The following is a 55538-nucleotide window of genomic DNA, read 5'->3' as shown; positions in this document are numbered from 1 at the left end:
GCTCGTCTCTGAACGCATCGGTCAGTTCTTCGTGGAGAGCGAGAGCGGCCGGGACCGCCTCGAGTACACCGAGTACGGCGCCGGCGACGCCTGGGTGGTGCTGCTCCACGGCCAGCTGATGCCGCGCCGGATGCACCAGCCGCTGGCGCGGGCGCTGGCCGCGGAGGGCCTGCACGTCGTGACGCTCGACCTCCTCGGGCACGGGCGATCCGACCGCCCGGCCGACCCGCTGCTCTACTCCATGACCGCCTTCGGCGAGCAGGTCGTGGCGCTGCTCGACCACCTCGGTGCGCCCCAGGCCGTGGTCGGCGGCACGTCGCTGGGTGCCAACGTCTCCCTGGAGGTCGCGGTCATCGCGCCCGAGCGGGTCCGTGGCCTGCTCATCGAGATGCCGGTGCTCGACAACGCGCTCGAGGCCGGGATCCTGGCGTTCGCGCCGATCCTCTTCTCGGCGCGGTTCCTGCCGTTCACGATCAACGGCGTACGCCGCCTGACCCGGCCGATCCCGCGCGGCATCGTGCCGTTCTGGGCCGGGATCGCGCTCGACACCCTCGACCAGCGCGCCGACTCGATGGCGGCCGTGGTGCACGGGCTGTTCTTCGGCCGGATCGCGCCCTCGTCCAAGCAGCGCCGGGCGATCCGCGCCCCTGCCCTAGTCGTGGGGCATCCGTCCGACCCGATCCACCCGGCGGCCGACGCGGAGATGCTCGCCGACGAGCTGCCCAACGCCACGTTCGTCAACGCCCGCAGCATCCTGGAGTGGCGGCTGTGGCCCGACCGGCTCAACCGCGCCGCGGTCGGCTTCGCACTCGGGTGCTGGAAGACGCCGCGTCGGAGCCGCCGTACCGCCAACTGACAGGCACACTAGGGAGGTGCCTCTCTACCGCGACGAGGCGATCGTGCTGCGCACCCACAAGCTGGGGGAGGCCGACCGCATCATCACCCTGCTGACCCGTCACCACGGGCGGGTGCGCGCGGTCGCCAAGGGGGTACGGCGGACCACGTCGAAGTTCGGCTCCCGGCTGGAGCCGTTCACCCACGTGGACCTGCAGCTCGCGGAGGGCCGCAACCTCGACATCATCACGCAGGCCGAGACCAAGTCGGCGTTCTCTGCCGGGCTGGGGGCCGACTACGAGCGCTACACCGCGGGCACCGCGATGCTCGAGACCGCCGAGAGGCTGGTCTCGGAGGAGAAGCAGCCCTCGCTCCAGCAGTTCCTGCTCCTGGTGGGCGGCCTGCGCGCGATGGCGGCCGGCGAGCGCAACCCCGGCCAGGTGCTCGACTCCTACCTCCTGCGCTCGCTGTCGGTCGCCGGGTACGCCCCGTCCTTCGACGCCTGCGCCCACTGCGGCATCGAGGGCCCGCACCGCTGGTTCAACCCGTCGATGGGCGGGATGCTGTGCACCACCTGCCGGCTGCCCGGCTCGGCGAGCCCGTCGCCCCAGGTGATCGCCGTGCTCGGCGCCCTGCTCGCCGGCGACTGGCCGGTCGTCGAGGCGGCCGACCCGCGCCAGCTGCGCGAGGCGAGCGGGCTGGTGACGGCGTTCCTTCAGTGGCACCTCGAACGAGGCCTGCGCTCGCTGGAGCACGTCGAGCGATAGCGTCGCCCCCGTGAAGCGAGCCGTCCGCCGACCCACGCCGCACCCCTCGGGTGCCCGGCCGCCGGCGATCCCGAAAGACCTGGTCCCGGCACACGTCGCGATCGTCATGGACGGCAACGGCCGCTGGGCCAAGGACCGGGGCCTGCCGCGCACCAAGGGCCACGAGCAGGGCGAGAGCTCGCTGTTCGACGTCGTCGAGGGGGCCATCGAGATCGGCGTGAAGGCGGTCTCGGCCTACGCGTTCTCGACCGAGAACTGGTCGCGCTCGCCCGACGAGGTCAAGTTCCTGATGGGCTTCAACCGCGACGTGATCCGGCGCCGGCGCGACGAGATGCACGAGCTCGGGGTCAAGGTCCGGTGGGCCGGGCGCGCGCCGCGGCTGTGGAAGTCGGTGATCCGTGAGCTCCAGGTCGCCGAGGAGCTCACCAAGGACAACGACGTCCTGACCCTCACCATGTGCGTCAACTACGGCGGCCGCGCCGAGCTCGCCGACACCGCCCGCCGGATCGCGCAGGACGTCGCGGCCGGGCGCCTCAAGGCCGACAAGGTCGACGAGAAGACCTTCGCGCGCTACCTCTACGTGCCCGAGCAGTCCGACGCCGACCTGGTCTGGCGCACGTCGGGGGAGCAGCGGTTGTCCAACTTCATGCTGTGGCAGGCCGCCTACAGCGAGCTGGTCTTCACCGACATCCTCTGGCCCGACGTCGACCGCCGCGCGCTGTGGCAGGCGATCGAGATCTACGCCGGCCGCGACCGCCGCTACGGCGGCGCGGAGCCGAACTTCACCAGGTAGGACCGGGCGGGGTCTCAGCCGGCTGTCGAACGCAGGAACCAGTCGATCTCGCGGTATTCGTCGGCCATCTCCGCGGGGTGGTCGACGACGTCCTGGGAGGTGCGGGTGTCCTCGAGCGGGATCGGCTCGGGGAGTGCGGCGAAACGGTCGTTCAACATCGGTCACCTCCGGTCGGGTCTCCAGCGTACGCTGCAGCACCCGCGGCGCCAGGGCCGAATGGTGTGTTTCCGGCGCCGAGGGTCTGTCGGGTCTGCCAGGGTGTGCTGGGCGGGAGAGGGTGACGTGCATGTCGGTGAGGGAGGCCAACGCGGGTCACGGTGACCTGACGGCGGGCTCGTGGGCACGCGACCGGTTCGCGGATCCGCGGGCCGCCCAGTCGGTGTGTGCGGCGCTGTTCGCCCTCGACCTGGTGCTCCGCTTCGCCGGGGAGGCAGTCAGCGGACCGTGGCCACGCACGGGTGCGGTGATCGTCGTCGCCCTCACCCTGGTGACGTACGTCGTGCCCTGGAGCCGGATCCCCGGCTGGGTGCCGGTGGTGGTCGCACTGGGTGACCTGGCCGCCATGGGGCTGAGCCGCCTGGACGACACAGGCGGTGGCACGGGCATCCTGATGGTGCTGCCCGCCCTCTACCTCGGGCGCTACTTCGGACGCCCCGGTGTCCTCCTCACCGTGGTCGGCGGTGCCCTGCTGGTGAGCCTGCCCGGCCTCCTGTACTTCCAGGGCGACGGGCCCAACCTGTCCCGCAGCGCGCTCAGCCTCGCCGTGGCGGCCCTGGCGTCCTTCGCCATGGCCGAGGCGGTCACTCGTCTCCAGCTCCAGCAGCGGGTCTCGGCGGCGATCATCGAGAGCGTCGACGTGGGGCTGATGCTGCTCGACGAGCACGGCACCTACCAGGCGATGAACCGCCGCCACCTGGACTTCATGCACCTCGCCTTCCCCGACGGCCACGCCGGGAAGGCCGGCCAGCTCGGACTGGTCTACGGGCTCGACGGGACCACCCTGGTCCCCACGGAGGAGATGCCGACCTACCTCGCCGCGCACAGCCACGAGTTCGACGACGTGCGGATCTGGGTGGGCGACGACCCGGTGACCCGGCGGGCGCTCTCGGTCTCGGCGCGCGTCGTACGAGACGACGCGGGCAGGTTCGCCGGGGCCGCCCTTGCCTACAAGGACGTCACCGACTTCATGCGGGCACTCGAGGTGAAGGACGAGTTCGTGTCGTCGGTGTCCCACGAGCTGCGCACCCCGCTCACCTCGATCCACGGCTACGCGATGCTCCTGCTCGAGCGCGACGACCTCCCCGCGCAGGCGAGGGCGCACCTCGAGGTGGTGGTCCGCAACACCGACCGGCTGCAGCGGCTCGTCGGCGACCTGCTGCACGCCGTCCAGGTCGACGAGGACGCGCTCCACTTCGAGCGGGTCGAGACCGACCTGACCCAGGTCGTCCGGCAGGCGGTGCTCGCCGCGGAGCCGGCCGCGCGCGCCTGCCAGATCACCCTGCGGGTGGAGGCGCCGCCGCGGCTGCCGCTCAAGGTCGACCCGCAGCGGATCGCCCAGGTGGTCGACAACCTCGTCTCCAACGCCGTGAAGTACACCCCGGCCGGAGGTGAGGTCGTGGTGCAGGTCGGGATCGACGCCAACCGGGTGGAGATCGCGGTCAGCGACACCGGGGTCGGCATCGACGCGGCCGACCGCGACCGCCTGTTCACCCGGTTCTTCCGGGCGCGGCAGGCCGCGGAGCAGTCCATCCAGGGCGTCGGTCTCGGGCTCAACATCACCCGCAGCATCGTCGAGGGCCACGGCGGCCGGATCGACGTAGAGAGCGAGGTCGGCCGCGGCAGCACCTTCCGGGTACGGCTGCCGCTCAGCGGGTCACCCGACCTCGGGCCGAGCAGCCCCCACGGCACCGGCTGACCTCAGGACCCCAGGAGACCGACGGCCTCAGCGGCAGGAGGGGCAGGTGCCGAAGATCTCGAGGGTGTGGCTCACGTCGCCGTAGCCGTGCTCGCCGGCGATCGCGCGGGTCCAGCGCTCGACCGCCGGGCCCTCGACCTCGACGGTGGCGCCGCAGTCGCGGCACACGAGGTGGTGGTGATGGGTGTCGGAACAGCGGCGGTAGATCGCCTCGCCGTCCTCGGTGCGGAGCAGGTCGACCTCGCCCGCGTCCACCATCCGCTGGAGGGTGCGGTAGACCGTCGCCAGGCCGACCGGGTCGCCGCGGTGGGCGAGCAGCTCGTGGATGTCCTGGGCCGAGCGGAAGTCCTCGAACGACGACATCGCGGCGGCCACGGCCAGTCGCTGCTTGGTCGGGCGCAGTCCGGGCTCAGTGCTCGTCATAGTGCCTCCCGTGGGGCGCGTGGCGATGGCCGTCGTGGACGTAGTCGACGTGGTCGCCGTGCTCCACCGCGGCGTGACCGCAGTCGGGTCCGTGGTCGTGGGGGTGCTCGTCGGTGACCTGGTGCTCGATGGGCGGGTCGCTCGCGAACGGCTCGTTGATCCGGGCCCGGTGGCGCAGCCAGGCGCCGATCGGCCAGGTGACCACGAACCCGGCGAGCGACAGCAGCACGATGGTGGGGCCCGGCTGGACGTTGGCCCCGAACGGCGCGAGCGCCGCGATCACGAGCCCGCCGAGGGAGGCCAGGGTGCCCAGCGCCATGGCCGCGCCGAGCGTCGTACGGAAGGAGCGGGTGAGCTGCTGCGACGTCGCCACCGGGACGACCATCAGGGCGGACACCAGCAGCAGCCCGACCGTGCGCATCGCGACGGTCACGCTGACGGCGGCCAGCACGGCGACCAGGACGTTGTAGAACCTGACGTTGAGGCCCGCGACCCGGGCGAACTCCTGGTCCTGGGAGACCGCGAAGAGCTGCGGGGCCAGGCCCACGCAGGTGGTGATGACCAACGCGGCCAGGCCGATCGTGATGAGTACGTCGGTCGCGGAGACCGTCGTGATCGAGCCGAAGAGGTACTGCTGGAGGCTCGCCGCCGACTGTCCGGCCAGGCCGGTGATGAGCACGCCGCCGGCGAGGCCGCCGTAGAAGAGCAGGGCCAGGGCGACGTCGCCGTTGGTGTGGCCGCGCTCGCGGATCACCTCGATCAGGACGGCGCCCAGGATGGCGACCAGCACCGCGGTCCAAGTGGGGGAGGTGCCGGTGAGCAGGCCCACCGCGACGCCGGTGACGGCGACGTGACCGAGACCGTCGCCCATCAGGGCCAGGCGGCGCTGGACGAGGTAGGTGCCGACGGCCGGTGCCGCGAGGCCGGTGAAGAGCGCGGCGATCAGCGCCCGCTGCATGAACGGGAGCGAGAACAGCTCGGCGGCGCTCACGGGCTGCCCTCCAGGGGTGAGGAGACGTGGGGCGCGTGGTCGTGGCGCTGCTGGCGGGGATGGTGGTGGTGCGTGTGCGGCTCGCCCAGCCACGGGTCGTGGACCTCGTGGTCGGTCAGCGGCGCACCGTCGTAGGCGACCCGGCCGTCGCGCATGACGACCGCGCGGTCGACGAGAGCGGCGAGTGGCCCGAGCTCGTGGGTGACGAGCACGATCGTGGCGCCGCGCAGCTTGAGCTCCCGGAGAGCCTCGGCCAGGGCCAGCTGGTTCGGGACGTCGACCCCCGCGGTCGGCTCGTCGAGGAAGATCAGCTCGGGCTCGCCCGCCAGTGCCCGGGCGATGAGGGCGCGCTGCTGCTGGCCGCCGGACAGCTGGGCCACGCCGTCGCGGCGCCGGTCACTCAGGCCGACCACCTCCAGGGCGTCGTCGATGGCGGCCCGGTCGGCGCGCGAGAGGCGGCGTAGTAGCCGGCGCCGGGTGAGGCGTCCGGAGGCGACGACTTCCCACACCGAGGCCGGTACGCCGGAGGTGGCCCCGGCGCGCTGCGGCACGTAGCCGATGCGCTGCCAGTCGTCGAAGTGGTCCAGGTCGGTGCCGAAGAGCCGCAGCTGCCCGTGCGCCAGCGGCCGGAGACCGGTCAGGGCGCGCACCAGGGTGGACTTGCCCGAGCCGTTGGCCCCGAGCAGGGCGACGAACTCGCCCGTCTCCACGCGCAGGTCGACCCCGCGCAGGATCGGCCGGCCGCTGATCGCGACCGCGCCGTCGGTGAGCTCGATGGGCGTCATCGGCAGCCGTTGGCTTCCTGGAGCGCCGCGAGGTTGTCGCGCATCAGAGAAAGGTAGTCGGAGGTGTCGCCCTCGGAGGCCAGACCCTCGAGCGGGTCGAGTACGTCGGTCCGGAGCCCGAGGTCGTCGGCGAGCGGCCGGGTGAAGCGGGGGCTGCCCAGCGTCTCCGAGAACACGGTGGTGATCCCCTCGTCGTCGATGAGCTGCTGGAGGTCGGCGAGGTCGCCCAGGGTCGGCTCCGCCTCGGGGGAGAGCCCGGCGACGGGGGCCAGGTGCAGACCGTACTTCGCGAGGTAGCCGAAGGCGTCGTGCGAGACGACGACGGTGTCGCGCTCGCAGTCGGCCAGCCCCTCGGCGTACTCGGTGTCGAGGGCCTCGAGGTCGGCGCGCAGGTCGGCGGCGTTGGCCCGGAAGTCGTCGGCGTGCTCGGGGTCGATCTCGGCCAGCTCCTCGGCCACCGCGTCACCGACCGCCGCCATCCGGAGCGGGTCCTGCCAGAAGTGCGGGTCGAGGTCACCGTGGTCGTGCTCCGCCTGCTCCTCCTCCGACTCCTCCTCGTGGCCGTCCTCGATCGGGAGCAGGTCGGCGGCGGTGGTCACGTCGAGCACGGTCCCGGTCGCGTTCTGGTCGATGCCGTCGTCCACTGCCGGTTGGAACCCGCCCTCGAACACGACCAGGTCGGCCTGGACGATCACCGCGGTCTCGGACACGGTCAGCTCCAGGTCGTGCGGCTCCTTGCCGGGCACAGTCAGGTTGTCGACCTCCGCGAGGTCGCCGGCGACGCGCTCTGCGGCGTACTGCAGCGGGTAGAAGGCCGTCGCCACCTGGAGCCCGTCGTCCGACTCGTCGCCGAGGGCGGAGCACCCGGCGAGGACAAGGGGAAGCGAGAGGGAGAGGGCAACCAGGTGACGACGACTCATGAGAATGATTCTCAGGCTAGTTGAGAACGGTTGTCAACTCTGTGGATGTCCTGCCTGGCGTCTAGGGTGACTCGCATGCTGGTGGTGAACAGGTTCCGGGTGCCGGAGGACGACGGCGACGCGTTCCGGGGCGACATCGAGGCGGCGTTCGCGGTGCTAGCGGCGCAGCGCGGGTATGTCGGCGGGGGCATCGGGCGCAACCTCGACGACCCCACGCTGTGGGTGCTCACCACCACCTGGGAGAACGTCGGGGCCTACCGCCGCGCGCTGTCGACGTACGACGTCAAGATGGGCGCGGTGCGCCTGCTCAGCCGGGCGATCGACGAGCCCAGCGCCTACGAGCCGGTGGAGCCGGGGGCCGTGCTCAATGTCGGGTCGGCCCGGTCGCTAGGCTGACGCCTTCCAGGACCGGCAGCCAGTCGGGACGCACAGAGGAGTTCTCCCCGTGGCACAGAAGCCCGCATCCAAGTACGACCAGGTCGTCTCCCTCAGCAAGCGCCGGGGGTTCGTCTACCCCTGCGGCGACATCTACGGCGGCACCAAGTCCGCCTGGGACTACGGCCCGCTCGGCGTGGAGCTCAAGGAGAACATCAAGCGCCAGTGGTGGAAGGCGATGGTCACCGCCCGCCAGGACGTCGTCGGCCTCGACTCCAGCGTGATCCTGCCGACCCGCACCTGGGAGGCCTCCGGCCACCTGGGCACGTTCAGCGACCCGCTCACGGAGTGCCAGTCCTGCCACAAGCGCTACCGCGCCGACCACATGCAGGAGGACTACGCCTCCAAGAAGGGCATCGAGGACCCGGACACGGTCGACCTCAAGGAGCTGGCGTGCCCCAACTGCGGCACCCGCGGCGCCTGGACCGAGCCCAAGCCGTTCAACATGATGCTCAAGACCTACCTCGGCGTCATCGAGGACGAGTCCGGGCTGCACTACCTGCGCCCCGAGACCGCGCAGGGGATCTTCCTCAACTTCGCCAACGTCGTGACCACCAGCCGACAGAAGCCGCCGTTCGGGATCGCCCAGATCGGCAAGTCGTTCCGCAACGAGATCACGCCGGGCAACTTCATCTTCCGCACCCGTGAGTTCGAGCAGATGGAGATGGAGTACTTCGTCAAGCCCGGCGAGGACGAGGAGATCCACCAGCAGTGGATCGACACGCGGATGGCCTGGTACGTCGACCTCGGCATCAACCCCGACAACCTGCGCCTCTACGAGCACCCGAAGGAGAAGCTCAGCCACTACAGCAAGCGGACCGTCGACATCGAGTACCGCTTCGGCTTCTCCCCGCGAGACTTCGAGGAGCTCGAGGGCATCGCCAACCGCACCGACTTCGACCTCACCCAGCACAGCGAGTTCTCCGGCAAGGACCTGTCCTACTTCGACCAGGCCAGCGGCGAGCGCTACGTGCCCTACGTGATCGAGCCGGCGGCCGGGCTCACCCGCTCGCTGATGGCGTTCCTGGTCGACGCCTACGACGTCGACGAGGCGCCCAACACCAAGGGCGGCGTCGACACCCGCAGCGTGCTCCGCCTTGACCCGCGCCTCGCGCCGGTCAAGGTCGCGGTGCTGCCGCTGAGCCGCAACGCCGACCTGTCGCCGAAGGCTCGCGACCTCGCCGCGGAGCTGCGCCGGTACTGGAACGTCGACTTCGACGACGCCGGCGCCATCGGCAAGCGCTACCGCCGCCAGGACGAGATCGGCACGCCGTTCTGCGTGACTGTCGACTTCGAGACCCTCGAGGACGACGCGGTCACCGTGCGCTCGCGCGACACCATGGCGCAGGAGCGGATCGGTCTCGATCGGATCTCGTCGTACTTCGCGGAGCGTTTCCTCGGTTGCTGATCGGGTCGCAGGTGCACAATGGCGCGGTGAACCGGGTACGACGCCGTGCAGGCGCCCTCTTGTCCGTCCTGGCGCTGTCCTCCGCGGCGCTGACGGGGTGCTCCGACGAGCCCGACGACGAGCCGAAGGCTGATCCCGAACCCACGGCGACCTCGACGCCGGGCTCGGCCACGGCGAGCGAGACGCCCTACCTGCCGGTGCCGGACGGCGTGGAGCTGACCGCCCAGGGCTCCGAGCTCGCGCTCGGTGACAGCGCGGTGGTCGCCTACCGGCCCCGCCAGGACGTCGTCGGGGTGCTCGGCATCACGGTCGAGCGGATCGAGAAGACCTCGTTCAAGGAGTCCTTCGCGGGGTGGAAGCTCGGGCCGGAGTTCACCGGGACGACCCCCTACTTCGTGCGCGCGACGCTGACCAACGAGGGCGAGGCCGACCTCGGCGGACGCCCCGTGCCGCTGCGCATCGTCGACAGTGCCGACCGGCTGGTCGAGCCGTCGCAGTTCAAGGGCACCTTCAAGCCCTGCCCCAGCAAGCCGTTCCCGCAGCCGTTCGGTTCCGGGGACTCGCGCACCGTGTGCCTGGTCTTCCTGGCCCCCGAGGGCTCCGAGCTCGAGGCGGTCAGCTTCCGGCCGTCGCAGGAGTTCATCCCGATCACCTGGACCGGCACGATCACCAAGCCGCTCCCGGACAAGCCCACGGGCAACAAGGGCAAGGGCGACAAGGGCAAGGGCGACCAAGGCAACTAGGAGGACGCAATGACGCGCACCCGACGACTGGCAGTGGGGCTCGGTGCCCTGCTCCTGACCGGTGGGCTCACCGCTGTCCCTCCCGGCTCGGCCGTGCCCGCGCCCGAGGTGTCGCGCGAGACGGTCGTCGCCACCTCGTTGGCGAAGGGCCCGCGTCCGGCGGTCGCCTACCTCGAGGGTCGCAGCCTGCACCTGCCGTCCGGGGCGGTCCAGACCCTGCCGTTCCCCGCGTCGCACGCTCGCGAGCTCTCGTTGCTCGGGCCGAGCCCGCGCGGCTGGGTGGTCGTCGACACCACGGGCCTGACCGCCAAGCTGTTCCGCGTGAGGGGTGGCACCGCCACCAAGTTCTGGTCGGTGGGCGACCACTCGGCGTACTCCTGGCGGCTGGGGGTCAACGGGCGCCGGGTCATCCAGCTCTACGTCGACCGCAGCGCGATCTCCTACGCCGTCGTCTTCGACCTCGACGGCCGCAACAAGAAGTCGATGCGCTTCAACGGCTATGGCAGCGTGCTCGCGTTCACCGGCGACCGCGCCGTCGTCTCCGCCAACAAGACCTGGGACTGGGTGGTCGGCTCGCCCAAGTCGGCCATCTCTCCCGACGCCAGCCCGGCGGCCGACATCCGCAAGAACATCCTGTTTGTGCCGGCCACCGGAGATGGCTACGGCCCGACCACGCTGGGCCTGCCCGACGCGGCCGAGTGGAGCGCCGACTTCCTGCCGCGCCAGGTCTCGACCGCCGGGTCCTACGTCGTGGGCTACAGCTTCGACGGCAAGCGGATCCAGGTGCGCGACATGGTCAACGGGGTCCTGGTCCGGTCGATCCGGACCCAGCACCCGTACGGCGCACCGCTCTTCTGGGAGAGCGACGCCAAGCTGATGTTCGTGGTCGCGACCTCCCGGGGGCGCGCAGTGGTGCGGTGCGGGGTGAGCGGCCCGTGCAAGCGGGCGACGCCGTGGGTCCCGCGCGGGCGGCGGATCACGGTCTCCTTCTCGCAGGAGTACTTCGGCGCGTAGGAGGGTTCCGTCGGTTTGGGCGGTCGCGGCGCCAGGTCCGACAATGGGCGGATGCCTGCCGCACCCACGTCGTTGACCCTCGGGTCCCTGCGCGTCGACACCCCCGTGGTGCTCGCGCCGATGGCGGGCATCACCAACGCGGCCTACCGCCGACTCTGCCTGGACCAGATGCGGACCCAGGGCGCGTCCGGTCTCTTCGTCTGCGAGATGATCACGTCGCGCGGTCTGGTCGAGCGCGACGACACCACGCTCAAGATGCTGGTCTTCGACGAGCTCGAGACGGTGCGCTCGGTGCAGCTCTACGGCACCGACCCGGTCTACGTCGGCAAGGCGGCCGAGATCCTCTGCGGTGAGTACGGCGTGGCCCACATCGACCTCAACTTCGGCTGCCCGGTCCCGAAGGTCACCCGCAAGGGCGGGGGAGGCGCGCTCCCGTGGAAGCGGGGGCTGCTCGGCCAGATCCTCGAGCACGCCGTCGCCGCAGCCACGCCGTACGGCGTCCCGGTGACGATGAAGACCCGCAAGGGCATCGACGACGACCACCTGACCTACCTCGACGCCGGCCGCATCGCGCAGGAGTCGGGCTGCGCGGCGATCGCCCTGCACGGCCGGACCGTCGCCCAGTCCTACTCCGGCCAGGCCGACTGGGGCGCGATCGCCGCCCTCGTCGACCACGTCGACATCCCGGTGCTGGGCAACGGCGACATCTGGGAGGCCGCCGACGCGCTGCGGATGGTCGAGGAGACCGGGGCCGCGGGAGTGGTCGTGGGCCGCGGGTGCCTGGGGCGGCCGTGGCTCTTCCGCGACCTCGCGTCCGCGTTCGCCGGCGAGCCCACCGCGACCCTGCCGACGCTCGGCGAGGTGGCCGCGATGATGCGCCGGCACGCCGAGCTGCTGTGCGAGCACATGGGGGAGGAGCGCGGCTGCAAGGAGTTCCGCAAGCACGTCTCGTGGTACCTCAAGGGCTTCGCGGCCGGGGGCGAGCTGCGTCGCTCCCTGGCGATGATCGACACGCTCGCGACCCTCGACCGGCTGCTCGCCGAGCTCGATCCCGACGAGGCCTTCCCGCTCCAGGCGCTGGGCTCCCCGCGCGGCCGACAGGGCTCGCCGCGGCGCGTGGCGCTGCCGGACGGGTGGCTCGACGACGCCGACGGGACCGACGTACACCTGCGCGAGGACGCCTCCGAGACCGACGGAGGGTGACCGGGAACACCCCAGGATTCCTGGTGCGTAATTCGGCGGCGTCACCGCGACTGTGCTTTAGTCGAATCTCGTGCCCGCCTCTCGGTGAAGTTCCGAGCTGTGGGCACCGTCCCTGTCATCAACAGCAAAGGATCAGCGCTGTGGCAGATCATCGCCACAAGCGGGACGCCAATGCCCGCCGCACGCCCCGCGCCGTCGTCGTCGCCGGCCCGCTCGCCTTCCTGGCGACCGCCTCAGTGGTCACCCTCGGCGTCATGACCGGCGATCCCGCCAGCAGCACCGAGAAGCCGACCGCGGCTCCCACGTCGGTTGCGACCAGCGCGGCCGCTGCCGCCGGCAAGCGCAGCGAGAGCGTCAGCCGGTCCGGCTCGCGCGGTGAGCTGGCCAGCCTGCTCTCCAAGAGCGAGATGATGATGTCGAGCGAGTCGACGCGCCAGGCGATCAAGAACGCCAAGACGCGCCTGTGGACCGCCACCACCCTCAACCTCTGGGCCGAGCCGGGCAAGAAGGCCCGCCAGGTCGGCGAGGTCGAGACCGGCGAGAAGGTTCTCGTCACCGGCCGCAGCCTCTACGGCCGCGAGGAGATCGTCCTCGACGGCAAGTCGCGCTGGGTGACCGCCGGCTACCTCTCGGCCGAGAAGCCCGAGGAGGGCCCGACCCTCGGTGGCGCCTGCACCAACGGATCCTCCGTGGCGAGTGGCGTCAGCCCCAACATCGTCGCCGTGCACCAGGCCGTCTGCGCCAACTTCCCCGAGATCACCGTCTACGGCACCTTCCGCAGCGACGGCGAGCACTCGCAGGGCATCGCGGTCGACATCATGGTGTCGGGCGACCGCGGCTGGGAGGTCGCGGAGTTCGTCCGCGCCAACTACGCCGCGCTCGGCGTGAGCTACCTGATCTACTCGCAGAACATCTGGTCGGTGGAGCGCTCCGGCGAGGGCTGGCGGCCGATGTCGGACCGGGGTTCGACCACGGCCAACCACTACGACCACGTGCACGTCACGACGTACTGAGGTAGACGACCGCGCGCCTGCCCGGCACCGGATTCATGCAGGGCGCCTTTACCTGCGTGCCAGACTGCGCCGCATGCCCCGTGACCGCGTGCTCGCCATCATCCAGGCCGGCGGCGCCGGCGGCCGGATGGACGTCCTCACCCGCGAGCGGGCCAAGCCCGCGCTGCCGTTCCTCGGGGTCTTCCAGCTGGTCGACCTGCCACTGTCCAACCTGACCCACAGCGGCGTCAGCGAGGTCTGGCTGTCGGTGCAGTTCCAGGGCGGGACGCTCGAGGAGCAGGTCGCCAACGGCCGCCCGTGGGACCTCGACCGCTCGCGCGGAGGGCTGCGGCTGCTGATGCCCGAGGAGGGCACCGGGAGCCTCGACGAGGAGGGGTTCGCCAAGGGCAACGCCGACGAGCTGTTCCGGATCCGCGACGAGATCGCGTCGTTCGCGCCCGACGTACTGCTCGTGATGAGCGCCGACCACGTCTACCGCCTTGACTACGCCGACGTCATCGAGACCCATCGGCGCACCGGGGCGGAGTGCACGGTGGTCACCACCGAGGTCCCGATCGAGGACGCGAGTGACCACGCCACCGTCGAGACCGACGCCGACGGCCTGGTCACCGGCTTCGACTACAAGCCCGAGAAGCCGACGACCGGCACCATCGCCACCGAGGTCTTCGCCTACGACGCCAAGGTGCTGGTCGAGGTGTTGGAGGACCTGCACCGCGAGCTGGGCGGCGACAGCGACTCCGGCGACTCCGGCCTCGAGGACTTCGGCGACCACCTGCTGCCTCGGCTCGTCGAGCGCGGCCGCACCCACGCGCACGCGCTCGACGGTTACTGGCGCGACCTCGGCCAGCCGCACCTCTACCTGCGCGCCCACCAGGACTTCCTCACCGACGACCACGACGTCCTGGGCCACGCGGACTGGCCGATCCTCACCCGCCAGCCGCAACGCGCCCCGGCCCGCTTCCTCGACGGCGCCGACGTGGCCGACAGCCTGGTCAGCCCCGGCGCCACGGTCGCGGGCGTCGTACGACGCAGCGTCCTCGGCCCGGGCGTGGTGGTCGAGGCCGGCGCCGAGGTCCACGACAGCGTGGTGTTCCGCGACAGCGTCGTCCGCGCGGGGGCACAGGTCCACTGGAGCATCGTCGACACCTTCTGCGAGATCAGGACCGACGCCCGCGTCGGGGAGGCCGGCGTCGCCGGCACGGACGACTCCGACGTGGTCACGCTGGTCGGTCGTGGATCGACCGTCGGAGCCGGGGTCTCGCTCTCCGCGGGCGCCCGGCTCGAGCCGGGCACCAGCGCCTGAGCACCGGACAGTCGGGGCAGCGGACTAGTCTCGCGCCGATGGACCCTCTGGACCTGTACGACGACAGCGCGCGCGAGCGCGTCGTCGACGAGCCGCCGAAGCGAGTGGACGCCCCCGTGCGCACACCGTTCGAGCGCGACCGCGCCCGCGTGGTCCACGCGGCCGCGTCCCGACGGCTCGCGGCCAAGACCCAGGTGGTGGGGCCGCAGACCGACGACTTCACCCGCAACCGGCTGACCCACAGCCTCGAGGTGGCCCAGGTGGCCCGCGACCTGTCGCGTGCCCTCGGCAGCGCGCCCGACCTGGCCGAGACCGCGGCGCTCGCCCACGACCTCGGCCACCCGCCGTTCGGCCACAACGGCGAGCGGGTGCTCGCCGACCTGAGCGAGGAGTGCGGGGGCTTCGAGGGCAACGCCCAGACGCTGCGCCTGCTCACCCGGCTGGAGTCCAAGACCTTCGACGCCGACGGCCGCTCGGTGGGCCTCAACCTGACCCGCGCCACCCTCGACGCCTGCACCAAGTACCCTTGGCCGCGCGGCTCCGGACCCGACCCGGCCAAGTTCGGCGTCTACGCCGACGACGAGCCGGTGTTCACCTGGCTGCGCAAGGACGCGCCCCCGGCCCGTCGTTGCCTCGAGGCGCAGGTCATGGACCTCGCCGACGACGTCGCCTACTCCGTCCACGACGTCGAGGACGGCACCGTCGCCGGGCGGATCGACCTGACCGCGCTCGACCAGCCGGCCGTGTGGGCGACCGTGCGCGCCTGGTACCTCCCCGACGCCACCGACGACGAGCTCGACCACGTGCTGGCCGGGCTGCGCACGCAGGGCAGCTGGCCGACCACGCCGTACGACGCCTCCAGGCGCAGCCTGGCCGCCCTCAAGAACCTCACCAGTGACCTGGTCGGCCGCTTCTGCGGCGCGGTGCAGCACGCGACGCTCGAGTCCGGCGAGGGCCCGTTCGTCCGCTACGCCCGCGACCTCGTGGTGCCGGAGGAGACCCGGCTCGAGATGGCGGTGCTCAAGGGGATCGCCGCCCACTACGTCATGGAGGCGCCCGACCGGCTCGCCGCGATGGAGCTCGAACGCGAGCTGTTGGCCGAGCTGGTCGCCATCCTGGCGTTCCGCGCGCCCGGCGCGCTGGAGCGCCCGTTCGCCGACGACTGGGACGCCGCCGGCGACGACGCCGCCCGGCTGCGGGTCGTCATCGACCAGGTTGCGTCGCTCACCGACGCCAGCGCCGTGGCGTGGCACACCCGCCTGAGGCGGCGGGCATGAGCGAGCCCCTGGTGTGGCTCCCCTTCGATCCGGACCTGCTCGGGGACCCGCCCGCGGGCCTGCGCTACGAGGTCGTCGACCCGCGCGAGCAGGTGCCCGCCTCGGTCTCCGAGGTCGCGTTCTACGTGCCGCCCTACGCGATGGGGCCGGAGGTCGGGACGGTGCTGCCCGCGATGACCTCGCTGGAGGTGGTGCAGACCCTCTCGGCCGGCGTCGACAACGTGCGGCCCCTGGTCCCCGAGGGGGTGACCCTGTGCAACGGCCGTGGCATCCACGACACCTCCACCGCCGAGCTGGCCCTCACGCTCGTGCTGGCCTCGCTGCGCGGCATCCCGGAGTTCGTGCGCGCACACGACCAGCGGGCCTGGTCGCCGCAGTGGCGACCGGCGCTCGCCGACAAGCGGGTGCTGCTCGTCGGCCACGGGGCGATCGGGCAGGCGATCGAGCGGCGGCTGCTGCCCTTCGAGGTCGACGTCACGCGGGTCGCCCGCACCGCGCGCGACGGCGTTCACGCGATCGAGGAGCTGCCCGACCTGCTGCCCCACGCCGACGTGGTGATCCTGATCGTGCCGCTGACCGACGAGACCCGCGGGCTCGTCGACGCCGCGTTCCTGGACCGGATGAAGGACGGCGCGCTGCTGGTCAACCTGGCCCGGGGCGCGGTCGTCCGCACCGACGACCTGGTGGCCGCGCTCCACACCGGCCGGATCACCGCCGCCGTCGACGTCACCGAGACCGAGCCGCTGCCCGCCGACAGCCCCCTCTGGGCGGCTCCCGGGCTGCTCATCTCGCCCCACGTCGGCGGCGCCAGCAGCGCGATGTGGCCGCGCGCGCACCGCCTCGTGCGCGACCAGCTCCACCGCTACGCAGCGGGTGAGCCGCTGTGGAACATCATGTCCGGCGACTACTAGGTCCCGACTAGGATCACCACGTGGCAGGCCGGATCCGCGAGGACGACATCGCAGAGGTGCGCGAGAAGGCTCGCATCGACGAGATCGTGTCGTCGTACGTCACCCTCCGCAACGCCGGCGGCGGCTCCATGAAGGGGCTGTGCCCCTTCCACGACGAGAAGTCCCCGTCGTTTCACGTAACCCCGAGTCGCGGGTTCTTTCACTGTTTCGGCTGCCAGGAAGGCGGCGACGTCATCACCTTCCTGATGAAGATCGACGGCCTCTCCTTCGCCGAGTCGGTCGAGCGGTTGGCCGACAAGGTCGGGGTGGTGCTGCGGCGTGAGGAGGGCGACGAGCGCGACGAGCGGCCCAAGGGTCCGCCGCGGCAGCGGCTGATCGAGGCCAACCGGGTGGCCGCGGAGTTCTACGCCGAGCAGCTGCAGACGCCCGACTCGGCGTCCGGGCGGCAGTTCCTGCTCGAGCGGGGCTTCGACCAGGAGGTGGCCGAGCGGTTCGGCATGGGCTTCGCGCCCCGTGACGGCGAGGCGCTGCTGCGTCACCTGCGCGGCCGCAGCTTCAGCCAGGACGAGATGGTGGGCGCCGGGCTGGTCGCGATCGGGCGCTCGGCCTACGACCGGTTCCGTGGGCGGCTGCTGTGGCCGATCCGCGACGCGAGCGGCGACACCATCGGCTTCGGCGCGCGCCGGATCTTCGACGACGACAAGATCGACGCCAAGTACCTGAACACCCCCGAGACCCCGCTCTACAAGAAGAGCCAGGTCCTCTACGGCATCGACCTCGCTCGTCGCGAGATCGCCCGCTCCTCCCAGGCCGTCGTGGTCGAGGGCTACACCGACGTGATGGCCTGCCACCTCGCCGGGGTCGGCACCGCGGTCGCGTCCTGCGGCACGGCGTTCGGCGAGGAGCACACCCGGGTGCTGCGGCGGTTCCTCCACGACCACGAGGAGTTCCGCGGCGAGGTCATCTTCACGTTCGACGGCGACCAGGCCGGCCAGAACGCCGCGCTCAAGACCTTCGCGGGCGACCAGAACTTCGTCTCCCAGACCTACGTCGCCGTCGAGCCGGACGGTCTCGACCCGTGCGACGTACGCATCAAGAAGGGCGACGCGGCTGTGCGCGAGCTGGTCGCACGTCGGGTGCCGCTCTACCGGTTCGTCCTCACCAACGTGGTCAGCAAGTACGACCTCGACCGCGCCGACGGCCGCATCGACGCGCTGCGCGAGAGCGCCCGCCTGGTCGCCTCGATCCGCGACCAGTCCAAGGTGACCGCGTTCGCGCAGGAGATCTCGAAGATGATCGGCGCCGACGTCGACACCAACGCCGTCCTGAGCGAGGTACGACGTGCCGCCAACCGCCCGGCGGCGCGGCCCGACGACCGCGCGCAGCAGCGCCGAGGCGAGCGGCCGGCACCGGTCGAGGCACCCACCCGGCCGGCCCTGCCCGACCCGCGTCACCCCCGGTTCTCGATCGAGCGCGAGACCCTCAAGCTGGTGATCCAGCACCCGATGGCGATCGGCCGGGCCACGGCCGACATCGGGCCCAACGACTTCACCCACCCGACCTACCGCGGTGTCTGGGAGCTCGTCGACGCCGCCGGGGGACTGGTCGCGGGCGCGGCCGACCCGGGCTGGTCGACCAAGCTGCGTGACGCCGCCACCGACCCCGACGTGTCCTCGGCGATCAGCGCCCTCGGCGTCGAGCCGCTGATGAGGGAGCCCGACGCCCAGTACGTCGGGTCCTACGTCTTCAAGCTGCTCGAGCTGACGGCCCAGCGCCGGATCGCCGACGTGAAATCGCGCCTGCAGCGCACCAACCCCGTCGAGCACCCGGCCGACTACAACAAGATGTTCGGTGAGCTGGCCGCGCTCGAGCAGCACCGCCGGACCCTCCGCGACCGGATGGCGGGCACCGAGTGAGCCCGCTGAGACCCCCTCGACTGGGCCGCGAGCAGCCGGACCTCGCCGTCGCCCCGGGGGAGAAGCTGCTCGCCTGGGCCACCGACGCCGAGGGCGCGGTCGTGGGCGGCACCCGCGACGCGCTCTACCTCCCGGGCCGCCGGATCCCCTGGGAGCAGGTGGAGGCCGCCGACTGGGACCGCGACACGTCCGTGCTCACGGTCAGCGAGGTCGGCACCTGGGGGCAGACCCGACCCCAGCAGTCGGTGACCCTCGACCAGCCCGGCAGCCTGCTCGAGCTCGTGCGCGAGCGGGTCACGGCCAGCATCGTGCTCCAGCGCCACGTCGCCTTGCGCGGGCGTCGCGGGGTGCGGGTGGTCGCGCGCCGGGCCCCGCACAGCACCGGCGAGCTGGCGTGGTTCCTCGAGTACGACGAGGGCGTGGACCCCGACGATCCGGCGGTCCGCACCGCCGTCGACGAGGCGCTCGCCGCCGCCCGCGGTGAGGTCGTCGTCGACTGACCCGCACGGCCTATCCCGATTTCGACCACGCCGCCGCCCTTGCTAATGTGTGCGCGCTGTCCAGAGATGGTCGGCGTGATCCCCTGTAGCTCAGCTGGCAGAGCGCTTGACTGTTAATCAGGATGTCGTTGGTTCGAGTCCAACCGGGGGAGCAGGAGACGGGTCCGACCGGCGCGAGCGGGTCGGACCCGTTGTCTTTGCCGAGCACAGAACCCGTGACGGGGCGTCGTACCTTTAGGATTTCCTGACGGGGATCACAGCACGGCGCAACCTGATGACGGGCGCCGTCGCCGGCGGCTTGCTCACCGCCGGCATCACACCGGCCGAAGCGGCGACGGGAGCGGCCTTGCTCCCGGCCCGCAAGCTCAAGCCAGGAGACCTCGTCGTCGGGCCGCGCTCGACCGTGGTCCGGGTGGCCTCGCGGCAGCGGCTGGCCAACGGCCGGCAGCGCATCCGCTACACCCACCCGACCACCGGGCAGGCGACGCCGTTCGACGCGGCCTCCGACCGCAACGGCTTCGAGTCGGGCCGCAAGTTCGCGGTCCTGCTGCGGGGAGTTGGCATCGACACGGTCCGGCTGACCGGCAGTAGTCCCCAGGTCATCGACGGAGGGACCCCCTGATGGCCGACGTGATCAAGTTCCGCCACGGTACCTCCGCGCAGTGGGCCGCCGCCGACCCCGTGCTCCAGGCCGGGGAGCCCGGCTTCGAGACCAACACCGGGCGCCACAAGATCGGCGACGGCTCGAGCGTGTGGCGCGACCTGCCCTACTTCCACTACGAGCCCGCACTCGACGACTGGTACGCCGCCCACCCGCCGACCTACGTCACCGAGACGCCCGGCGGGCTGGTCGTCAACGTCCAGGACGCCGCCTACGGCGCCAAGGGTGACGGCGAGACCGACGACACCGCGGCGATCCAGAAGGCCCTCGACGCCACCGCGGGCGGCGGCGTCTGCTACTTCCCGCCCGGCACCTACCTCGTCCGCTCGGGCAACCCCAGCATCCTGGTGGGGAGCAGCAAGGTCACCTTCCACGGCGGCGGCAGCCCCAACATCGGCTCCGCCGTCTACGCCTCCAACAGCAGCAGCGCCCAGCGCAACATCTGGGTGCGTGGCTGCCGGTTCGAGGCCTTCATGCCCGGCCAGACCGCGCCGGCGTACGCCGCGGTCTACGTCTGGACCTCCGACGGCGTCCACGTCGAGGACAACGAGTTCGTCGGCTGCGGGCGGGCGGTCACGATCGACCAGCCCGACGGCGTGGCCCGCGTGGTCGGCAACCGGGTGACCTCATCCGACCCCGAGCTGATGGCCACCGGCATCTTCATCCGCCGCGCCAACGGCGCCTCGCAGTCCGAGGTCCTGGTCTCGGGCAACTACGTCTCCGGGGCCCGTCTCGACCCGGGCGGCGTGGGCGCCGAGGGCCACGGCATCGCGGTGTTCCGCTGCCAGGACGTGCAGGTCACCAGCGACCACCTCCAGGGCAACCGGCGCGGCATCCTGGTGTCCAACCAGTGCTTCGGCGCGATCGTGCAGGGCAACACCTGTGTCGACAACTCCGACGCCGGCATCCGCTGCGAGCCGGAGATCTCGGCCACCGACGTCACCGTCGGCACCGACCTCCAGCGCGGCATCACCGTCATCGGCAACGTCTGCCGCAACAACGCCAACGACCCGAGCATCGGCGCCCCCGGTGGTGCCAACAGCGGCATCGGCATCGCGATGTCGTACGCCGCGGGCTCGACCGTCTCGGGCAACACCGTCCACCACAACACCGGCGACGGCATCTTCTGCGACTCCGACCGGGTCGCGATCATCGGCGACATCGTCTACAGCAACTTCACCGGCTACACCTCCGACCCCACGACGGGCCGGCGCGGCGGGATCCGGATCATCGTCGGCAGCGGCCGCACGGTGATCGGCATCCAGTGCTTCGACAACCAGTCACCGAAGACCCAGCACTACGGGCTGTCGATGTCGGGCACCGCCGCCCACCTCGTGCACGGCAACAACTTCGCCGGCAACGCGACCGGCGAGGTGTTCGGCGCCGACAAGATCCAGGACGGGTTTCTTCGGGGTCACCCCCGTCGCCCGCCGACCCAACCCCGGCACCGCCAACGGGCTCAACGACACCCAGGTGCTCAACAACCTGGTCACCTGCGCCAGCTCGGCCTGGTCCTGTAGCGCTACTCGTCGCCGGCCCAGCCCATCGGGAACACCTCGAACGGCGCGGCGAACGCGACCCCCAGGCGCTGGCCGGCCTGACGGGCGAAGCCCTCCAGGAACTCCCGGGCGTCGAAGTGCTCCCAGCCGAGCCCGTCGATGTAGGCGCTGTGCGCCTCGAGCGAGGCCACCCCGGCGTCGAAGGTGTCGGTGGTGTCCACGCCGTGCGTGGCGTCCGGCGACCCCGCGGCCCAGACCTCACGTACGCCGCCCCAGGGCTCCAGGCCGTCGCCCAGCTGGTCGTTGAACACCCAGCGGTTGCCCGCGTCGCGTACGGCGTCCAGCACCGCGCGGCCGACCGCGATGTGGTCGGCCTGGTTGAGGTTGCGGCCGCCGAAGGTGTCGCGGAAGTTGCCGGTGACCACGATGTCGGGCCGGAACCTGCGGACCTCGAGGGCGATGGCGCGCCGCAGGTCCACGCCGTACTCCAGGACGCCGTCGGGGAACCCGAGGAAGCTCACCTCCGGGACGCCGACGATCCGCGCCGACTCGATCTGCTCCGCCTCGCGCACCCCGCGGCACTGCTCCGGCTCCATGGCGTCGATGCCGGCCTCACCGCTGGTGACCATGCAGTAGGCGACGGTCTTGCCCTGCTCGGTCCAGCGGGCCACGGCGGCGGCGCTGCCGAACTCCAGGTCGTCGGGGTGGGCGACCACGCACAGGGCGCGCTCCCAGTCCTCGTTGAGTGGCTCCAGTGGTGCCGGTGCGGGCGGGGTGGTCGTCATGCCGCGAGCATGCCAGCGGCGCCCTGATGCGTCGAGTGACGTGCGGGGCCGGTGAAATCCCCCCTCACCCCGGCCCCGCACGTCACTCGACGCGAGGGCCACAACCGAAACCGACCTCTTCCGGGAAGCCGGTGCTATTTTTGCGCTGTTCGGCCACCGGCCGACCGCCCACACCCACTCCTGCTCGACGGGGTCGACCATGCCCGAGGCCACCAGCGGTGCCCGCCGTGGTGTGCGGCGCGCCACCCGGCCGGCCCGCACCTGGCCGAGCCTGCGTCGCTCCGGTGGCACCCGCGCGCTGAGACGTGACCGACGGCGTACGCACGGGCTCCCGGGCACGCTCGGCCTCACCCTGCTCGGCGCCCTGCTGCCCGGCTCCGGCTACCTGTACGCCGGACGCCGCGCCGCGGGCGTGGTGGTGCTCGGCGCCTGGCTGGCCCTCCTGGTCGGCATCGCGTGGTACTTCGGCCGCGACGTGCGGACGGCCATCGACTTCGCCTTCGACCCGACCCGCCTCAAGATCGCCGCCGCCGTCCTCGGGCTCGGCTTCCTGGTCTGGGCGTTCGTGGTCTTCACGTCCTACCGCCTGGTCCGCCCCGCCTCCCGGCCGCGCTCGCACACCGTCGTCGGCAACGTCGTCGTCGCGACCCTGTGCCTGGCCGCCGTCGCACCCGCGACCTACGCCGCCCGGTCCGCGCTCGCCACCGCCGACGCCGTCGAGAAGGTCTTCGACGACAACCAGAGCGCGACGATCCCCACGGGCGTGACCAAGGAGGACCCCTGGGCGGGCACCGACCGCGTCAACGTGCTGCTGCTGGGCGGCGACGGCGGCGAGGGCCGCACCGGGGTCCGCACCGACACGGTGATCCTGGTCAGCATGGACACCCACACCGGCAAGACGGTGATGTTCAGCCTCCCGCGCAACATGATGTACGCCGAGTTCCCCGAGGACAGCCCGCTGCACGACGTCTACCCCGACGGCTACGGCCGGGGCAGCACCGAGGACCCCGGCTTCTTCATGCTCAACGCCATCTACGGCCAGGTCCCCGAGCGGCACCCGGGCATCCTCGGCAAGAGCGACAACGAGGGCGCCGACGCGGTCAAGCAGGCGGTCGAGGGCAGTCTCGGGATCCCCGTCGACTACTACCTCCTGGTCAACCTGGCCGGCTTCCGCGAGGTGGTCGACGCCATGGGTGGGGTCACGGTCAACATCAACGAGCCGGTGGCCATCGAGGGCAACACCGACGCCGGCATCCCGCCGATCGGCTACCTCGAGCCGGGCCCCGACCAGCACCTCGACGGCTACCACGCGCTGTGGTTCGCGCGGGGGCGCTACGGCTCCGACGACTACGCCCGCATGGAGCGCCAGCGCTGCATGGTCGACGCGCTGGTCGAGGCGGCCAACCCGATGAACCTGCTCACCCGCTACCTCGACCTGGTCAAGGCCGGCGAGGACATCATCTACACCGACATCCCGCTCGACGTCGCCCCGGCGTTCGTCGACCTGGCGCTCGAGGTCAAGGGCGCCAAGGTGAAGTCCGTGGTGTTCAAGACCTCGGAGCAGTTCTTCTCCGGCGACCCGGACTACGACTACGTGCGCGAGACAGTGGAGAAGGCGCTGCACCCGCCGGCGCGCAAGCCGGGTGCGCCCAAGCCACCCAAGACCTCCGACGACACCGAGGACGCCTGCGCCTACAACCCCGAGGGCAGCACGGTCACGGCCTCCGAGTGAGCCCCGGCAGCACTCGGCGCAGCCGCTCGACCAGACCGTCGTACGCCCAAGCGGCGACGACGCCGACCGCCAGCGAGGCCCCGATCGCGAGGACCGGGTGGCCGGCGGCCTCGAGCCCGGGGTAGACCTGCCAGTGGGTGAGGTAGACCCACAGGGACGCGCCGGCGACCACGCGCAGGGGCGCGGCCAGGCCCCGCGGCACCGGGACCGGCCGGGCCCACAGGAGCAGCACCACCGAGGCCAGCACCAGCAGCTCGCGCTGCCCGTCGGCGAAGAAGCCGGCCAGCCCGACGAGCGCGGTGACGGCGACCAGCAGTCGCTGAGAGTGCGTCCGGGCCTCGGCGGCCGCCCAGCCCAGGGCCGGCACCCAGAGCACGGCGCCGACGGCGTACTTCTCGGTGCCCTCCGCCTCGACGCCGACGAGGGCGTAGCGCGCGGCCAGCGCCGCGAGCGTCACCGCCAGCGCGAACGCGAACGGGTGTCGCTGGTGCCGGCGGCGGACAGCCGGGAGCGCGAGCAGCGCGGCGACGCCGAGGTAGGCCCACACCAGGGCCTCCAGGAACCAGAAGTGCCAGTCGGGACTCCACCGGTCGTCGCCCACGATCCCGTTGAGGAACAGCGCGGTCGTCGGTCGGTAGGCGCCGGTGACCAGGGCGCAGCCCCCGATCCACAGCGCCGCGGGGACCGCCACGCCGGCGAGCGCCGCCAGCACCCGCCGGGTGCGGACCGCGGGGTGCGCGGCCAGGGTGAACCGGGCGAGGTTGTAGCCCGCGACCGCGAGCAGCACGTGCGCGCCGCCCAGCACGAGCCAGATGTCGGTGTGGCTGACCAGGATCATCAGCAGGGCGAGCGCGCGCAGCACCACCGCGGTGTCCACCGGGGCGGTGAAGCGGCGTCGGCACCGTCGCTGCCCGGCAAGCTCCTCGATGCTCGACGAGGGCCACTGCGCCGGCAGGTGACCGAGCCGCCGGCCGAGGTGGGTCGAGACCTCCACGAACGACAGCGAGTCTCCGCCGAGGCTGACGAAGCTGTCGGCCGGCGTCGCGTCGGGACGGCCGAGCGCCACGGCGAACAGGCTGCGCAGGGAGTCGACGCTCGACTCGCCGTCGTCGGTCCGGGCGGCCAGGCGCTCGCTCTCCTCCGCCTGCCGGGTCAGGGCGGCGTAGTCGCACTTGCCGGTGGTGGTCAGCGGGAGCTCCGCCAGCGGGTGCACGCGGACCGCCCCCACCGGCAGGGACGCGAGGCCGGTCAGCTTCTTGCGTACGACGGCCGCGCGCCGTGGACGGTCGACGAACGCGTGCAGGCAGTCACCGACGGCGACGAGCCGGGTGGTGTCGCCGGTGTCGTGGAGCAGGCGCTCGAGCCGCTCGAGGTCGAGGCGCAGCCCGAAGACCTTGGCGTGGCGGTTGAGCCGCCCGGTGAGCTCCCAGAGCCCGTCCGGTGCCTGGCGGGCGAGGTCGCCGGTGTGGAGCTCGGTCAGCTCGGGGCCGAGCGCGAGGTCGGCGACGCAGTCGGCGTAGCCCATCATCACGTTGGGGCCGGTGTAGACGAGCTCGCCGACCTCGGGCTCCCCGGGGGTCTGCACCAGGCCGGGGACCGGGGCGAGGGTGAAGGTGCCGCCCGGCACGGGCCTGCCCACGGCGGTGGGTCGGGTCGCGGCAAGGTCCGGTGGCAGGTAGGCCATCCGCGCGGTGGCCTCGGTCTGGCCGTACATGACGAAGAGGTCCCAGCCGCGTCGGCGGCCGAGCTCGGCGTAGCGGCTGACCGTGGCCGGCGCCATCCGGCCGCCGGCCTGCGTGACGTAGCGCAGGTGCGGCAGGTCGCGCTCCTCGAAGCCGCTCGCGTCGAGCAGGTCGAACGTGTAGGGCACGCCGGCGAAGCTGGTGGCGCGCTCGCGGGCGGCGAGGTCCCAGAAGCACTCGTCGGTCACGGACAGGTCGGTCAGGACGACCGTGGCGCCGTTGGCGAGGTGGCTGTTGAGTACCGACAGGCCGTAGCAGTAGTGCAGCGGGAGCGAGGTCAGCGCACGGTCGTCGGGGCGGATGCGCAGGTAGTCGGCGATGCTGCGGGCGTTGGCGAGCAGGTTGGCGCGGGACAGCCGGACCACCTTGGGCGACCCGGTCGAGCCGGACGTCGACAGCAGCAGCGCGAGGTCCTCGTGCAGGTCCGGCTCGGCGGCGTGGGCATAGCGCGCGACGAGCTCGTCCTGCTGGGCGCGGGTGCCGACGGGGACCAGGAGCACCGGATGGCGGGCGGCGAGCGCCGCCAGGTAGCCGATGACGGTGCGCAGGTCGTTGGCCGCCTCGAGCAGCACGACCCGTCGGCGAGGTCCCAGCTCGCGGGCGGCGTCGACGACCGCCGCACCCAGCTCGCCGTACGTCAGGGAGCCCTCGGGGCAGACCAGGGCGAGGTCGTCGGCGCGGCCGCCGAGGAGGAAGAGATCGGTGTCGAGGCCGGGCTCGAGGCTGGGGGAGCCGACCGGCGGGAACGCGAGGGTGGTCACCGGGCGTGTCCGGGGAACGCCACCACGTCTCCGTCGACGAGTACGCCGACGCGGTCGCCGGTGAGCGGGATCGCACCGGCCGGGGTGCGGGCCGTGAGCACCTCGCCGGTGTCGAGGCGCACCCGGATCGTGGCGTCGTGGCCGAAGAAGCTCACATCGAGGACCGTCGCGGTGGTGCCGAGGGTGGTGTCGGCCGAGACCCGCACCTGCTCGGCGCGCACTGCGAGGACGACGGGTCCGGCGGGCAGCTCGCCCCGGGCCCGCACGGCGCCGAGGGGGCACTGGGCGACCTGGTCGGGGCCCAGGGTGCCGGTGAGCATGACGGCGTGGCCGAGGAAGGCCGCGACGGCCTCGTCGGCGGGGGAGAGGTAGACGTCGGCCGGAGCCGCGATCTGGAGGAAGCGGCCCTCGGCCATGACCGCGACCTGGTCGGCGAGCGAGAGCGCCTCGCCCTGGTCGTGGGTCACCAGCACGCCGGCGGCCTTGCTCGCGCGCAGGGCGCGCGCGACCGCCCGCCCGGTCTCCTCCCGCAGCCCGGCGTCGAGCGACGAGAACGGCTCGTCGAGCAGGACCAGTGCGGGGCGCGCGGCCAGCGCGCGGGCGAGTGCTACCCGCTGCTGCTGCCCGCCCGAGAGCTGGTGGGGGAACCGGTCGGCCAGGTCGCGGGGCAGCTCGACCAGCTCGAGCATCTCGTCGATGCGCACCGAGTGACGGCGCTCTGCGCGCGGCAGCCCGAAGCCGATGTTGGCGGCGACGGTGAGGTGCGGGAAGAGCGCGCCCTCCTGCGGCACGTAGCCGATGTTGCGGCGGCGCGGGGGCACCGCGCGTCCGGCGCCGGCCACCTCCCGGCCCGCGATCGACACGGTCCCGGAGTCGGGCGCCAGGAAGCCCGCGACCACGCGCAGCAACGTGGTCTTGCCGCAGCCCGACGACCCCAGCACGGCGGTCACTCCCTCGGTCACGGTGAGGTCGACGCCGCGCAGCACCGGCCCGGCGCCGTACGACGCCGTGACGCCGCTGACCACGAGCGCGCTCATCGGGTGCCTCCCGAGGTGGCCGGGCCGAGAGTGACCTGGCCCAGCAGCCAGGTGGCCGGGATCGACAGCAGGATCAGCACGAGCGCGTAGGGCGCCGCAGCGCCGTAGGCCACCGACGACGCGTCGGACCAGAACTGCGTCGACAGCGTCGTCGTCCCGATCGGGGAGAGCAGCAGGGTCGCGGTGAGCTCCGTCGAGACCGCCAGCGAGACCAGGGCGACCGACGCGGCCAGGCCGGGGGCGATCAGCGGCAGGGTCACGCGCGCGCCGGCGCCGGCCGCGGAGCAGCCGAGCGACCGGGCGACGTCCTCGAGCACCGGCGGTGCGAGCTCGAGCGTGGACCGGACGCCGACCAGGGCGCGGGGCAGGAACAGGATCGCGTAGCCCACCAGCAGCACCGGCATGGTCTGGTAGAGCGACGGCACCCCCCGGATCGACACCGTGACCAGGGCCAGCGCCACCACGATGCCGGGCATCGCGCTGGTCGTGTAGGTGCTGCGCTCGACGAGCGTGGTCAGCCAGCCGCGGTGCCGGATGGCCAGCCAGGCGACCGGCAGCGCGGCGGCAGTCGCCAGCAGTCCGCCGGCCGCGGCCAACCCGACCGTGGTGGTCGCCGCCGAGGTGAGGGCCGGGAGGTCGAGGGCGGTCGAGCTGCCCCGGACCAGCCACCGGGTCAGGCTGAGGAGGGGTACGCCGAGGGAGAGGGCGGCCGTGCCGACCAGCAGGGCGACGACCGCGGGGCGGCGTCGGCCGAGGACGATCCGGGGCGCGGGCCGGTTGGCGCCCGCGCCGACACGTGAGTGGCGGCGCCGTCCGCGCAGCAGCACCTCGAGTCCCAGCAGCACCAGGCAGAAGACCACGAGCACGGCGGCGAGCAGGGTGGCCGCCGGGCCGTTGAAGGCGGCGCCGTACTGCTGCATGATCGCGGTCGTCAGGGTCGGGTAGTTGAGCAGCTGCAGGGCGCCGTACTCGGCCAGCAGGTGGAGGCCCACGAGCAGCGATCCGCCCAGCACGGCCGGGCTGATCGCCGGCAGCACGATCCGGGTGAAGATCTGGGCCGGCCTGTGGCCCAGGGACGCACCGACCTCCTCGAGGCTCGGGTCGAGCCGGCGGAGCGCGGCGACGGTGGGCAGGTAGACCAGCGGGTAGTAGGACAGGCTGACGACCAGCACCGCACCCCAGAAGCTCTGGACGGCGTGGGTGGTCGAGACCCAGCCGTAGCCGTTGACGAACGCGGGTACGGCGAGTGGTGCGCACAGGACGCCGTGCCACCAGGTGCGCCCGGGCAGGTCGCTGCGCTCGACCAGCCAGGCGCCGCCGACCCCCAGCAGCGCACTCAGCGCGACGCCCGCGACGAGCAGGCGGGTGGTGTTCCACAGCAGCTCGCCGATCCGGGGGCGGGCCAGGAAGTCGTAGGCCTCGGTGGGCCCGAGCTCGGCGGAGGAGAAGAGGACGTAGCCCAGCGGGACCAGGCTGACCGCCGCGACCAGGATGCCGACGACCAGGAGTGGGAGCGGCGCGCCCGTACGGCCCGTCCTGCTGTTGCCGGTGCGCGGGTCGTCTCGGACGGGGGGTCGTTCGCGCGTGGCGGTCTCGCTCAGAGGAAGCCGACCTCGGTCATCAGCTCGACGACCGTCTCGCCGTCGAGGTCCGAGACGTCGACGACGGGCGGCTGGAGCTCGCTGAGGGGCTTGACCGGGGGCGCGAGCTGCACGGCCGGGTTGAGCGGGTACTCCAGGGCGTAGCTGTCGGCGAGGGCCTGCTGGCCGACCTCACCGGTGAGGAACTCGAGGAACTTCTCGGCGTCGTCCTGCTTCTCACTCGACGCGAGGATGCCGGCGCCCGAGACGCTCACGAACGCGCCGGGGTCCTGGCTGCCGAAGAAGTGCAGCTCGCTGTTGTCACTGACCTCGCCGGACTCGGCCTGGTCGCGGTACCAGTAGTAGTGGTAGATGATCCCGACCTCGGACTCGCCGGCGTTGACCGACTCGAGCACGACGTTGTTGCCGTCGTAGACGGTGCCGTTGGCCTTGATCCCCTCGAGCCAGGCGCGGGTGGCGTCCTCGCCCTCGAGCTCCAGGACCCCGGCCACGATCGCCTGGAAGTCGGCGCCCGTGGGGGAGAAGGAGATCCGGCCGTCCCACTCGGGCTCGGCCAGGTCGAGGATCGAGAGCGGCAGCTCGGCGGGGTCGACCAGGTCGGTGTTGTAGACCAGCACGGTCGAGCGCGCCACGAAGCCGGTCCACAGGCCGCTCGCCGGGCGGTACTGCTCCGGGATCGGGGACAGGACGCTCTCGGGCAGCTCGGTGAACAGGCCCGCCCGCTCCACCTGCGACATCGCGGGGGAGTTCTCGGTGAGGAACACGTCGGCCGGCGACGCGTCGCCCTCCTGCACGAGCTGCGCGGCGAGCTCGAGGTCCTTGCCGCTGCGCAGCTTGACCTCGATCCCGGTCTCCTCGGTGAACTTCGGCGCCAGCTCCTCGAGCAGCTGCTCGTGCTGGGCGTTGTAGACCGTGATCGACGGACCGTCGTCGTCCGAGGTGCAGCCGACGGTGGCCAGGGACAGGGCCGAGGCGAGGACGAGGAGGAGAGGCGCGCGCTTCATGGGACCTTCACAGTTAGGGATGCCTCACCATACCGAGGAAGGTCCCTCGCCCGGAACTCGCGCTCCCCCCCTGGCGATAGGGTCGGCATCCGCCGGCTCGCCCGGCACGGGGCGGTAGCTCAGTCGGTCAGAGCAGAGGACTCATAATCCTTGGGTCGTGGGTTCGAGCCCCACCCGCCCCACGAGAGTTTGCGCAGGTCAGCGGCTTGCGGTTGTCGAGCGTTATGGATCTCTGCCGCCTCGCTGCTAAGAAACTGCTAACCCGCCAGTCGAACAGGCGTGCGTGCTCGGGTGCGCGCCCACCGGCAAGCACCCCAAACTGCCTGTCGGAAGACGTCGACGGCGCTGGTGTCGTCGTCTGGGATCACGTCGGCGTACACATTGAGCGTCACCGAGGGGTCCTTGTGCCCGAGTCGCTTGGCAACGACGTGAACGGGCACCTTGTCCCGCAGCAGGATGGTCGCGTGAGTGTGCCGTAGTTCGTGGACGATCAACTTGGGCAGGACGGGTGCCGGTTCGTCTGAGCCTCGCCCTGACTGTCGGGCAGCCGCGTTCTTGTTGGCCGTCGCTTGCGCCCTGGCGAAGGTCTTGGTTATGTAGTCAGGCAGGATCGGTCGGCCATCAGGCCAGAGGAATACGGTCGAGTCGCGGTCTGCGTAGCCCGGTCCGAACGCCAGACGCTCGGCGGCGGTGACCGCTCTCCACGCCCGCAGGGCCGAGCCGAGCTCGGCGTCGATGGCCACCGTCCGACGCTCGTGGTTCTTCGGGGTGGTTGTGACCCTCTCCTGCTTCAACTGGGTGGTGGATCGCCCTACGAAGATCGTCCCAGCGTCGAGGTCTATGTCGTCCCAGCGGAGACCGGCAACCTCGCCTCGCCGCATCCCGGTCGACGCCAGGGTCTGCCACAGAGGAGTCCATCGGTCTTCTGAGACGTCGTCGAGGAAGGCTGCGAGTTGTGTCCCCGTCCACGTGGTGTGCTTCGGCTTCCCGTCGCGCTTGGCCATCTTGGAGCCGATGACAGGATTGACAGTGATCACGCGCTCGACCACGGCGTCTTCCATCGCCTTACGCAGTACAGCGCGGGCGAACTCGACAGTTCGTGGAGCCAGCGGCTTCCCGTCCTTCCCGCCGCTCGCCTTCATCTCCCGCCACGCGACCGACAGGCGGCTCGGCGAAAGTGCCTGGACCCGCTCGTGGCCCAGTGCGGGCACGAGGTATAGCCGGATCTTGTCGCGGTACGTCTTCGCGGTGGACGGCTTCAACTCCACCTCGTGGCCGTCCATCCAACGGTCTAGCCACGCGGCGACCGTCAGGTCTTGGGGGGCGACGTAGGTGCCGCTGTTGACGCTGTGACGGGCGGCATCCCGGGCTTCCTTTGCCGCCCTGCGAGTCGGGAACCCGCCTACCCACCGCTGCCTCTTCTTGCCGGTCGCGGTGTTGGGCTCGTAGATGACGTAGGAGAACGTCTTCCCTCGCTGGATGACGCCGTCCTTCATCTTGCCCGTCATTGCCGATCCTCTTTCGGGGGTAGATAGCCGCGCTCTCTGCACGTCTCGATCCAGCGGTACGCCGTGCTTCGGTTGATCCCGATGGAGGCCGATGTACGAGTCACCGCACCGCGACCGGCCAGTTGCTGCTTGGTCAGCTCACGCGCGAACGAGGCGAGCTCCTGGTCTGAGGGAGGGGACGCCCCCCGGCCACGAGGGCGCAGGGGCACTGCCTCGCCTGCCTCGCTCAACCTGGCCGTCCAGGCGTCCTCAGAAGCCTGCATCTGATCGAGGACGCGGAGGGTGGAGTAGTGGTCCTCCGCTTCGGCGTCTGTCATGTCGCCGGCCGGGAGGCCCTCGAAGTGCTCGTGTGCGTCACTCAACCGCTCTACGGCCCTCGGCCGGTATGACGCAAAGGCGGCCTCGATAGCCTGAATGCGGGGCTCTCGCAGGAGCCGGGCCTCCAGTGGTCGCCCGCTGTCGAACTGGAGCCCAGTCAGTCGGAAGGTCCCGCCCACGAGTGCGAACTTGACCTCGAGGACGTCGCTGAGGCCACCGCCTCGCACCCTGAGCCACTCTCCACCGGCAGACCGGTCATCGAACTCGTAGTCACTGCCCTCGACGCTGGTCCATCGGGATGCATTCAGGTCCATGATGAACGACCGTAGTGAGCGTCACCGTGGAATGCAACAACTCTGCACAGTGTCTCGTTTCATGCACCAATCATGAAACGCGACGAACGTGCGGAGCTGTTGCTTTTATGGTCCGGGACGGCTGAAGTCGTCTCCATGAGTACAACAAGCAACCTGCGGGCCGAGGTTCGATCCGGACGCCGGCTACTGGATCAAGACGACAAGAGAGAACTTCGAGTTCGAGCCGGGGTGTCCTGCAGTCGGCTGGCCGACATGCTCGAGTTGAGTCCACGGACGTGGTGTACGACGGGCACTGCCTGAGCGTGGCGTTCTGACACCAGGACGGCCACCGCGTGATCCTTCAGAAGACCTGCGAAAGCACGACTGAAGGAGTCACCACGATGACCGTCGACCCCAACTCTATTGACCTGCCCGCGTTCATGGCCGAGCACCTGCAGCGCGCCGAGCCCGACCTGCTCCGCAACATGCTCTCCACGTTCGTGCAGGCGTTGATGTCGGCCGAGGCCGACGCGATCTGCGGCGCCGGCTACGGGGAGCGCTCGGCGGAGCGGGTCAACTCCCGCAACGGGTACCGGACCCGCGACTTCGACACCCGCACCGGGACGATGGAGGTCGCGATCCCCAAGCTGCGCGAGGGCTCCTACTTCCCGGATTGGCTGCTCGAGCGCCGGCGGCGGGCGGAGCGGGCGCTGACCACGGTGGTCGCGACCTGCTACCTGCTCGGGGTCTCGACCCGGCGGATGGAGAAGCCGATCGAAACTTGGGCATCACCCGGCTGTCGAAGTCGCAGGTCTCGGCGATGGCCAAAGAGCTCGACGCCCACGTCGAGGACTTCCGGACCCGGCCCCTGGACCAGGGCCCGTACACGCTCCTGGCCGCGGACGCCTTGACGATGAAGGTCCGCGAGGGCGGACGGGTCCTCAACACCCACGTCCTGGTCGCGACCGGCGTCAACGCCGACGGGCACCGCGAGATCCTCGGCCTCGACATCTGCTCAGCCGAGTCCGAGGCCGGCTGGCTGACCCTGTTCCGCGGCCTCAACGCCCGCGGCCTGTCCGGCGTCAAGCTGGTCACCTCCGATGCCCACTCCGGCCTCGTCGCGGCCCTGGGCGCGACGCTAGAGGGCGCGACGTGGCAGCGGTGCCGCACCCACTACGCCGCCAACCTGATGGCGATCTGTCCCAAGCACGCCTGGCCCGGAGTGAAAGCGATGCTGCACTCGGTCTATGACCAGCCCGACGCCAAGGCCGTGCACGCCCAGTTCGACAAGCTCCTCGACACCGTGGCCGACAAGCTGCCCCAGGTCCACGACCATCTCGAGGAAGCCCGCGCCGACATCCTCGCCTTCACCGCGTTCCCCAAGGAGATCTGGCGCCAGATCTGGTCCAACAACCCCCAAGAGCGGCTCAACCGCGAGATCCGCCGCCGCACCGACGTCGTCGGGATCTTCCCCGACCGCACCTCCGCGATCCGCCTCATCGGAGCCGTCCTGGCCGAGCAACACGACGACTGGATCGAAGGCCGCCGCTACCTCGGACTCGAGGTCCTGGCCCGCTCCCGCATGGCCCTGATCAACACCACCGAGACCACCATGCAGAAGGAGGACCTGACACCCGCCGCGCTCACTGCCTAGAGTGCAACCACCGGATCACGCGGTGGGCCCCTTCATCCACCACGACCGTGGACTTGACCCAAAGTAGAGCGAGTCGAAACGGACGGTGCGATTACGGCTGGCTCGAACCCGCCGTCGATGCGAACTGTCCATTTCGTCCATGCGGCAACGCTAGCAAGACAAGGTGCCGTAGTGAGTCAGACATCCGGCAAGCAGACCAGCCAACCCCCCGGGTTATTGCGCCTGCTCCAGCGCAAGGATGCCTGGCGGTCGCCTGGCCGGCTCTTACGATGATGACACCGATGTCATCGCATTTCTTGGACGTTCGTCACGCGCGCGGTGGACCGGATTCCGCAAGAAGCCGGGGGCGCTATGTGCGGAATCGGTCGTTGATCGCCGTTGGAGGTGGAGAAGCCGCTGCGGCGCGCCGTTGATGCACGGCGAAGACGATGCGAGCCAGTCCGCGGGCGTCTTCGTCAGAGAGAGGCGGCACGTCTGCCGGGCCGATGAAGGCGAAGGGCGAAGGCGGGCAGGAACGGCGGCTCGGTGTGCTGCATGTCGACGGACCCGTCGCGAGGAGCAGGACGTGACTCTGGCCAACATGGGGGTTACGGTCGGTAACGAGTCATGAACGAGTGTTGGTGCCGGATGGCGGAAGCGACGGCTCAGGGGAAGTCAATGAACTCGACTCGCTCAAAGCGGAACTCGGCCGCGACACCTTCCCAGGCACGTTGGTCGAGTTCCGCTATCCAACGGGTAGGGGAAGCAGCAATGCATCTGACCGAAGTGATCCACACTCGCGACGTGGCCCAGAAGCTGGCCGTGGCGCATCGAGGCGAAGGCGGCATTCCCACCGAGAACGAACACGAGACGGCGCACGTGATCGTCCAGGCGGGGCTGACCCTCGTCTACCCTTCCCACGAGCCGGCTGAGCGGCTCGGACCCTCGGTCGCGTTCGAGACCGGCTGGCAGTTGCAGCAGGCGGTGGGAGTGTGAGCGATCACGACACGACCGCCCACGCGATCGCCGGCAGCCTCGATGATGACGCCGCTGGCTGCTTGAGGTGCGATGAGGACATGGCCGACTTCGGCGTCGAGGTGCGGCTCATCGTCCGCGGCAGCCTTCGTGCGACCTCGGCGATTCAGGCCTCTCGAGCTGTCGCCATGGAGCTGAACCACATCCGCCAGCTGAGCATGACCGACTTCGAGCTCGACGTCGGCGAGATCTCCACCCGGCGCACCACGTGACCGCTCGTCAACGTCGCGGCGGTGCGTTCCCGAGGCTGTTGCTGCGCCTGCGCTTACTTGCCGCCCGGAGCATTCTCGGCGGCGAGCCCACCGTTACCGAGGAGGTGTCAGCATGAGGTTCACGGAGACCGACACCTACCCGGTGGGGCTGTTCCGGGACTGGCGACGGCGCTTGCCCCTGCGGCTATCCGCGCAATACCTCCAACGGCAGATCAAGGCGCACAGGTGGCGGGCGGTGCGGAACTATTTCAACGGCTACCTGGCCGAGCACCGTCATCCCTGTAGGCATGACGCCGGACACGCGTGGACCATGCGTGCCGCCGAGCGTCGGGTGGAGCAGATCCACGGTTAGCCCTCGGGCACCCACTCGTGGAGGAAGGGACCGCCCAGCTTCTGGTTGATACCGATGATGGGTGGGTCTCAGGCCGCAGGTGCGGTCTTGTAGATGGTCTCGTACTCGATCGGGGTGAGCCGTCCCAGGCCTCGTTGTCGGCGTCGGCGGTGGTAGGTCTTCTCGATCTAGACCACGATCGCGAGGCGTAGTTCCTCGCGGGTGGTCGCGGTCCTTTGGCGGTTGAGGACTTCTTCTGCAGGAGCGCGAAGAACGACTCCACGGCGGCGTTGTCGGCGCAGGCACTGACGCGGCCCATCGAGCCCTGCAGACGACTTGTGCTATCGATGCCTCGCCGTTGCGGGCGACCGCGACCGCGTCATTGCGGAACTCGATCGGGAACGGCATTGGCATGTTGAACATCCTTCCAGCGAGGACGAATCCTCACAGGTCAGGTGTCAACCGATCCCTGGGCAGTCCCCACCAAGGCTCTACCGAGCCTTAACAGGTTCTTCACGTCGGAGGAGGAGTGTGGAGGTATTGGACCCAGGAAAGGACCAACATGAGAATCCAACTTCGTTCAGCACTCGTCGGCAGCGCCGCCGCGATCGCACTGCTTGCCGTTCCCGGCGCGGCGCTTGCATCGCAAGCCAACGACGCGAGCATCACGTCCAGCCCTACGGCGACCGTAGCGATGAGCGACATGCCCCCCGGGATGCACATGATGATGAACTCGCCGGGACACGAGAACTTCATGGCGTCACCCGGCCACGAGCACGTGATGAACTCGCCGGGTCACCAGGCGATGATGGGCTGATATCCGACGTCCCGAACTGATGGGCGGCGATTGACCTCGCCGAGACTGGGAGTCCGCAACGCCTGTCATCGACAGTTCCGCGCACCCAGCGTGACGGAAAGACTCCCAGCCCTCCCCGAACCTGCCCCACGTCGGGGCCTGCAAGAGGAGGGCACACGTTTTCCGTGTGCAACGCTCCCCGCCGCTGCCGGAAGGGATCGTCCCCAGTGGTACTGCCGAAGGTCCACCCGCGGTGGTGAGAAGTCACCCCGAGCGGGTAAGCGTTCCGACAACGGCTCGGTACCCGGCCTTAGTCAAGACATGCGGGCCGGGGAAGCCGGGCTCTCGGTTGAGCCACTGACCGCTCATCGGCTGAGCGGATGGTGGAAAACCATGGCCACACGCCGCTTGGTGTGTGCACCGACAACGACGGAGTCGGTTGGCTACTCGGTTGCTAACGGAGTGCTACGCAACGCACCAGGATGGCCTGCCACAACGACGGTTGAAAACGGTCATCACGGCCACGGCCAAGCACGAATCAGTCCTACCCACTACGAAGGCGATTAGGCGCAAACCGACTCATAATCCTTGGGTCGTGGGTTCGAGCCCCACCCGCCCCACGGCACCGGAATCTTGACGGCACCGGGCTCAGGCCGCAGGGACGGATCCGTGGAAGTGTCGAAGCCGCCACTCGCCGTCCTCCCGCACCAGCCACAGCGTGAGCCGGAAATCCGCGCGTTGGGGGCCTGTCCCGTCGTCGAACTCGACCTGTCCGACGGCGGCCACCAGCAGCTGCTCGTCGTCCTGGTGGATCACCGACCAGCGGTCGAGGAGCCACTTGATCGTGTTCGCCTGCGCCACCAGCTCCAGGTAACCGACAGTCTCCTCGTGCCCGAAGCTGGCACGTGACGAGCCGAACAGCACGACATCCCCGGCGCAGAGCTCTGAGAGCAAGGAGAGGTCGCCGGCCGCGATGCCTGCTTCGAGACGGTCCAGCACCGCTCTCGCGGTCGCGACCCCGTCGTACGTCATGGCTGGAGCCTAGCGACGTGACGGGCCAGCTCGGTGAGCTACGAGACCCGTTCGAGCAGCCGGACCGCGTCGTGGGGTGCGAACCCCTTCGCATCGTTGTCGAAGTAGACGTAGACGTCCTCGCCGTCGGCCGCCCAGCGTCGGCACTTCCCGGCCCAGACATCGAGGGAGGCGTCGCTGTAGCCGCTGGTGTAGAGCTCGGTGTCGCCGTGGAGGCGGACGTAGCGGTGGTCGCTGGTGCGCTCCTCGACGTGTGGCCACCGGCCGGCGGTGTCGGCGACGACGCACGCGACGTCATGCTCACGCAGCAGCGCGTAGGCCTCCTGTGTGCAGTACGACGTGCTGCGGAACTCCAGCGCGTGGCGCAGCGGGCGATCGGCGTCGAAGGGAAGGTTCTCCGGCAGTTGCCACAGCAGCGGCCCGAGCTTGGGCCTGAGTGCGAGCACGCCGGAGGCGAAGAAGTTCGCGAGCGTCGTCTCCACGTCGCGCAGCTTCTTCATGTGCGTGATGTAGCGGCCACCCTTCACCGCGAACACGAAGTCCTCGGGCGTCTGGTCACGCCAGGCGGCGTACGACGTGGGCCGCTGGAGGGAGTAGAACGAGCCGTTGATCTCGATCGACGTCATCCGCTCGGCGGCGTACTCGAGCTCGCGCCGCTGGACCAGCCCGCGCGGGTAGAAGTCGCCGCGCCACCCGGCGTAGGTCCAGCCCGAGATGCCGATCCGGACCCGCCCCGCCATGCATGCTCCTTCCGAGACCTTCGTTGGGTACCCCGCTGCAAGGCCACCCATTCCGCTCCGACGCAACGGGCACTATTGGCCCATGACCATGAGCCCGCACAGTCACGGCGCGCAGCAGCTCCTGGCCGGTGGCCGCGTCGATGCCGCGGTCTTCGACCTTCGCCCCGACTACCGTGCGATGCTGCTGACCGTCGACGGGATCGTGCCCGGACCCAGCGACGAGGCCAGCGAGGCCCTCCTCCAGGATGCCGAGGCCGCGGCAGGGGAGTGGCTCCGGAGCAGCCCTGTCGAGGTACTTCCGCACGTGGCCGCGTGGCGCGAGGCCTACCGCGCCTTCGGCGCCAAGCCGCAACGCACCCGCAACAGCCTGGAGGCTCTGCTACGTCGCGCCGAGACCGGGCTGCCCCGGGTGAACCAGCTCACCGACCTCTACAACGCGGTGTCGGTGCTGCACCAGATCCCGGTCGGTGGCGAGGACCTGGACCGGTACGCCGGCCCGCCGCGGCTGATGCGCGCCACGGGCGAGGAGTCGTTCGACACCGTGGCCGGTGCGGAAACCGTCGTCGAGCACCCCGCGCCCGGGGAGGTCGTGTGGTGCGACGACGTGGGCGTGACCTGCCGACGCTGGAACTGGCGCCAGGCACGACGTACGCAGCTCCGGGACGACACCACGTCGGTCCTGTTCATCCTCGACGCCCTGGGCCCGATGACGGACGAAGCCCTGCACGCCGCTGCCGACGACCTCGCCGCCCACGTGTCGAGGCTCGGGCCCGCGGTGCGGGTCGCCCGCCGCATGATCACGGACGGACAGCGAGCGTGAGCTGCTGGTCGGCGCGACACATCACGGTTGCGGAACCGTTCGTTCCTCTGCGGACCCGGGCACGACCTGATCGCCGATGAGGAGCTCAGCGGTGTACTCCGTCATGTCCTCCGGGATCTCGAAGGGAGCGTAGCCGGCGCCGTCGACCTCGAAGACCTCCAGCTCCTCGACGTAGTCGCCGGAGGTGATGCGCACGGCGGTGACCCCAGGGTGAACGCTGTAGACCCAGACGAACGAGTTGCCGACCTCGGTCCCGGAGGAGTTGAACAGGGCCGGGTCCTCGAGGTAGCGGGCGGTGTCGTTGACGTGGACGAGGTTGCCTCCGCAGTGCGTCTCGACGTACTCGCCGTACTCGTAGCCGGAGGTGTTCCACTCACTACCGAGCAGGTTCTCGCTCTCCTCGACCAGCTCGACCCCCGTGATCGGCTCGTCGCACTGCCCGGTCCGGTCGGTCTCGATGAGCAGGTAGCGGCTGCCGTCGACGCTCCCGGACATGACGATGCGTTCAGGCGGGATGGTGTCCACGTACTCCGGTCCCTGGTTCACGATGGCTGCCGCCGCGAAGGTGGCGGGGATGAGGGTGAGTGCGCCGACGCCGAGCACGATGCGCCGCCGCCGACGATGCGAGGTCCGGGTGGCGGGTCTCTGGGCCACGTCGAAGGCGTCTTCGGTGAGCGTGTGCGCGACCGTGTGCAGGGTCTGTCGCACGCGCTGCTCGGTGCTGTCCGGGGTCGTCCTGTCGTTCATGAGATTGCCCTTCGAAGCTTGTCGAGTGCCCGGCGGTGGTCGGAGCGGACGGTTGCTGCCGGTCTGCCGAGAAGCTCGGCCACCTCCACCAACGGGAGGTCCTCGTAGTAGTGCAGGACGACCACGGCACGTTGGGTCCACGGCAGCCGGCTGATCTGACCCCACGTCTCGTCGATCTCCGGTGGGAGGTCCACCGTCACGGGGTCGGGCGGCGTCGCGAGCAGGCGGAACCGTCTGCGCTGTCCGTCCTTGACGAGGTTGACCACGGCTCTCTTGAGGTAGGGCAGCGGCTTCTCGATCTGGTCCCAGCGGTCGTGGGCCGACGTGAACGCGGACTGCACCGCGTCCTCGCTTGCGTCGTGCGAACCGGACATCAGGTACGCCAGCCGCAGGAGAGCGACCCGGTGCTCCCGGTATGCCTCCTCGAAGCCCACGACGGGCACCGGCTTCTCGATCTCCATCACACCTCTCAGTCGTCGCAGGGCGACGAAACGTTGCACCCCACGAGAGCCGAGTCTCCCTGCTGGTGGTCAGTCGCGGGTCCGTCGACATCCTTGATGAATCGGCCGAAGCGGGCCCTTGGACTCTGGCGGCCACTACGGACGCGGCGGAGGATCGAAGTATCCAGGGATACCGATCCGGGAGGCCCGTGATGATGCGTTCCCGTCGTTCCCGCTACCTGTCCTGTGCGATGACTCTCGCCGCCGCCCTGGTGTTCACCGGGTGCGGCAACGATGACGACGATCCGGAGGCCCCGGACCCGACGTCCAGCGTGACCTCCGAGGCCCCCGAGACGACCAGGTCGGGCGTCTACTACGTCGTCGACACCCGCGCCGGCCTGCGTCTGGCGCGCGAGCTGCGCGCCGTACCCGACGACCAGGCCCCCGAGGCCGCGGTCGCGGCCATGATCGAGGGTGCTGCCGACCCCGACTACACGACGACCTGGAACCCCGCGACCGAGGTCCTGGGCGTGACTGACGAGGGCGGCGCGATCACCGTCGACCTCTCGGGTGACGCGCGTACGACGAACGTCGGCTCCGAGGGCGCGGCACTCATGGTGCAGCAGCTCGTCTACACCGTCACCGAGGCGCTCGACGAGGACGCCGCGGTCACGCTGTTGATCGAGGGCGAGCCGGCGGGGGAGCTGTGGGGCGTCGTCGCCTGGGACGAGCCGGTCGTCCGTGACGACCCGCTCGGCGTGCGCGTGCTCATCCAGATCGACGCGCCGACGGAGGGCCTCGTGACCTCCTCGCCGCTGCGGATCGAGGGCGAGGCGGCGGTCTTCGAGGCGACCCTCGGCTGGCGGGTGCTCGACGCCGACGGCCAGGAGGTGCAGGCAGGCTTCACGATGACCGAGCAGGGCCAGACGTTCGCGCCGTTCGCGTTCCCCGTCGAGCTCGAGCCCGGCACCTACACCGTCGAGATCATCGAGGACGACCCCTCCGGCGGCGAGGGTGGCACCCCGATGAGCGACACCCGCGCCGTCACCATCGAGTGACCCCGGTCAAGTGAGGGCCGGCCGACCTAGGATCGCGGCATGACCAACCCTGTGATCCTCGTGGTCGGAGCCGGCCCCGGCGTGAGCGCGTCGGTGGCGCGCAGGTTCGCGCGTGAGGGGTACGACGTCGCCCTGCTCGGTCGCGACCGTGACCCGGTCGAGACGCTGGCCGGTGAGCTGCGGGCGCGCGGCGTACGCGTGGAGACCAGGCTCGCCGACGTCACCGACGTCGAGGCGGCGCGGGAGTCGCTGACCGGGCTGGCGCAGACCTTCGGCCGCGTCGACGTCCTGCACTTCAACCCGAGCGCGTTCCGCGAGAAGGACCCCCTCGAGCTGGAGGTCGACGACCTGCTCGCCGACGTCGCGCTTGGGGTCGGCGCGCTGCTCACCGCCGTGCAGGCGACGCGGCCGTTCCTCCAGGACGGCGGCCGCGTGACCGTGACCGGCAGCATGGCCGCCGACCAGCCGTGGCACCGCGCCGCGTCCCTCGGGGTCCAGAAGGCCGGCGTGCGCAACCTCGTGCACAGCCTCGACGCGACACTGCGCGACGATGGCATCCGTGCGGTGTCGGTGACGGTGCGCGGGACCCTCTCGGGCGATGGCCCGTTCACGCCGGACCGCGTAGCCGACGCGCTCTACGACGCCGCCACCCAGGACGAGCAGCACTGGCGCACCGAGATTCCCTACGAGGGCTGACCGCCCGGGGGGTTACCGCCCAGCCAAGAGCCCCGAATCGTTGGGACTTTGGTCATCTGTGTTGCTCTGGCTCTCTGTTTCCGGGCCGGAATGCGACAAGGTGGAGACATGACGGAAACGACGACGCCGACGCGCGAGGTCGGCGTCACCGAGCTGGCCCTGCGCGATGCCCACCAAAGCCTGATGGCGACCCGGATGGCCCTCGAGGACATGGTCGACGCGTGTGCCGACATCGACGCCGCCGGCTACTGGTCGGTCGAGTGCTGGGGCGGCGCGACCTACGACGCGTGCATCCGGTTCCTCAACGAGGACCCGTGGGAGCGGCTGAGAACGTTCCGCGAGCTGATGCCCAACAGCCGCCTGCAGATGCTGCTGCGCGGCCAAAACCTCCTGGGCTACCGCCACTACGAGGACGACGTCGTCAACCGCTTCGTCGAGAAGTCCGCCGAGAACGGCATGGACGTCTACCGCGTCTTCGACGCCCTCAACGACGTGCGCAACGTCAAGCAGGCCATCGCCGCGGTCCGCCGCGTGGACAAGCACGCGCAGGGCACCATCTGCTACACCGAGAGCCCGCTCCACACCGTCGAGGGCTACGTCCAGATGGCGCGCGACCTGATGGAGCTCGGCTGCGACTCGCTGTGCCTCAAGGACATGGCGGCCCTGCTCAAGCCGCAGCCGGCCTATGACATCGTCAAGGCGATCAAGGACGACCTCGGCTCCGACGTCCGGATCCACGTCCACTGCCACTCCACGACCGGCGTGACCCTGGTCAGCCTGATGAAGGCGATCGAGGCCGGCGCCGACGTCGTCGACACCGCGATCTCGTCGCTCTCGCTCGGCCCGGGCCACAACCCCACCGAGTCGCTGGTCGAGATGCTGCGCGGTACGCCGTACACCACCAACCTCGACGACGACCGGCTGGTGAGCATCAAGGACCACTTCGCCAAGGTGCGCCCCAAGTACACCCAGTTCATGTCCGCCATCACCGGCGTGGAGACCGAGATCTTCAAGAGCCAGATCCCCGGCGGGATGATCTCCAACATGGAGAGCCAGCTTCGCCAGCAGGGCGCCGGCGACCGGCTCCGGGAGGTGCTGCTCGAGGTGCCGCGCGTGCGCCAGGTGGCGGGCTACCCGCCGCTGGTGACGCCGTCCAGCCAGATCGTCGGCACCCAGGCCGTGTTCAACGTGCTGATGGGCCCCTACAAGGTCCAGACCGCGGAGTTCGCCGACCTGATGCTGGGCTACTACGGCTCCACACTGGGCGAGCGCGACCCCGACATCGTCGCGGCCGCCCAGGCCCAGGCCGGCAAGGAGCCGATCGACGTACGGCCCGCCGACCTGATCCCGCCCGAGTGGGACAAGCTCGTCTCCGAGGCCACCGCGCTCGAGGGCTGCGACGGCACCGACGAGGACGTGCTGACCTACGCGATGTTCCCCGGTGTCGCTCCCGGCTTCTTCGTGGAGCGCCCCCAGGGACCGAAGAACGTCGGCAAGGACCCGGCCGAGGTGGCAGCCGACGAGCTGTCCAAGTCGTCGTCCGGCGGCGGCCCGGTCAAGGGCCCGATCCGCTACTCCGTGAGCATGGACGGCAAGGCGCACTCCGTCACCGTCGAGAGAGCCTGAGGGAACACGTGAGCAAGAAGAAGCACCACGAAGCCTCCATGGAGGCCCGCACCGCTGAGCTGCTCGAACGCCGCGCGGAGATCGAGAAGGGTGGCGGCGAGGCCCGCCTGGAGAAGCAGCACGCGGCCGGCAAGCTGACCGCCCGCGAGCGGGTCCTGGCGCTGCTCGACCCCGGCACGTTCGAGGAGTCGGGCATGTTCGCCCGCCACCAGTCGACGTACTTCGGCCTCGACAAGGCCGACCTGCCGGCCGACGGCGTCGTGACCGGCGAGGGCGCGGTGCTCGGGCGTCCGATCCACGTCGCCAGCCAGGACTTCACGGTTGCCGGCGGCAGCGCGGGTGAGATCCACTCCAACAAGGTCGCCGCGACGCTGCGCGCCAGCCTCGGCACGGGTACGCCGTTCGTGTTCATCAACGACTCCGGTGGCGCCCGCGTCCAGGAGGGCATCGGCTCCCTGGCCGGCTACGGCCGCGTCTTCTACAACAACGTCCTGCTCTCCGGCGTGGTCCCGCAGATCTCGATCATCGCTGGCCCCTGCGCCGGCGGCGCGGCCTACTCCCCGGCCCTGACCGACTTCATCATCCAGACCCGCAAGGCCCACATGTTCATCACCGGGCCCAACGTGATCGCCCAGGTGACGGGGGAGTCGGTCACCTCCGACGAGCTCGGCGGCGCCGACGCCCACATGGCGCTGTCCGGGGTCAACCACTTCGTCGCGGACGACGACGAGCAGGCGATCCTGATCGCCAAGAAGCTGCTGAGCTTCCTGCCCCAGAACAACTCCGAGGACCCGCCCATCGTCGACCCCGACTACGTCGTGGAAGCCGACCCGGACCTCCCCGGAGTGCTGCCCGCGTCGGACAAGAAGGGCTACGACGTCCGCGAGGTGATCGTCCGCCTCGTCGACCGCGGTGACTTTCTCGAGGTCCAGGCCGGCTACGCCGGCAACATCGTGGTGGGTTTCGGCCGGATCACCGGTCGCACCGTCGGCATCGTGGCCAACCAGCCCAACGTGCTCTCGGGGGTGCTCGACATCAACGCCTCCGACAAGGGCTCGTCGTTCGTGCGCTTCTGCAACGCGTTCAACATCCCCCTGCTCACGCTCGTGGATGTGCCCGGCTTCCTGCCCGGCGTCGACCAGGAGCACAACGGGATCATCCGCCACGGCGCGAAGCTCCTCTACGCCTACTCCGCCGCGTCGGTCCCCAAGATCACCGTCGTGCTCCGCAAGGCCTACGGCGGCGCCTACGTCGCCATGTGCTCCAAGGACCTCGGCGCCGACAAGGTGCTCGCGTGGCCCACCGCGGAGATCGCGGTCATGGGCGCCGAGGGTGCCGCCGAGATCGTCTTCCGGCGCGAGATCGCCGAGGCCGAGGACCCGAAGGCACGCCGGGCCGAGCTCGTCGAGGAGTACCGCTCGACGTTCTCGACGCCGTACGTCGCCGCCGCCCGCGGTCTGGTCGACGACATCATCGAGCCCGCCCGGACCCGCGAGCACGTGTCGCGGGCGCTGGAGATCCTGATCACCAAGCGCACCATCCGGCCGGCCAAGAAGCACGGGCTGGGCCCGACATGAGCCCCGCGAAGCCCGAGGAGCAGACGGTCGCCGAGCTGCTCGAGGCAGTGCGCTCGCTCTCGGAGCGGGTGGCCCACCTCGAGGCCGAGCTCGAGCAGCGCCGCCAGGAGAGCCCCGGCGTCCCCGACGAGGTGGCGATCGCGATCTCCGCAGCGGTCGCGGCGTTCCTCGGGCACCGCGCCAAGATCAAGCAGATGCACTATCGCACCGGCCAGGCCTGGGCACAGCAGGGCCGCGTCGTCGTCCAGGGCCGCCACAACATCCACGGGTCGAGGTAGAAGACATGCAGCTCAAGGTGACCGTCAACGGCGTCGCGTACGACGTCGAGGTCGAGGTCGAGGAGGAGCCGCAGCCGACACTCGGCGCGATCTTCATGACTGGCGGCGGCTTCTCGCCCCCGGCTGTGTCCGCACCCAAGTCCGGTGGCGCGGCCGCCGACGGCAACAGCGTGCAGGCGCCCCTGTCCGGGACCGTCGCCCGCGTGCTGGTCGAGGAGGGCCAGGCCATCGAGGCCGGCGAGGTCGTGATCGTCCTGGAGGCGATGAAGATGGAGACCGAGATCACCGCCCCCCACGCCGGCACCGTCTCCGCCATCCTCGTCACTGCCGGCACCGCGGTGACCGGCGGCCAGGTGCTCGTACAGCTGGCTGACTGACGAACGTCGCCTCCGGCGAGGCCTTTGTTCCCTGGTGAGCGCCACATGGGCGGCGCCATGGTGGGCTCGAGAGGTGGTGTTTCCCATGGCGGTCATCGGCTTTCCCGGGCAGAGCACCCGTGAGACGCACCGTGCGGAGACACATCGCGGGCTCGTCCTGGTCCGCGTCCTCGACATCGTCGCCAAGGCCGTGCTGCTGGTCCTGCTCATCCTGGTCGCGATCAACCCCGAGTGGGGCAACCTCGAGGGCAAGGCACCAGTCGCACGTGCCGTCATCTACCCGATGTTCGCGTTCGTCGTGCCGGCCATCTGGTGGGCGTTCCTGCGCACCCGGCGTCCCTACCCGTGGGCGGCCGACCTCCTCGCCACGCTCGCCTGCTTCAGCGACATCCTCGGCAACCGGCTCGACCTGTACGACGCCCTCACGTGGTTCGACGACTGGATGCACTTCATGGACACCGGTGTTGTGAGCGCGGCGGTGGTCATCCTGACCCTGGACCACACCGCCACCCGGGCAGCCGTGGTCGAGCGCGCGATCGCGGCCGGGCTGACCGGCTCCCTGGCGTGGGAGCTCTTCGAGTACGTCTCCTTCGTGACCAGGTCGGTCGAGCTCAACTGGGCCTACGCCGACACGCTCGGCGACCTGACCCTCGGCTGGCTCGGTTCGGTGGTCGCCGCGCTGCTCATCCACGCGACCTGGCAGACGTTCGAGCAGCCGCCGACGTAGCCGGGGTCACATACCGTCGGTGTGTTCCCGGCTCCGCTATTGACGTAGGTTCAACAGCATGTCTGTGCCTGCTCGTCTGTTTCCTGCCCTCGTCGTCGCGTTGGTCGCGAGCGTGCTCGCGGCTCCGCCGACGACCGCTCGCCCCGCAGCCGGGGCCTCCAGCGCGGCCGAGCGGGCGATCACCGTGACCTCGCGTGCGGTCGTCTTCGACCTCGTGAACTCGAGCGCCAGCCTCGTCCGCTGCCAGGGTGACAACAAGTCGTACGACGTCCGCGGTCGCCTGGTGGGCCCGCGCAAGGCGGTCCTCGGCCGCGGTGGGGCGATCCGGGTCAACGTGCTTGTGCACGACGTGGGCACCGGGGGATGGTTCTGGAACCTGCGCAAGCACCCCGCGTTCGACTACGCGACCCAGCTCGCGCGCCAGGGCCAGACGTCGCTGGTCCTCGACCGGCTCGGCTACGACCGCAGCCCGCTCGCCGACGGCAACGACACCTGTCTCGACGCCCAGGCCAACATGCTCCATCAGGTCGTGCAGCACCTCTACTCCGGCCGCTACGACTTCACCAGCGACGCCACGTCGACGCCGGCGGCGTCCCACGTGGTCGTGCACGGCCACGGTGTCGGCGGCGCGATCGCACAGGTGGAGGCCGCCCGCTTCAACGACACCGACGGCCTGGTGCTCATGTCGTGGGCCGGCGCCAACCTGTCCGAGCTGGCCCTCGAGCAGGCCCAGCAGCAGACCTCGACCTGCGCGCAGGGCGCCGACTACGCGGCGTACGGCGCCAGCGCGAAGGCCTACCGTCGCCTGCTCTTCGCGACGTCCCCCAAGGCCGTCCAGCAGACGGCCGTGCGCCGGCGCAACCCGACGCCCTGCGGTGACGTCGCCAGCCTCTCGTCGACCCTGCTCGCGGCCTCCGCCACCGCCGGCCAGGTCCAGGTGCCCGTGCTGCTGCTGTCCGGCGGCAAGGACGCGCGCATCCGCGACGGCGGGACGCAGGACTCCGCCTCGACGTTCGGCTCCAGCGAGAAGGTGACCACGCGGACCTTCGCGGGCGCCGGCAGCGCACTGCCTCTCGAGAAGACCGCACCGAAGACGCGGACCGCCGTCCTGCGCTGGCTCCGGAGCCTCTAGGTCACACCCGAGGGTTCGCGACGGCCGTGGGCCGGAACCGCAGTGCCGGGTCGATACTGCGCTCGGTGTCGGGCTCGAAGCCGTTCTTCACGCCCCACAGGACCGCTTGGGAGCGGCGCTCCACGTTGATCTTGCGGTAGGCCGAACGGATGTAGGTCTTCACGGAGTTGATGCTGAGATAGGCGCGGTCGGCGATCTCCTGGTTGCTCAGCCCCTGCGTGATCAGGGCCAGGATCTCGGCCTCACGCGGCGACAGGCCCACGGCCCGACCGGGCCAGTCGCCCTCGCCGCCGGCGCTGGTCTCGTGGTCGCCCGTGAGGACGACCACGTCGCCGGCCATGACCCGCTCCAGTGCCCCGACGATCTCGGGCCCGGTGAGCGCCTTGGACAGGTAGCCGGACGCGCCGCGCGCGATCGCGCGCTCGACCAGGTCGGGCTGGAGGTTCCAACTGTAGATGACGACCTTGGCACCGCTGTCGCGCACGAAGTCCTCGAGGTCGAGGCCGTCACCCTGGACCTGGCCGAACGTGTCGTAGAGGACGATGTCGACGTCGGTGATCACGGGCAGCGACGCGCCGGTCTCGACCACGTCGATCCGCTCGTCGGCGAGGAACGCGGCCACCCCCGCGATCACGACGGCGTAGTCATTGACGATGGCCAGCCGCAGGGGGCGGTTCACGCGTGTTCCATGTCCGGAGTGTAGACCCGTGGGGCGGGCCGCGGTCGGTCACTTCGAGGGCTGAGGTGTCCTGCACTCGATCTTCGGGTTGACGCCGACGTAGTTGAGCGGTCCGGCGAGGATCGTCAGCGACGTGTCGCCGAACGTCTTGCAGTTCACGTCGCGGTCGTCACCGAAGTAGCCCCGCTGAAAAGCAGCGAGCACCCCGACCACGAGCCACACGACGACGATGATTCCGATCAGGCTCTTCATGGCAGCCTCCTTTGGGCGTTCACCTTAGGTACCCAGTTGGTGGATGGCTCAGCCGGGGAGGTCGGAGTAGGTCGCCTGGTAGCTGCGGAGCAGCGCGCGACCCTCCTCGAGGGCCTTCTCCAGTGGCGCCACCATCTCGAGTGCGCCGTCGGTCGTGCCGGCGTCGCCGAGCCACTCGATCTGCCGTGCCGCGGCTGCCGAGCCCTGGACACCGAGGTTGAGCGCGCTGCCTGCGAGCTTGTGCGACGCCTGGCGCATCTTGTCGGCGTCGCCGGCGAGGATGTGCTCGCGGATGGTCTCGACCGCCGCCACGGAGTTGACCGAGAAGTTGCCGATCGCCCGGTCGAGGTAGGCGGTGTTGCCGGGGTCGAGGTCGCGCAGCATGTCGAGGCGCTCGACGTCGAGCCCGACGATCGGGGCGGTGGGGGGCAGCACCCGCTCATCATCGCCCACGAAGTCCTCGCTCGGAGGCAGAACCGTCCAGCGCGTCAGCGCGGCCGAGAGGGCCCCGGCGTCGACCGGCTTGGTGAGGAAGTCGTCCATCCCGGCCTCCAGGCACCGCTCGCGCTCGCCCTCGATGGCGGCGGCGGTCATCGCGATCACCGGGGTACGGCGGCCGTCCCCCTCCGAGGCCCGCAGGGCGCGGGTGGCGGCGTACCCGTCGAGGTTGGGCATCTGCACGTCCATCAGGACCACGTCGAAGCAGCGCTCCGCCAGCACCTCGAGCGCGATGACGCCGTCGCCGGCCACCTCGACGGCGTAGCCCATGGCCTCGAGCAGGCCCACCGCCACCATCTGGTTGACCTCGTTGTCCTCGACCACGAGCACGCGCAAGCCACCGGCGGCGTCCGTCTCGCCGGGCTCGGCCTGCGTGGTCCCGCGACGCGGCTCCGAGCTGCCTTGGAGAGCGTTGCTGAACGACGCCGTGAAGGTGAAGACGCTGCCGTGCGGCAGGTTGGGGGTGTAGCCGATGTGTCCGCCCAGGGCTTCGACGATCTCCTTGGAGATGGCCAGGCCGAGCCCGGTGCCGCCGTAGAGGCGGGTGGTGGAGGAGTCGGCCTGGGTGAAGGGCGCGAAGAGCCCGGGGACCTGCTCCGGCGCGATGCCGATGCCGGTGTCGCTCACGCGCACCGTCAGCTCGGTCCGGTCGCCCTCGCTGGTCGCGGTGACGGTCGCGGTCACCTCACCCTCGTCGGTGAACTTCACGGCGTTGGAGAGCAGGTTGGAGAGCACCTGGGCCAGCCTGGTCGGGTCACCGGACAGGGAGACCGGCACGCTGTCGTCACAGCTGGCCCGCAGCTCCACGCCGCGGGCGCGCGCCGACTCGGCCAGGACGCTCACGACCTCCTCGAGCAGGTAGCGGACCTCGAAGTCGACCTGCTCCAGCTCGAGCCGACCCGCCTCCATCTTGGAGAAGTCGAGCACGTCGTTGATCACGCTGAGCAGCGCCCGGCTGGCCACCTGCACCCCGGCCGCCAGGCGGTGCTGGTCGGTGTCGAGCGGGGTGCGCATCAGCAGGTCGTTGAGCCCGATCACCCCGTTGAGCGGGGTGCGGATCTCGTGGCTCATCGTCGCGAGGAACTCCGACTTCTGCCGGGACGCCGCCATCGCCGCGTCGCGGGCCGCGGCCACGACCCGCTGCGCCTCCTCACGTTCCGCGACCCTGGCAAGCTGCAAGGCCACGGACTCGACCATGGCCTCGATCATGTCGTGCCGGTAGAGCGGCGGGGCCGACGTGATCGTGAGCACGGCGGCGGGTATGCCGCCGTGACCCACGTTGAAGGCGATCGTCAGCCGGTCGTCGCTCCACACCGACTCACCCCGGCGCAGCGCCTCGGTCGCAAGTGCGAGCTCCAGCGCGGTGTCTTTGGGAGTCGCCTCGTCGAGCAGGCGGTCCTGCTCCGTCACGTAGATCGGCTCCACGCGGGCGCCGTCGTCCACGACGTCGAAGGCCCGGGCTCGCCGCCAGTCGTCGTGGAAAAGGACGAGGTCCTTGGCCTGCACGAGCACGTCCAGCAGCGTGCGCGCCTCGTTGGCCGCGCTGGCCACCGCTTGCATCAGGACGTTCTGGTTGACCTGGTCGACGAGGGCCAGCTCGGCCTCCTTGACCTCGGTGATGTCCTGGTGTGTCCCGGACAGCCCGATGGCGACCCCGCTGGCGTCGCGGCGGATGATGCCGCGCCCACGGGTCCACACCCAGCCGTGCTTGCCACGCAGGCGGGCGATCCAGACGAAGCCGTCGGCGCCCTCGTCTCCCTCGGCGACGGCGTCGACGACCGACTGCAGGTCGTCCGGGTGCACGACGGAGAGGAACTCGTCGTAGGTGTGGGGGACCTCGTCGGGTGCCCACCCGTAGATCTCGTCCAGACCGGTCGACGTCACGATCTCGCCGCGGTCGTAGTCCCATTCCCAGCTGCCCACGCGCGCGATCCGCTGAGCCTCGTCCAGGCGCGCGCGGCTCGCGACCAGCTCGTCCATCGTCGCGCGACGCTCGCTGACGTCCGAGATCCGATGGAGTACGGCGGTCAGGGTGCCGTCGGGTGCGTGCAGCCCGCTCTCCAGCACCTCCACCCACGTGCACGAGCCGTCCTTGGCGACGAACTGGCTCTCGACCGGTCCGTCGTTCAGCTCACCGCGACGAAGCGCCTCGAGGTGGGCGGCGAACTGCAGCCGGCCGGTCTCGTCGAGGGTGTCCACCACGTCTAGCGCCAGGAAGTCGCGGCGCGGCACGCCGTACATCGCGGCCAGAGCGGCGTTGGCGTAGACCGTGTGGCCGTCGAAGTCGAAGACCCAGATGCCGTCGGACGCGGTCTCGACGATGTCGCGATAGAGCTCACGGTCCATCGAGCGTCTCCGCGCCGGAGATCTTGTAGTCGCCGTCTGTGCCCTCGAGCGTGAGCCGGATCGTCTCGGTGACCTGGCCGTTCTCGGTGTGGTCGTAGGAGTAGGTGTAGGTGACGGTCATCGCCTCGGGGTCGGCCTGCACGTCCTGGACGTCGACGTTGCTGACGTTGCCCCAGAACTCGTCGTAATTGGGGCTCTCGTCCTGGTAGGCCGGTGTCAGCAGCGAGAAGCCCTCCGCGGTGTCGCTGCTGGCGGTCTCGGGGTAGCTGCGGCCGAATTCCTCCATGCCGGCTTGCGTCACCCGCGCGCTGGGCCGGGTGTTGCTGTCCGACGGGCTGTTGTCGGCCGACGGGTTGTCGGTGTCGTCGCCACGGTTGAGCCCGATCAGCACGCCGATCACGGTCAGCAGCGCAACCACCCCGACCGCGGCGAGGAGCGGCAGCAGCCGGCTCGGACGCGAGGTGCGGGGGGCGCGGGTGCCGGGGTCTGCCTCCGCCCTGGGCAGGACCGCCGACATCACCTGGGTGGACGACGCGTCACCATCGGTGGCCAGGGGGCGAAGACGACGGGCCGGCGTGGGCGGGACCGCGGTGGGTCCGGCCCGCAGGAAGTCGACCACCTGCCGCATCGACCAACGCTCGTGCGGGTCGACGACCATGCTCGACTCCAGCAGCGGCGTCAGCCAGCCGGCGTCGGCAAGACGCGGCGGGTCCTCGTGGACGATCCGGTAGAGCCCGCCGATCACGTTGTCGCCGATGTCGTACGGCGGACGGCCGGCGAGGGCGTGGTAGAGCGTGGCGCCGAGCGACCAGACGTCGCTGAGGTCGGTGGCCTGCCGACCGGAGGCGACCTCGGGGGAGATGTAGGCCGGCGAGCCGGTCACCAGTCCGGTCTGGGTCAGCGACGCGTCGGCCTCGGCGCGCGCGATGCCGAAGTCGGAGAGCTTCACCTGACCCTCGGGAGTCACCAGGATGTTGGAGGGCTTCACGTCGCGGTGGACGATCCCCGCCTCGTGCGCGGCGGCCAGCGCCTCGGCGGCCTGCGCGATGATCTGCGCCGCCTGGTCGGGGGACAGGGCGCCGCTGCTGCGGACGAGCTCGGCGAGGGTGCTGCCCTCGACGTACTCCATGACCAGCCACTGCTGGTCGTCCTCGTCGACGAGGTCGAAGACGGCGACCACGTGCGGGTGGTTGAGACGGGCGGCCAGCCGGGCCTCGCGCTCGGCGCGCAGCAGGTCGGGGCTGCTGCCTCCTGGAGACATCATCCCGATGCGCTTGAGCGCCACCTGGCGACCGAGCACGTCGTCGCGCCCGAGCCAGACCGCACCCATCCCGCCTCGTCCGATCTCCCGGTCGAGCGAGTACCTCCCTGCGATCACTCGTCCTCCTCCTGTGGCAAGGGTAGTCAGTAACCCGTTCGTCGGCGCGCACGGTGATGCGGCAGGCTGGAGCCAGCCACGTACGACTTCGCGAGCCACCCCGAAAGGCCCACCCGTGACCATCGACCACACTCTCCTCGGCGACCTCGAGTGGCGCGGCCTGATCGCGCACTCGACGGACCTCGACGCCCTGCGCGAGGCGTTCACCGCCGGGAGTGTGCGCTTCTACGTCGGCTTCGACCCCACCGCGCCCAGCCTGCACATGGGGCACCTGGTGCAGATCCTCACCGCCAAGCGGCTGCAGGAGGCCGGCCACACGCCGTACGCCCTGGTCGGCGGCGCCACCGGGATGATCGGCGACCCCAAGGAGGCGGGGGAGCGGGTCATGAACTCCGTCGAGACCGTGGGCGAGTGGGTGGGGCGCGTACGACGCCAGATCGAGCCGTTCCTGTCGTTCGAGGGCGACAACGCCGCGACGATGGTCAACAACCTCGACTGGACCGCGCCGATGTCGGCGATCGACTTCCTGCGCGACATCGGCAAGCACTTCCCGGTCAACCGGATGCTGGCGCGCGACGTCGTGCGGAGCCGGCTCGAGGCCGGGATCAGCTACACCGAGTTCAGCTACGTGCTGCTCCAGTCGATGGACTACCTCGAGCTCCACCGCCAGCACGGCGTGACGCTGCAGTTCGGCGGCTCCGACCAGTGGGGCAACCTGACGGCGGGGGTCGAGCTGATCCGCCGCACCGAGGGCAACAAGGTGCACGCCATCGCGACGCCGCTGATGACCAAGTCCGACGGCACCAAGTACGGCAAGACCGAGGGTGGGGCCCTGTGGCTCGACCCGGAGATGCTGTCGCCCTACGCGTTCCACCAGTTCTGGCTCAACGTCGAGGACGAGAAGATCGGCGAGCTGCTGCGGGTCTTCACGTTCCTGCCGCGCGCCGAGATCGAGGCCCTCGAGACCAGGCACGCCGAGAAGCCGTTCCTGCGGGAGGGACAGAAGACGCTGGCCGACGAGGTGACGACGCTGGTGCACGGTGCCGACGAGACCGAGCAGGCCAAGGCCGCCGCGGCTGCCCTGTTCGGCGGTGGAGAGCTCACCGGTCTCAGCGCGACGACGCTCGCCGCGGCCCTGCGGGAGGCCGGCAGCATCCAGGTCGCGGCGACCGACGAGCTGCCGACGGTGGTCGACCTGCTCGTCGAGACCGGCCTGGCCAAGAGCAAGGGTGAGGCGCGGCGCACGGTGACCGAGGGCGGCGCCTACCTCAACAACGTGCGGGTCGAGGACGCCGAGGCCCGCCCGACGACCGACGACCTGGTCGGCGGTTACTGGTTGGTGCTGCGCCGAGGCAAGAAGAACTTCTCCGGCGTCCAGGTGGGGTGAGCGAGATGGACGAGGCCCGCTGGCTCGCGGGGCTGGAGTCACAGGCGCGCGAGCGCCTGCCCGCCCCGGTGTTCGAGTACCTCGTCCAGGGCGCGCGCGACGGCCTCACCGCCGCGCGCGCCGTCGGCTCCTGGCGGTCCGTGCGCTTCCTGCCGCGCGTCCTGCGCGACGTGACCGACGTACGGCTGGACGTGGAACTGCTGGGCCAACGGCTGGCGCTGCCCTGGGGCGTGGCGCCCACGACCCTCCAGCGCGCCGTCCACCCCGACGGCGAGCTGGCGATGGCGCGGGCCACCGCGGCCGCCGGCGGGCTGATGGTCGTCTCGAGCAACGCCGGCACGCCGTTCGCCGAGATCGGCGCGATCGGGGTGCACTGGTGGCTCCAGGCCTACCTCCCCGCCGACCGCACGCTGGCCGCGCCGATGCTGGACCGGGCCGTCGCCGCGGGCGCGTCGGCGGTGGTGCTGACGGTCGACACCCCGGTGGTCGCGCTCAAGCACCACGCGGGTGACGTGGTCTGGGACGTGGTGGACCCCGGGCTGGTGCGGGCCAACTTCGACGCCGGGTACGACGAGCAGCCCGGCGCGGCCAAGGCTCTCGACCTCGGACCCCACGACCTCGACTGGCTGGCAGGCCACACCGGCCTGCCCGTGGTGGTCAAGGGCGTGCTGCGTCCGGACGACGCGCTCCGCTGCGTGCAGGCGGGCGCCCGAGCCGTGTGGGTCTCCAACCACGGGGGCCGCCAGCTGGACCGAGCAGCGTCGACGGTCGAGGCGCTGCCTGCCGTGGTGGAGGCCGTGGCCGGGGACGCCCAGGTCTACGTCGACGGGGGAGTGCGCACCGGTCTCGACGTCCTGGCGGCCCTCGCGTCGGGGGCGGACGCGGTCTTCCTGGGCCGGCTTCCGCTCTACGCGCTCCTGGAGGGCGAGCCCGGCGTGGGCAGGATGCACGCCGAGCTGCTCCGCCAGAGCGTCGAAGCGCTGCGTCTCGCGGGGTGCCGCACCGTCGCCGACACGCGCGAGATCGCGGCCCCTACGCGGCCAAACCCCCTCTGACCTGCGAAAACACAATTGTGCTCTGGCTCACCTCGACCCGATTTGTGCATCGGCGCGGGAGTCCTCTAGTGTTCTGCATGTCGCCAGGGAGCGGCGGGAAGCAAGACCGAAAGGTTGGGCTTCCGGCCCCGAGGCGGCCACTCCTCATCACACTTTCACCGGTGGAGGACCGTGGCCTTGAGCCACAGTCCAGAAGCCGGCGCAAAGCCGTGTGCGGGAACCACAGCCCCAGGCTGGGTCGGAGACGGCCTCTGTCAGGTGTGTGTCTGATTTTTGAGAACTCAACAGTGTGTCATAGTCGATGAATTAGTTTGTATGCCCTCATCTTTGGATGTTTGGGTTGTTTTTTCGGCATTAATGATTCTGGCAATTGTCAGTTTTGTTCTTGTCAGTGATGGAATTTTCTACGGAGAGTTTGATCCTGGCTCAGGACGAACGCTGGCGGCGTGCTTAACACATGCAAGTCGAGCGGTAAGGCCCTTTCGGGGGTACACGAGCGGCGAACGGGTGAGTAACACGTGAGTAATCTGCCCTCCACTTGGGGATAAGCTTCGGAAACGGGGTCTAATACCTGATACGACACTCTCCTGCATG

Annotated in this window: 53 protein-coding genes, 2 tRNA genes, 1 rRNA gene and 2 pseudogenes (1 of these 58 running past the window's edge); 37 read left to right on the top strand and 21 right to left on the bottom strand. The window is 70.5% G+C overall.

From position 1 onward, the window contains the following. The 3 genes in view from BLR90_RS15995 to BLR90_RS15985 are tightly spaced (at most 16 nt apart) and all read left to right on the top strand, a layout consistent with a single transcriptional unit that may run on beyond the window. On the top strand, positions 1-856 hold the 3' portion of the coding sequence (locus BLR90_RS15995; RefSeq protein ID WP_170254305.1) for an alpha/beta fold hydrolase. It extends 2 nt beyond the left edge of the window; only the last 856 of its 858 coding nucleotides appear in the window; the start codon is cut by the window's left edge — 1 of its three bases falls inside, at position 1; the stop codon is at positions 854-856. A 16-nt stretch (positions 857-872) separates the two neighbouring features. Beyond that, the gene (gene recO / locus BLR90_RS15990; RefSeq protein ID WP_091026234.1) at positions 873-1601 is read left to right on the top strand and encodes a DNA repair protein RecO; all 729 of its coding nucleotides are present in this window, start codon (positions 873-875) and stop codon (positions 1599-1601) included. 10 nt (positions 1602-1611) lie between these two features. Next, positions 1612-2394, top strand: a complete 783-nt coding sequence (locus BLR90_RS15985) for an isoprenyl transferase (RefSeq protein WP_091026233.1) — start codon at positions 1612-1614, stop codon at positions 2392-2394. 14 nt (positions 2395-2408) lie between these two features. Here BLR90_RS15985 and BLR90_RS21095 read toward each other — a convergent pair whose 3' ends face one another. Next, positions 2409-2552: a hypothetical protein gene (locus BLR90_RS21095; protein ID WP_170254304.1), complete on the bottom strand. Its 144-nt coding sequence runs from the start codon at positions 2550-2552 to the stop codon at positions 2409-2411. Positions 2553-2680: 128 nt separating this feature from the next. On the opposite strand from BLR90_RS21095, the gene BLR90_RS15980 reads away from it, so the two are divergent. Continuing rightward, the gene (locus tag BLR90_RS15980) at positions 2681-4309 is read left to right on the top strand and encodes a sensor histidine kinase (protein WP_091026232.1); all 1629 of its coding nucleotides are present in this window, start codon (positions 2681-2683) and stop codon (positions 4307-4309) included. Positions 4310-4336: 27 nt separating this feature from the next. On the opposite strand, the gene BLR90_RS15975 is transcribed toward BLR90_RS15980, so the two are convergent. From BLR90_RS15975 to BLR90_RS15960, 4 genes are read right to left on the bottom strand one after another with little or no spacing between them, the layout of a single operon-like run. After that, the gene (locus BLR90_RS15975) at positions 4337-4732 is read right to left on the bottom strand and encodes a Fur family transcriptional regulator (protein WP_091026231.1); all 396 of its coding nucleotides are present in this window, start codon (positions 4730-4732) and stop codon (positions 4337-4339) included. Continuing rightward, a complete protein-coding gene (locus BLR90_RS15970) occupies positions 4719-5723 on the bottom strand; it encodes a metal ABC transporter permease (RefSeq protein WP_245715353.1) in 1005 nt (334 codons plus the stop codon). The genes BLR90_RS15975 and BLR90_RS15970 overlap by 14 nt, the downstream gene beginning before the upstream one ends. Further along, the gene (locus BLR90_RS15965) at positions 5720-6508 is read right to left on the bottom strand and encodes a metal ABC transporter ATP-binding protein (RefSeq protein ID WP_091026230.1); all 789 of its coding nucleotides are present in this window, start codon (positions 6506-6508) and stop codon (positions 5720-5722) included. The genes BLR90_RS15970 and BLR90_RS15965 overlap by 4 nt, the downstream gene beginning before the upstream one ends. Further along, a complete protein-coding gene (locus tag BLR90_RS15960; RefSeq protein WP_091026229.1) occupies positions 6505-7428 on the bottom strand; it encodes a metal ABC transporter substrate-binding protein in 924 nt (307 codons plus the stop codon). The genes BLR90_RS15965 and BLR90_RS15960 overlap by 4 nt, the downstream gene beginning before the upstream one ends. A 75-nt stretch (positions 7429-7503) precedes the next feature. Between BLR90_RS15960 and BLR90_RS15955 the strand changes: the two genes are divergently transcribed. From BLR90_RS15955 to BLR90_RS15890, 14 genes are all read left to right on the top strand, one after another. Beyond that, positions 7504-7824 carry an antibiotic biosynthesis monooxygenase family protein gene (locus tag BLR90_RS15955; protein ID WP_091026228.1) on the top strand — a complete coding sequence of 107 codons (321 nt, stop codon included), beginning with the start codon at positions 7504-7506 and terminating at the stop codon, positions 7822-7824. A 49-nt stretch (positions 7825-7873) separates the two neighbouring features. Further along, the gene (locus tag BLR90_RS15950) at positions 7874-9271 is read left to right on the top strand and encodes a glycine--tRNA ligase (RefSeq protein WP_091026227.1); all 1398 of its coding nucleotides are present in this window, start codon (positions 7874-7876) and stop codon (positions 9269-9271) included. A gap of 26 nt (positions 9272-9297) precedes the next feature. Continuing rightward, positions 9298-10014, top strand: coding sequence for a hypothetical protein (locus BLR90_RS15945; RefSeq protein WP_143016238.1), 717 nt, complete (start codon positions 9298-9300; stop codon positions 10012-10014). Positions 10015-10023: 9 nt separating this feature from the next. Further along, positions 10024-11028 (top strand): hypothetical protein, encoded by a 1005-nt coding sequence (locus tag BLR90_RS15940; RefSeq protein ID WP_143016237.1) that lies wholly within the window; start codon positions 10024-10026, stop codon positions 11026-11028. Positions 11029-11079: 51 nt separating this feature from the next. Continuing rightward, positions 11080-12231 carry a tRNA dihydrouridine synthase DusB gene (gene dusB / locus BLR90_RS15935; RefSeq protein ID WP_091026224.1) on the top strand — a complete coding sequence of 384 codons (1152 nt, stop codon included), beginning with the start codon at positions 11080-11082 and terminating at the stop codon, positions 12229-12231. Positions 12232-12371: 140 nt separating this feature from the next. Then, positions 12372-13244, top strand: a complete 873-nt coding sequence (locus BLR90_RS15930) for a VldE C-terminal domain-containing protein (protein WP_091026223.1) — start codon at positions 12372-12374, stop codon at positions 13242-13244. A 73-nt stretch (positions 13245-13317) separates the two neighbouring features. Then, a complete protein-coding gene (locus BLR90_RS15925) occupies positions 13318-14547 on the top strand; it encodes a glucose-1-phosphate adenylyltransferase family protein (protein WP_091026222.1) in 1230 nt (409 codons plus the stop codon). Positions 14548-14585: 38 nt separating this feature from the next. After that, a complete protein-coding gene (locus BLR90_RS15920; RefSeq protein ID WP_091026221.1) occupies positions 14586-15824 on the top strand; it encodes a deoxyguanosinetriphosphate triphosphohydrolase in 1239 nt (412 codons plus the stop codon). Beyond that, entirely contained in the window at positions 15821-16735 is a 915-nt protein-coding gene (locus tag BLR90_RS15915) for a 2-hydroxyacid dehydrogenase (RefSeq protein ID WP_091026430.1), read from the top strand. Before BLR90_RS15920 ends, BLR90_RS15915 begins: the two co-directional genes overlap by 4 nt. A 20-nt stretch (positions 16736-16755) precedes the next feature. Continuing rightward, the gene (dnaG, locus tag BLR90_RS15910) at positions 16756-18651 is read left to right on the top strand and encodes a DNA primase (protein ID WP_091026220.1); all 1896 of its coding nucleotides are present in this window, start codon (positions 16756-16758) and stop codon (positions 18649-18651) included. After that, positions 18648-19151 (top strand): hypothetical protein, encoded by a 504-nt coding sequence (locus BLR90_RS15905; RefSeq protein ID WP_091026219.1) that lies wholly within the window; start codon positions 18648-18650, stop codon positions 19149-19151. Before dnaG ends, BLR90_RS15905 begins: the two co-directional genes overlap by 4 nt. A 79-nt stretch (positions 19152-19230) precedes the next feature. After that, positions 19231-19303 (top strand) — tRNA-Asn (locus tag BLR90_RS15900). Positions 19304-19425: 122 nt separating this feature from the next. Beyond that, entirely contained in the window at positions 19426-19773 is a 348-nt protein-coding gene (locus tag BLR90_RS15895) for a hypothetical protein (RefSeq protein WP_091026218.1), read from the top strand. Then, the gene (locus BLR90_RS15890) at positions 19773-21332 is read left to right on the top strand and encodes a glycosyl hydrolase family 28-related protein (protein WP_091026217.1); all 1560 of its coding nucleotides are present in this window, start codon (positions 19773-19775) and stop codon (positions 21330-21332) included. The genes BLR90_RS15895 and BLR90_RS15890 overlap by 1 nt, the downstream gene beginning before the upstream one ends. A 2-nt stretch (positions 21333-21334) precedes the next feature. Here BLR90_RS15890 and BLR90_RS15885 read toward each other — a convergent pair whose 3' ends face one another. Then, positions 21335-22096 (bottom strand): PIG-L deacetylase family protein, encoded by a 762-nt coding sequence (locus BLR90_RS15885; RefSeq protein ID WP_091026216.1) that lies wholly within the window; start codon positions 22094-22096, stop codon positions 21335-21337. Between the two features lie 199 nt (positions 22097-22295). Between BLR90_RS15885 and BLR90_RS15880 the strand changes: the two genes are divergently transcribed. Then, positions 22296-23828, top strand: a complete 1533-nt coding sequence (locus tag BLR90_RS15880) for an LCP family protein (protein ID WP_091026215.1) — start codon at positions 22296-22298, stop codon at positions 23826-23828. On the opposite strand, the gene BLR90_RS15875 is transcribed toward BLR90_RS15880, so the two are convergent. From BLR90_RS15875 to BLR90_RS15860, 4 genes are all read right to left on the bottom strand, one after another. Then, positions 23812-26331, bottom strand: a complete 2520-nt coding sequence (locus BLR90_RS15875; RefSeq protein WP_091026214.1) for an AMP-binding protein — start codon at positions 26329-26331, stop codon at positions 23812-23814. The two genes, BLR90_RS15880 and BLR90_RS15875, sit on opposite strands and share 17 nt — an antisense overlap. Continuing rightward, positions 26328-27368, bottom strand: coding sequence for an ABC transporter ATP-binding protein (locus BLR90_RS15870; RefSeq protein WP_091026213.1), 1041 nt, complete (start codon positions 27366-27368; stop codon positions 26328-26330). The genes BLR90_RS15875 and BLR90_RS15870 overlap by 4 nt, the downstream gene beginning before the upstream one ends. Beyond that, positions 27365-28657 carry an ABC transporter permease gene (locus tag BLR90_RS15865; protein WP_342706601.1) on the bottom strand — a complete coding sequence of 431 codons (1293 nt, stop codon included), beginning with the start codon at positions 28655-28657 and terminating at the stop codon, positions 27365-27367. The genes BLR90_RS15870 and BLR90_RS15865 overlap by 4 nt, the downstream gene beginning before the upstream one ends. A 308-nt stretch (positions 28658-28965) precedes the next feature. After that, positions 28966-29973 (bottom strand): iron ABC transporter substrate-binding protein, encoded by a 1008-nt coding sequence (locus BLR90_RS15860; protein WP_091026211.1) that lies wholly within the window; start codon positions 29971-29973, stop codon positions 28966-28968. A 108-nt stretch (positions 29974-30081) separates the two neighbouring features. Between BLR90_RS15860 and BLR90_RS15855 the strand changes: the two genes are divergently transcribed. Beyond that, positions 30082-30155, top strand: a tRNA-Ile gene (locus tag BLR90_RS15855). Between the two features lie 75 nt (positions 30156-30230). Here BLR90_RS15855 and BLR90_RS15850 read toward each other — a convergent pair. Together BLR90_RS15850 and BLR90_RS15845 are read right to left on the bottom strand one after the other, a co-directional pair. Continuing rightward, entirely contained in the window at positions 30231-31481 is a 1251-nt protein-coding gene (locus BLR90_RS15850; protein ID WP_091026210.1) for a tyrosine-type recombinase/integrase, read from the bottom strand. Beyond that, complete coding sequence (locus tag BLR90_RS15845; protein WP_091026209.1) at positions 31478-32113, bottom strand: hypothetical protein; 636 nt, start codon at positions 32111-32113, stop codon at positions 31478-31480. The genes BLR90_RS15850 and BLR90_RS15845 overlap by 4 nt, the downstream gene beginning before the upstream one ends. A gap of 380 nt (positions 32114-32493) precedes the next feature. On the opposite strand from BLR90_RS15845, the pseudogene BLR90_RS15840 reads away from it, so the two are divergent. From BLR90_RS15840 to BLR90_RS15825, 4 genes and pseudogenes are all read left to right on the top strand, one after another. After that, a pseudogene (locus BLR90_RS15840) lies at positions 32494-33746 on the top strand (IS256 family transposase). 750 nt (positions 33747-34496) lie between these two features. Then, positions 34497-34721: a hypothetical protein gene (locus BLR90_RS15835; RefSeq protein ID WP_091026208.1), complete on the top strand. Its 225-nt coding sequence runs from the start codon at positions 34497-34499 to the stop codon at positions 34719-34721. Between the two features lie 80 nt (positions 34722-34801). Then, entirely contained in the window at positions 34802-34972 is a 171-nt protein-coding gene (locus tag BLR90_RS21090) for a hypothetical protein (protein WP_170254303.1), read from the top strand. Between the two features lie 112 nt (positions 34973-35084). Next, on the top strand, positions 35085-35324 hold the full coding sequence (locus tag BLR90_RS15825) for a hypothetical protein (protein ID WP_091026206.1): 240 nt from the start codon (positions 35085-35087) through the stop codon (positions 35322-35324). Positions 35325-35392: 68 nt separating this feature from the next. On the opposite strand, the pseudogene BLR90_RS21310 reads toward BLR90_RS15825, so the two are convergent. Then, a pseudogene (locus BLR90_RS21310) lies at positions 35393-35634 on the bottom strand (integrase core domain-containing protein); the annotation flags it as partial. 363 nt (positions 35635-35997) lie between these two features. Between BLR90_RS21310 and BLR90_RS21670 the strand changes: the two are divergent. After that, positions 35998-36120 (top strand): hypothetical protein, encoded by a 123-nt coding sequence (locus BLR90_RS21670; protein WP_281245412.1) that lies wholly within the window; start codon positions 35998-36000, stop codon positions 36118-36120. 627 nt (positions 36121-36747) lie between these two features. Here the strand turns inward: BLR90_RS21670 and BLR90_RS15810 are convergent. Together BLR90_RS15810 and BLR90_RS15805 are read right to left on the bottom strand one after the other, a co-directional pair. Further along, complete coding sequence (locus BLR90_RS15810; protein WP_091026204.1) at positions 36748-37131, bottom strand: nuclear transport factor 2 family protein; 384 nt, start codon at positions 37129-37131, stop codon at positions 36748-36750. A gap of 38 nt (positions 37132-37169) precedes the next feature. Then, complete coding sequence (locus BLR90_RS15805) at positions 37170-37871, bottom strand: DUF72 domain-containing protein (protein ID WP_091026203.1); 702 nt, start codon at positions 37869-37871, stop codon at positions 37170-37172. A gap of 88 nt (positions 37872-37959) precedes the next feature. Here BLR90_RS15805 and BLR90_RS15800 point away from each other — a divergent pair, with 88 nt between their 5' ends. Further along, positions 37960-38691: a B3/B4 domain-containing protein gene (locus BLR90_RS15800; RefSeq protein ID WP_091026202.1), complete on the top strand. Its 732-nt coding sequence runs from the start codon at positions 37960-37962 to the stop codon at positions 38689-38691. Positions 38692-38712: 21 nt separating this feature from the next. Here the strand turns inward: BLR90_RS15800 and BLR90_RS15795 are convergent, their stop codons facing one another. Then, complete coding sequence (locus BLR90_RS15795; protein WP_091026201.1) at positions 38713-39438, bottom strand: hypothetical protein; 726 nt, start codon at positions 39436-39438, stop codon at positions 38713-38715. Next, positions 39435-39899 carry a SigE family RNA polymerase sigma factor gene (locus BLR90_RS15790; RefSeq protein WP_091026200.1) on the bottom strand — a complete coding sequence of 155 codons (465 nt, stop codon included), beginning with the start codon at positions 39897-39899 and terminating at the stop codon, positions 39435-39437. Before BLR90_RS15790 ends, BLR90_RS15795 begins: the two co-directional genes overlap by 4 nt. 230 nt (positions 39900-40129) lie before the next feature. On the opposite strand from BLR90_RS15790, the gene BLR90_RS15785 reads away from it, so the two are divergent. From BLR90_RS15785 to BLR90_RS15750, 8 genes are all read left to right on the top strand, one after another. Further along, a complete protein-coding gene (locus tag BLR90_RS15785) occupies positions 40130-40936 on the top strand; it encodes a Gmad2 immunoglobulin-like domain-containing protein (protein WP_176943980.1) in 807 nt (268 codons plus the stop codon). A 39-nt stretch (positions 40937-40975) separates the two neighbouring features. After that, a complete protein-coding gene (locus BLR90_RS15780) occupies positions 40976-41632 on the top strand; it encodes an SDR family oxidoreductase (RefSeq protein WP_091026198.1) in 657 nt (218 codons plus the stop codon). 108 nt (positions 41633-41740) lie between these two features. After that, positions 41741-43258: a methylmalonyl-CoA carboxytransferase subunit 5S gene (locus BLR90_RS15775; protein WP_091026197.1), complete on the top strand. Its 1518-nt coding sequence runs from the start codon at positions 41741-41743 to the stop codon at positions 43256-43258. A gap of 38 nt (positions 43259-43296) precedes the next feature. After that, complete coding sequence (locus BLR90_RS15770; protein WP_091026196.1) at positions 43297-44835, top strand: acyl-CoA carboxylase subunit beta; 1539 nt, start codon at positions 43297-43299, stop codon at positions 44833-44835. Then, the gene (locus BLR90_RS15765; protein ID WP_091026195.1) at positions 44832-45113 is read left to right on the top strand and encodes a hypothetical protein; all 282 of its coding nucleotides are present in this window, start codon (positions 44832-44834) and stop codon (positions 45111-45113) included. Before BLR90_RS15770 ends, BLR90_RS15765 begins: the two co-directional genes overlap by 4 nt. 5 nt (positions 45114-45118) lie before the next feature. Then, on the top strand, positions 45119-45490 hold the full coding sequence (locus tag BLR90_RS15760; RefSeq protein ID WP_091026194.1) for a biotin/lipoyl-containing protein: 372 nt from the start codon (positions 45119-45121) through the stop codon (positions 45488-45490). A gap of 73 nt (positions 45491-45563) precedes the next feature. Beyond that, on the top strand, positions 45564-46217 hold the full coding sequence (locus tag BLR90_RS15755; RefSeq protein WP_218126873.1) for a DUF2238 domain-containing protein: 654 nt from the start codon (positions 45564-45566) through the stop codon (positions 46215-46217). A gap of 58 nt (positions 46218-46275) precedes the next feature. Continuing rightward, the gene (locus BLR90_RS15750) at positions 46276-47349 is read left to right on the top strand and encodes a serine aminopeptidase domain-containing protein (protein ID WP_091026192.1); all 1074 of its coding nucleotides are present in this window, start codon (positions 46276-46278) and stop codon (positions 47347-47349) included. A gap of 1 nt (position 47350) precedes the next feature. Here the strand turns inward: BLR90_RS15750 and BLR90_RS15745 are convergent, their stop codons facing one another. The 4 genes from BLR90_RS15745 to BLR90_RS15730 are packed head-to-tail and all read right to left on the bottom strand — an operon-like array spanning position 47351 to position 52502. Further along, positions 47351-48028 carry a response regulator transcription factor gene (locus BLR90_RS15745; RefSeq protein ID WP_091026191.1) on the bottom strand — a complete coding sequence of 226 codons (678 nt, stop codon included), beginning with the start codon at positions 48026-48028 and terminating at the stop codon, positions 47351-47353. A 48-nt stretch (positions 48029-48076) separates the two neighbouring features. Beyond that, positions 48077-48280: a hypothetical protein gene (locus BLR90_RS15740; RefSeq protein WP_091026190.1), complete on the bottom strand. Its 204-nt coding sequence runs from the start codon at positions 48278-48280 to the stop codon at positions 48077-48079. A gap of 48 nt (positions 48281-48328) precedes the next feature. Then, a complete protein-coding gene (locus BLR90_RS15735) occupies positions 48329-51124 on the bottom strand; it encodes a PAS domain-containing hybrid sensor histidine kinase/response regulator (protein WP_091026189.1) in 2796 nt (931 codons plus the stop codon). Next, complete coding sequence (locus BLR90_RS15730; protein ID WP_170254301.1) at positions 51114-52502, bottom strand: serine/threonine-protein kinase; 1389 nt, start codon at positions 52500-52502, stop codon at positions 51114-51116. The genes BLR90_RS15735 and BLR90_RS15730 overlap by 11 nt, the downstream gene beginning before the upstream one ends. Before the next feature lie 115 nt (positions 52503-52617). Between BLR90_RS15730 and tyrS the strand changes: the two genes are divergently transcribed. The 3 genes from tyrS to BLR90_RS15715 form a co-directional block, all read left to right on the top strand. Further along, positions 52618-53889, top strand: a complete 1272-nt coding sequence (gene tyrS, locus BLR90_RS15725; protein WP_091026187.1) for a tyrosine--tRNA ligase — start codon at positions 52618-52620, stop codon at positions 53887-53889. A gap of 5 nt (positions 53890-53894) precedes the next feature. Continuing rightward, positions 53895-54944 (top strand): alpha-hydroxy acid oxidase, encoded by a 1050-nt coding sequence (locus BLR90_RS15720; RefSeq protein WP_091026429.1) that lies wholly within the window; start codon positions 53895-53897, stop codon positions 54942-54944. Between the two features lie 403 nt (positions 54945-55347). Next, positions 55348-55538: ribosomal RNA gene (locus BLR90_RS15715) — 16S ribosomal RNA — on the top strand; the annotation flags it as partial.

Source organism: Nocardioides szechwanensis, from assembly GCF_900103935.1.
In the GTDB taxonomy this organism is placed as follows: Bacteria; Actinomycetota; Actinomycetes; order Propionibacteriales; family Nocardioidaceae; genus Nocardioides; species Nocardioides szechwanensis.
This window is presented reverse-complemented; position numbering and strand designations above follow the sequence as displayed.

Excerpts from the sequence above, each read along its gene's own strand:
- BLR90_RS15975 (WP_091026231.1), bottom strand. The coding sequence starts at position 4,732 with ATGACGAGCACTGAGCCCGGACTGCGCCCGACCAAGCAGCGACTGGCC.
- BLR90_RS15890 (WP_091026217.1), top strand. The coding sequence starts at position 19,773 with ATGGCCGACGTGATCAAGTTCCGCCACGGTACCTCCGCGCAGTGGGCC.
- BLR90_RS15735 (WP_091026189.1), bottom strand. The coding sequence starts at position 51,124 with ATGGACCGTGAGCTCTATCGCGACATCGTCGAGACCGCGTCCGACGGC.
- BLR90_RS15770 (WP_091026196.1), top strand. The coding sequence starts at position 43,297 with ATGGAGGCCCGCACCGCTGAGCTGCTCGAACGCCGCGCGGAGATCGAG.
- BLR90_RS15800 (WP_091026202.1), top strand. The coding sequence starts at position 37,960 with ATGAGCCCGCACAGTCACGGCGCGCAGCAGCTCCTGGCCGGTGGCCGC.
- BLR90_RS15885 (WP_091026216.1), bottom strand. The coding sequence starts at position 22,096 with ATGACGACCACCCCGCCCGCACCGGCACCACTGGAGCCACTCAACGAG.
- BLR90_RS15765 (WP_091026195.1), top strand. The coding sequence starts at position 44,832 with ATGAGCCCCGCGAAGCCCGAGGAGCAGACGGTCGCCGAGCTGCTCGAG.
- BLR90_RS21090 (WP_170254303.1), top strand. The coding sequence starts at position 34,802 with ATGGCCGACTTCGGCGTCGAGGTGCGGCTCATCGTCCGCGGCAGCCTT.
- BLR90_RS15955 (WP_091026228.1), top strand. The coding sequence starts at position 7,504 with ATGCTGGTGGTGAACAGGTTCCGGGTGCCGGAGGACGACGGCGACGCG.
- BLR90_RS15870 (WP_091026213.1), bottom strand. The coding sequence starts at position 27,368 with ATGAGCGCGCTCGTGGTCAGCGGCGTCACGGCGTCGTACGGCGCCGGG.
- BLR90_RS15720 (WP_091026429.1), top strand. The coding sequence starts at position 53,895 with ATGGACGAGGCCCGCTGGCTCGCGGGGCTGGAGTCACAGGCGCGCGAG.
- BLR90_RS21670 (WP_281245412.1), top strand. The coding sequence starts at position 35,998 with ATGAGCGACATGCCCCCCGGGATGCACATGATGATGAACTCGCCGGGA.
- BLR90_RS15965 (WP_091026230.1), bottom strand. The coding sequence starts at position 6,508 with ATGACGCCCATCGAGCTCACCGACGGCGCGGTCGCGATCAGCGGCCGG.
- BLR90_RS15940 (WP_143016237.1), top strand. The coding sequence starts at position 10,024 with ATGACGCGCACCCGACGACTGGCAGTGGGGCTCGGTGCCCTGCTCCTG.
- BLR90_RS15795 (WP_091026201.1), bottom strand. The coding sequence starts at position 39,438 with ATGAACGACAGGACGACCCCGGACAGCACCGAGCAGCGCGTGCGACAG.
- BLR90_RS15925 (WP_091026222.1), top strand. The coding sequence starts at position 13,318 with ATGCCCCGTGACCGCGTGCTCGCCATCATCCAGGCCGGCGGCGCCGGC.
- BLR90_RS15850 (WP_091026210.1), bottom strand. The coding sequence starts at position 31,481 with ATGACGGGCAAGATGAAGGACGGCGTCATCCAGCGAGGGAAGACGTTC.
- BLR90_RS15790 (WP_091026200.1), bottom strand. The coding sequence starts at position 39,899 with ATGGAGATCGAGAAGCCGGTGCCCGTCGTGGGCTTCGAGGAGGCATAC.
- BLR90_RS15915 (WP_091026430.1), top strand. The coding sequence starts at position 15,821 with ATGAGCGAGCCCCTGGTGTGGCTCCCCTTCGATCCGGACCTGCTCGGG.
- BLR90_RS15845 (WP_091026209.1), bottom strand. The coding sequence starts at position 32,113 with ATGGACCTGAATGCATCCCGATGGACCAGCGTCGAGGGCAGTGACTAC.
- BLR90_RS15805 (WP_091026203.1), bottom strand. The coding sequence starts at position 37,871 with ATGGCGGGGCGGGTCCGGATCGGCATCTCGGGCTGGACCTACGCCGGG.
- BLR90_RS15775 (WP_091026197.1), top strand. The coding sequence starts at position 41,741 with ATGACGGAAACGACGACGCCGACGCGCGAGGTCGGCGTCACCGAGCTG.
- BLR90_RS15860 (WP_091026211.1), bottom strand. The coding sequence starts at position 29,973 with ATGAAGCGCGCGCCTCTCCTCCTCGTCCTCGCCTCGGCCCTGTCCCTG.
- BLR90_RS15880 (WP_091026215.1), top strand. The coding sequence starts at position 22,296 with ATGCCCGAGGCCACCAGCGGTGCCCGCCGTGGTGTGCGGCGCGCCACC.
- BLR90_RS21095 (WP_170254304.1), bottom strand. The coding sequence starts at position 2,552 with ATGTTGAACGACCGTTTCGCCGCACTCCCCGAGCCGATCCCGCTCGAG.
- BLR90_RS15780 (WP_091026198.1), top strand. The coding sequence starts at position 40,976 with ATGACCAACCCTGTGATCCTCGTGGTCGGAGCCGGCCCCGGCGTGAGC.
- BLR90_RS15980 (WP_091026232.1), top strand. The coding sequence starts at position 2,681 with ATGTCGGTGAGGGAGGCCAACGCGGGTCACGGTGACCTGACGGCGGGC.
- BLR90_RS15785 (WP_176943980.1), top strand. The coding sequence starts at position 40,130 with ATGACTCTCGCCGCCGCCCTGGTGTTCACCGGGTGCGGCAACGATGAC.
- BLR90_RS15895 (WP_091026218.1), top strand. The coding sequence starts at position 19,426 with ATGACGGGCGCCGTCGCCGGCGGCTTGCTCACCGCCGGCATCACACCG.
- BLR90_RS15810 (WP_091026204.1), bottom strand. The coding sequence starts at position 37,131 with ATGACGTACGACGGGGTCGCGACCGCGAGAGCGGTGCTGGACCGTCTC.
- BLR90_RS15920 (WP_091026221.1), top strand. The coding sequence starts at position 14,586 with ATGGACCCTCTGGACCTGTACGACGACAGCGCGCGCGAGCGCGTCGTC.
- dusB (WP_091026224.1), top strand. The coding sequence starts at position 11,080 with ATGCCTGCCGCACCCACGTCGTTGACCCTCGGGTCCCTGCGCGTCGAC.
- BLR90_RS15960 (WP_091026229.1), bottom strand. The coding sequence starts at position 7,428 with ATGAGTCGTCGTCACCTGGTTGCCCTCTCCCTCTCGCTTCCCCTTGTC.
- BLR90_RS15740 (WP_091026190.1), bottom strand. The coding sequence starts at position 48,280 with ATGAAGAGCCTGATCGGAATCATCGTCGTCGTGTGGCTCGTGGTCGGG.
- BLR90_RS15760 (WP_091026194.1), top strand. The coding sequence starts at position 45,119 with ATGCAGCTCAAGGTGACCGTCAACGGCGTCGCGTACGACGTCGAGGTC.
- BLR90_RS15835 (WP_091026208.1), top strand. The coding sequence starts at position 34,497 with ATGCATCTGACCGAAGTGATCCACACTCGCGACGTGGCCCAGAAGCTG.
- BLR90_RS15825 (WP_091026206.1), top strand. The coding sequence starts at position 35,085 with ATGAGGTTCACGGAGACCGACACCTACCCGGTGGGGCTGTTCCGGGAC.
- BLR90_RS15750 (WP_091026192.1), top strand. The coding sequence starts at position 46,276 with ATGTCTGTGCCTGCTCGTCTGTTTCCTGCCCTCGTCGTCGCGTTGGTC.